The 41,462-nt window shown below is 60.3% G+C and carries 41 protein-coding genes; 18 read left to right on the forward strand and 23 right to left on the reverse strand.

Annotated elements, in window-relative coordinates; genetic code table 11:
* Positions 1 to 145: 145 nt before the first annotated feature.
* From AO240_RS06875 to puuE, 6 genes are all read right to left on the reverse strand, one after another.
* A complete protein-coding gene (locus tag AO240_RS06875) occupies positions 146 to 931 on the reverse strand; it encodes an outer membrane protein OmpK (protein ID WP_058414226.1) in 786 nt (261 codons plus the stop codon).
* 394 nt (positions 932 to 1,325) lie between these two features.
* Positions 1,326 to 2,618, reverse strand: coding sequence for a urate hydroxylase PuuD (locus AO240_RS06880; protein ID WP_099235689.1), 1,293 nt, complete (start codon positions 2,616 to 2,618; stop codon positions 1,326 to 1,328).
* A gap of 51 nt (positions 2,619 to 2,669) precedes the next feature.
* Positions 2,670 to 3,173 carry an ureidoglycolate lyase gene (locus AO240_RS06885; RefSeq protein ID WP_099235690.1) on the reverse strand — a complete coding sequence of 168 codons (504 nt, stop codon included), beginning with the start codon at positions 3,171 to 3,173 and terminating at the stop codon, positions 2,670 to 2,672.
* Positions 3,174 to 3,305: 132 nt separating this feature from the next.
* Positions 3,306 to 4,301, reverse strand: a complete 996-nt coding sequence (gene alc / locus AO240_RS06890) for an allantoicase (RefSeq protein WP_099235691.1) — start codon at positions 4,299 to 4,301, stop codon at positions 3,306 to 3,308.
* A 40-nt stretch (positions 4,302 to 4,341) separates the two neighbouring features.
* A complete protein-coding gene (uraD, locus tag AO240_RS06895) occupies positions 4,342 to 4,857 on the reverse strand; it encodes a 2-oxo-4-hydroxy-4-carboxy-5-ureidoimidazoline decarboxylase (RefSeq protein ID WP_099235692.1) in 516 nt (171 codons plus the stop codon).
* Positions 4,854 to 5,780, reverse strand: coding sequence for an allantoinase PuuE (gene puuE, locus AO240_RS06900; RefSeq protein WP_099235693.1), 927 nt, complete (start codon positions 5,778 to 5,780; stop codon positions 4,854 to 4,856). The genes uraD and puuE overlap by 4 nt, the downstream gene beginning before the upstream one ends.
* 386 nt (positions 5,781 to 6,166) lie before the next feature.
* On the opposite strand from puuE, the gene uraH reads away from it, so the two are divergent.
* Positions 6,167 to 6,520: a hydroxyisourate hydrolase gene (gene uraH, locus AO240_RS06905; protein WP_099235694.1), complete on the forward strand. Its 354-nt coding sequence runs from the start codon at positions 6,167 to 6,169 to the stop codon at positions 6,518 to 6,520.
* A 72-nt stretch (positions 6,521 to 6,592) separates the two neighbouring features.
* On the opposite strand, the gene AO240_RS06910 is transcribed toward uraH, so the two are convergent.
* The 3 genes from AO240_RS06910 to AO240_RS06920 all read right to left on the reverse strand — a co-directional run bounded on the left by AO240_RS06910 (position 6,593) and on the right by AO240_RS06920 (position 9,346).
* Complete coding sequence (locus AO240_RS06910) at positions 6,593 to 7,234, reverse strand: LysE family translocator (protein ID WP_099235695.1); 642 nt, start codon at positions 7,232 to 7,234, stop codon at positions 6,593 to 6,595.
* Between the two features lie 101 nt (positions 7,235 to 7,335).
* Positions 7,336 to 8,682, reverse strand: coding sequence for an NCS2 family permease (locus AO240_RS06915; RefSeq protein ID WP_099235696.1), 1,347 nt, complete (start codon positions 8,680 to 8,682; stop codon positions 7,336 to 7,338).
* Positions 8,683 to 8,911: 229 nt separating this feature from the next.
* Positions 8,912 to 9,346 (reverse strand): MarR family winged helix-turn-helix transcriptional regulator, encoded by a 435-nt coding sequence (locus AO240_RS06920; RefSeq protein ID WP_099235697.1) that lies wholly within the window; start codon positions 9,344 to 9,346, stop codon positions 8,912 to 8,914.
* Positions 9,347 to 9,427: 81 nt separating this feature from the next.
* Between AO240_RS06920 and AO240_RS06925 the strand changes: the two genes are divergently transcribed.
* On the forward strand, positions 9,428 to 10,594 hold the full coding sequence (locus tag AO240_RS06925; RefSeq protein ID WP_099235698.1) for a PLP-dependent aminotransferase family protein: 1,167 nt from the start codon (positions 9,428 to 9,430) through the stop codon (positions 10,592 to 10,594).
* Between the two features lie 10 nt (positions 10,595 to 10,604).
* Complete coding sequence (locus AO240_RS06930; RefSeq protein WP_099235699.1) at positions 10,605 to 11,207, forward strand: glutathione S-transferase family protein; 603 nt, start codon at positions 10,605 to 10,607, stop codon at positions 11,205 to 11,207.
* Positions 11,208 to 11,268: 61 nt separating this feature from the next.
* Here the strand turns inward: AO240_RS06930 and AO240_RS06935 are convergent, their stop codons facing one another.
* The 5 genes from AO240_RS06935 to AO240_RS06955 form a co-directional block, all read right to left on the reverse strand.
* Positions 11,269 to 11,640 carry a glutathione S-transferase N-terminal domain-containing protein gene (locus tag AO240_RS06935; protein ID WP_099235700.1) on the reverse strand — a complete coding sequence of 124 codons (372 nt, stop codon included), beginning with the start codon at positions 11,638 to 11,640 and terminating at the stop codon, positions 11,269 to 11,271.
* A 102-nt stretch (positions 11,641 to 11,742) separates the two neighbouring features.
* The gene (gene folE, locus AO240_RS06940; protein WP_016773769.1) at positions 11,743 to 12,288 is read right to left on the reverse strand and encodes a GTP cyclohydrolase I FolE; all 546 of its coding nucleotides are present in this window, start codon (positions 12,286 to 12,288) and stop codon (positions 11,743 to 11,745) included.
* A gap of 78 nt (positions 12,289 to 12,366) precedes the next feature.
* Entirely contained in the window at positions 12,367 to 12,924 is a 558-nt protein-coding gene (locus AO240_RS06945; RefSeq protein WP_099235701.1) for a Smr/MutS family protein, read from the reverse strand.
* A gap of 74 nt (positions 12,925 to 12,998) precedes the next feature.
* Positions 12,999 to 13,322 (reverse strand): hypothetical protein, encoded by a 324-nt coding sequence (locus AO240_RS06950; RefSeq protein WP_058414211.1) that lies wholly within the window; start codon positions 13,320 to 13,322, stop codon positions 12,999 to 13,001.
* Positions 13,323 to 13,468: 146 nt separating this feature from the next.
* Positions 13,469 to 14,059, reverse strand: coding sequence for a cysteine hydrolase family protein (locus tag AO240_RS06955; protein WP_099235702.1), 591 nt, complete (start codon positions 14,057 to 14,059; stop codon positions 13,469 to 13,471).
* 238 nt (positions 14,060 to 14,297) lie between these two features.
* Here AO240_RS06955 and prmB point away from each other — a divergent pair, with 238 nt between their 5' ends.
* Complete coding sequence (prmB, locus tag AO240_RS06960) at positions 14,298 to 15,206, forward strand: 50S ribosomal protein L3 N(5)-glutamine methyltransferase (RefSeq protein ID WP_099235704.1); 909 nt, start codon at positions 14,298 to 14,300, stop codon at positions 15,204 to 15,206.
* Positions 15,207 to 15,346: 140 nt separating this feature from the next.
* Here the strand turns inward: prmB and AO240_RS06965 are convergent, their stop codons facing one another.
* A complete protein-coding gene (locus tag AO240_RS06965; RefSeq protein ID WP_099235706.1) occupies positions 15,347 to 16,153 on the reverse strand; it encodes a hypothetical protein in 807 nt (268 codons plus the stop codon).
* A 99-nt stretch (positions 16,154 to 16,252) separates the two neighbouring features.
* Positions 16,253 to 17,215: an alpha/beta hydrolase gene (locus AO240_RS06970; RefSeq protein ID WP_099235708.1), complete on the reverse strand. Its 963-nt coding sequence runs from the start codon at positions 17,213 to 17,215 to the stop codon at positions 16,253 to 16,255.
* A 143-nt stretch (positions 17,216 to 17,358) separates the two neighbouring features.
* Here AO240_RS06970 and aroC point away from each other — a divergent pair, with 143 nt between their 5' ends.
* From aroC to AO240_RS06990, 4 genes are all read left to right on the forward strand, one after another.
* Complete coding sequence (gene aroC, locus AO240_RS06975) at positions 17,359 to 18,450, forward strand: chorismate synthase (RefSeq protein ID WP_099235710.1); 1,092 nt, start codon at positions 17,359 to 17,361, stop codon at positions 18,448 to 18,450.
* Positions 18,451 to 18,559: 109 nt separating this feature from the next.
* Complete coding sequence (locus AO240_RS06980) at positions 18,560 to 19,723, forward strand: MFS transporter (RefSeq protein WP_099235916.1); 1,164 nt, start codon at positions 18,560 to 18,562, stop codon at positions 19,721 to 19,723.
* Positions 19,720 to 20,250, forward strand: a complete 531-nt coding sequence (locus AO240_RS06985; RefSeq protein ID WP_099235712.1) for an acireductone dioxygenase — start codon at positions 19,720 to 19,722, stop codon at positions 20,248 to 20,250. Before AO240_RS06980 ends, AO240_RS06985 begins: the two co-directional genes overlap by 4 nt.
* A gap of 209 nt (positions 20,251 to 20,459) precedes the next feature.
* Positions 20,460 to 20,729, forward strand: coding sequence for a response regulator transcription factor (locus AO240_RS06990; protein WP_099235714.1), 270 nt, complete (start codon positions 20,460 to 20,462; stop codon positions 20,727 to 20,729).
* A 75-nt stretch (positions 20,730 to 20,804) separates the two neighbouring features.
* Here AO240_RS06990 and AO240_RS06995 read toward each other — a convergent pair whose 3' ends face one another.
* Positions 20,805 to 21,083 (reverse strand): DUF3509 domain-containing protein, encoded by a 279-nt coding sequence (locus tag AO240_RS06995; protein ID WP_048721059.1) that lies wholly within the window; start codon positions 21,081 to 21,083, stop codon positions 20,805 to 20,807.
* 396 nt (positions 21,084 to 21,479) lie between these two features.
* On the opposite strand from AO240_RS06995, the gene AO240_RS07000 reads away from it, so the two are divergent.
* The 5 genes from AO240_RS07000 (at position 21,480) to AO240_RS07020 (ending at position 27,240) form a co-directional block, all read left to right on the forward strand.
* Positions 21,480 to 23,306 carry a long-chain-acyl-CoA synthetase gene (locus AO240_RS07000; protein WP_099235715.1) on the forward strand — a complete coding sequence of 609 codons (1,827 nt, stop codon included), beginning with the start codon at positions 21,480 to 21,482 and terminating at the stop codon, positions 23,304 to 23,306.
* 109 nt (positions 23,307 to 23,415) lie between these two features.
* Positions 23,416 to 23,931, forward strand: a complete 516-nt coding sequence (locus AO240_RS07005) for an ankyrin repeat domain-containing protein (protein WP_099235717.1) — start codon at positions 23,416 to 23,418, stop codon at positions 23,929 to 23,931.
* Between the two features lie 41 nt (positions 23,932 to 23,972).
* Positions 23,973 to 24,503, forward strand: a complete 531-nt coding sequence (locus tag AO240_RS07010; RefSeq protein ID WP_099235719.1) for a hypothetical protein — start codon at positions 23,973 to 23,975, stop codon at positions 24,501 to 24,503.
* Between the two features lie 68 nt (positions 24,504 to 24,571).
* Positions 24,572 to 24,763, forward strand: coding sequence for a PLDc N-terminal domain-containing protein (locus AO240_RS07015; protein ID WP_003172956.1), 192 nt, complete (start codon positions 24,572 to 24,574; stop codon positions 24,761 to 24,763).
* A 389-nt stretch (positions 24,764 to 25,152) separates the two neighbouring features.
* On the forward strand, positions 25,153 to 27,240 hold the full coding sequence (locus tag AO240_RS07020) for an LTA synthase family protein (RefSeq protein ID WP_099235721.1): 2,088 nt from the start codon (positions 25,153 to 25,155) through the stop codon (positions 27,238 to 27,240).
* A 51-nt stretch (positions 27,241 to 27,291) separates the two neighbouring features.
* Here AO240_RS07020 and AO240_RS07025 read toward each other — a convergent pair whose 3' ends face one another.
* Positions 27,292 to 27,444 (reverse strand): DUF3309 family protein, encoded by a 153-nt coding sequence (locus tag AO240_RS07025; RefSeq protein WP_015885095.1) that lies wholly within the window; start codon positions 27,442 to 27,444, stop codon positions 27,292 to 27,294.
* Positions 27,445 to 27,775: 331 nt separating this feature from the next.
* Between AO240_RS07025 and AO240_RS07030 the strand changes: the two genes are divergently transcribed.
* Both AO240_RS07030 and csrA read left to right on the forward strand, forming a co-directional pair.
* Positions 27,776 to 28,591: an SDR family oxidoreductase gene (locus AO240_RS07030; RefSeq protein ID WP_099235723.1), complete on the forward strand. Its 816-nt coding sequence runs from the start codon at positions 27,776 to 27,778 to the stop codon at positions 28,589 to 28,591.
* Positions 28,592 to 29,370: 779 nt separating this feature from the next.
* Positions 29,371 to 29,568 carry a carbon storage regulator CsrA gene (csrA, locus tag AO240_RS07035; protein WP_099235725.1) on the forward strand — a complete coding sequence of 66 codons (198 nt, stop codon included), beginning with the start codon at positions 29,371 to 29,373 and terminating at the stop codon, positions 29,566 to 29,568.
* Positions 29,569 to 29,575: 7 nt separating this feature from the next.
* Here the strand turns inward: csrA and AO240_RS07040 are convergent, their stop codons facing one another.
* From AO240_RS07040 to mnmC, 5 genes are all read right to left on the reverse strand, one after another.
* On the reverse strand, positions 29,576 to 29,803 hold the full coding sequence (locus AO240_RS07040) for a YheU family protein (protein WP_058415664.1): 228 nt from the start codon (positions 29,801 to 29,803) through the stop codon (positions 29,576 to 29,578).
* Positions 29,804 to 29,862: 59 nt separating this feature from the next.
* Complete coding sequence (locus AO240_RS07045) at positions 29,863 to 31,047, reverse strand: osmoprotectant NAGGN system M42 family peptidase (RefSeq protein ID WP_058415663.1); 1,185 nt, start codon at positions 31,045 to 31,047, stop codon at positions 29,863 to 29,865.
* 78 nt (positions 31,048 to 31,125) lie between these two features.
* On the reverse strand, positions 31,126 to 32,895 hold the full coding sequence (ngg, locus tag AO240_RS07050; RefSeq protein WP_099235726.1) for an N-acetylglutaminylglutamine synthetase: 1,770 nt from the start codon (positions 32,893 to 32,895) through the stop codon (positions 31,126 to 31,128).
* Positions 32,896 to 32,898: 3 nt separating this feature from the next.
* Positions 32,899 to 34,671 carry an N-acetylglutaminylglutamine amidotransferase gene (locus AO240_RS07055; RefSeq protein ID WP_099235728.1) on the reverse strand — a complete coding sequence of 591 codons (1,773 nt, stop codon included), beginning with the start codon at positions 34,669 to 34,671 and terminating at the stop codon, positions 32,899 to 32,901.
* A 163-nt stretch (positions 34,672 to 34,834) separates the two neighbouring features.
* Positions 34,835 to 36,823, reverse strand: coding sequence for a bifunctional tRNA (5-methylaminomethyl-2-thiouridine)(34)-methyltransferase MnmD/FAD-dependent 5-carboxymethylaminomethyl-2-thiouridine(34) oxidoreductase MnmC (gene mnmC, locus AO240_RS07060; protein ID WP_099235730.1), 1,989 nt, complete (start codon positions 36,821 to 36,823; stop codon positions 34,835 to 34,837).
* A 154-nt stretch (positions 36,824 to 36,977) separates the two neighbouring features.
* Between mnmC and pap the strand changes: the two genes are divergently transcribed.
* From pap to AO240_RS07075, 3 genes are all read left to right on the forward strand, one after another.
* Positions 36,978 to 38,492, forward strand: a complete 1,515-nt coding sequence (gene pap, locus AO240_RS07065) for a polyphosphate:AMP phosphotransferase (protein WP_099235732.1) — start codon at positions 36,978 to 36,980, stop codon at positions 38,490 to 38,492.
* 237 nt (positions 38,493 to 38,729) lie between these two features.
* Positions 38,730 to 39,914 carry a thiolase family protein gene (locus AO240_RS07070; protein ID WP_099235734.1) on the forward strand — a complete coding sequence of 395 codons (1,185 nt, stop codon included), beginning with the start codon at positions 38,730 to 38,732 and terminating at the stop codon, positions 39,912 to 39,914.
* Positions 39,915 to 40,026: 112 nt separating this feature from the next.
* The gene (locus AO240_RS07075) at positions 40,027 to 40,977 is read left to right on the forward strand and encodes a DMT family transporter (RefSeq protein WP_099235736.1); all 951 of its coding nucleotides are present in this window, start codon (positions 40,027 to 40,029) and stop codon (positions 40,975 to 40,977) included.
* Positions 40,978 to 41,462 lie beyond the last annotated feature (485 nt).

Below are 41,462 nucleotides of genomic sequence, written 5' to 3' on the forward strand. Positions count from 1 at the left end.
AGTGGTGGGGCGAGGACCTTTTGGTTACTTTTGGGTCCTTTCAAAAGTGACCCGCTGTAAGAGCGGAACCGATACCAGCCATAACCTCAATAACGGATAAGCACTCAAAACCCAAGCACAACCCTAAGGCCACAGTGGTCAACCGTTAAAAGTGGTATTTGACCAGAAAGCTTGCGGTGTTCTGGTTGGTCTCAAAAGCACCGGTGTCCTGAATGCCGTACTTGTTCTTCCAGTAGTCATACTCAAAGCCCACATACAACTGCTTCTCGCCCCAGTGCAGCGCTTTACCCAAGTCGTATTTGACCTGTGGGTTGATGTGCAGGTTGGCGTGATAAGTACCGCGTGAAGTCTTGTCGTTATCGGTTACCCAGTCGATATACCCGTCAATCAGTACGTTAGAGTTGCCGACGGGAAGGGTGTACGCCCAGACCGGGGTGATCTGCCAAATGTTGTCGCCAGGGCGATTGCCCTCGGTCTGACGCTGGTAGAAGTTCAACTGGAAGTAGTCAAAACCCGGAATGTTCAAGTCAAAGCCCGGGCCGAACAAGTACGACTCGTTGTCGCCTTCGCCGAACTCGTAAGTGAACGCCAGCAGCACGTCTTTGATCGGACCGAATGACAGGTCTTTGTCGAAAATCTTGCCGAACGACAAGCGTGGGCTGAACTCGCCGTAGTAAGTACTTGGGCCTACGTTGCCGTCTTCCTTGCCGTTGTAAAAGATGCGGTCGACAAACAAAAAGTTGTCGCCGTACTTCCAGGCGTCAGCATGTTCAAACGTCACCGTCTGCTGGATCTGTGGGTTGATGGTGAAGTTTTTGCCCCACAGGTACGTCAGGCTGTTGTTCTGCCATTGCAACAGGTCACCCGCCGCGGCTTGGCCACCGGCCAGCAGCGAGCCTGTCAACATCAGGCCTTTCAACATAGGTTTCATTCGGTTGCTCCCGAGTCAAAGTTTAGGATTATTTTTCTACGCAGGCGCTCTGGTATGGCGCCTTTGGGTTCGCTGCAAAAATCGTCTGATTGGTCAGCTTTGATGCTTTTAGCAAGCGCTGCGCCAAGGTGTTCAAAAAGCCGAAAAAACCTCTTCGCCTGCACTTGATGCAGTTGAGTCCAGAGGGTGTTTTGTACACGTTGGCCGCAGGTATTGGGCCAGGATTAATTGGCCCTGCAGTCAGCTTTTACAGTCGCTGTTTGTTTTAGAGTCGATTCGAGCGGGCGCGGAGAATACTGGCTCCCAGGCCTTGGCTCAAGTGCGTTGTTAGTGCGCGTGTGGGGCAAAAATGGGGCGCGTCGAATTGATCGTTCCCGCGTGGGAACGATCAAACTCAGTTAGTGTGGGCGCCTTGGTTGATCCAGGTGCCGATCAACTCCCGTTCCTGCTGGGTCATCTGAGTGATATTGCCCAGCGGCATGATCTGGCTGGCCACGGCCTGCGCTTGAATGCGCGCTGCCTGCTGCTGAATTTGCGTCGGGGTGTCGAACATCACGCCTGCCGGTGCGGTGCTGAACAGCGGGCTGGTGGGCTTGGCCGAGTGGCACACGGCGCAGCGTTCCTGGATCACGCCATGCACCTTGTCGAAATCAATCGTCGCCTGTGCAGGCGCAGGTGCGGCGGCCGGTGCTGCGGGCGCAGCCGGTGCGGCCGGTTTCAAACCGCCACCCAACGCGGTTTCCGGCAGTGGCTGGTACTCGATGGCGGCAGGCGCCTTGGCGACTTCTGCAACCGGCTTGGGCCCGGTGACATACGCCAGGCAAATCATTGCCAAGGCGCCCACCGGCAGCGTCCACGCATACTTCTGGCTGTTATGCCGAGTGTTGAAGTAGTGGCGCACCAACACGGCGGCCACGGCGATGCCTGCCAGGATCAGCCAGTTGTATTGGCTGCCGTAAGTGCTTGGGAAGTGGTTGCTGATCATGATGAACAGCACCGGCAAGGTGAAGTAGTTGTTGTGCCGCGAACGCAGCAAACCCTTGGCCGGCAATGACGGGTCCGGCGTGCGCTGCTCCGCGATTGCGGCCACCAGCGCACGCTGGGCGGGCATGATGATGCGGAACACGTTACCGACCATGATTGTGCCGATGACGGCGCCCACGTGCAGGTAAGCGCCGCGGCCACTGAAGACTTTGCTGAAGCCGTACGCGGCTGCAATCAACAGCACAAACAGGATCAGGCCAAGCAGGGCAGGGCGCTTGCCCAGCGCCGAGTCGCAGAGGAACGAGTAGATGAACCAACCGGCGAACAGTGAGCCAATGCCCAGCAACACGCCTTCGGTGCCGCTGAGGCTGCTGCCGGGGGCGAGCAGGTACAGCGTCGGGTTGAGGTAGAACACCACGCACAGCAGCGCGACGCCCGACATCCAGGTGAAATAGGCTTCCCATTTGAACCAGTTCAGGTTGTCCGGCATGGTCGGCGGGGCCAGTTTGTATTTTTCCAGGTGGTAGATACCGCCACCGTGGATCGCCCACAAATCACCGGCCAAGCCGTCTTTGGGGTTGACGCGATTGAGGTTGTTTTCCAGCCAGACAAAATAGAAGGAAGCGCCGATCCACGCGACGCCAGTGATCATGTGAACCCAGCGTACGCTAAGGTTCAGCCATTCCAACAGATGTGCTTCCACAGTCTTTACCTCTCGCCGGTCACCCTTGTTGTCGGGTGATCCGGCCTTCTCTTATTGGTGGGGGGCGAGGATCAATCGCTCATCCTCTTGGAAAAAATGCTCATCGCAGTTATTGCCGGTGCCACTGCGATCAACCACCAGGAAGTCATCCCGCTTTTCGATCGTCAGCACCGGGTGGTGCCAAACGCCGCGATGGTAATTAATGCCCTGCCTGCCGTTGGTGACGAAGGCGCGGACCAAGCCCGATACAGGTGCATCGCCAAGTGGCGCGACCACGATCAGAAAAGGGTTGCCGAGCAGCGGAATAAACGCCTGGCTGCCCAGCGGGTGTCTCTCCAGCATGCCCACGGTCAATGGCATCTGCAGCGCGTCGGCGCGAAAGATGCTGATGATGGCGTGGTCTTCAGGCTGGGCGGTTTCGACCGTTGCCAGCTTGTGAAAGCGCATGGTCGACCCGTTGTTGATCATGAAGTGATCGCTGCCATCGGTTTCGATAACGTCTCCGAACGGCGCGAAGGCTTCTTTGCTCAGCGGTTCGATCATCAGTATGCGCATGGCTGTCTTCTTGTCTTGTCTGAGTGCTGTGTTGTTTGATCTGGCGTTATCGCGAGCAAGCCCGCTCCCACATTTTGAATTGTGAATACCTTCAAATGTGGGAGCGGGCTTGCTCGCGAATGGCTTCACCGCTTACTTGGCTACCTTGCCGAGCACCCGCAGGCGACTCACGCCGCCATCCGGGAACACGTTGAGGCGGATGTGAGTGATCGGGCCGAGTGCCTTGATTTGCTCGGCAAACGAGTGCTCAGCGTGCATTTCGAGCTTTTGCGCCGGCAGCAATTCGCGCCAGAACAGCGATTGGGTTTCGATCTGGCTGTCGGTGCCGCCCTTCACGAAGGCGCCCTGGATCGAACACGTGTCCGGGTAGTTGCCCTTGAAGTGCAGGGTGTCGACGATGATTTTCTCGATCTCGCCGGGGTGGCCCAGCGCGACGATCACCCAGTCATTGCCTGGCGTGCGACGACGCGCAGTTTCCCAGCCATCGCCCATGTTCACGCCACGGCCGGGGTTGAGGATGTTGCTCATGCGCCCGAAGTGTTCATCGGAACACGCCAGTGCGCGGCCGCCGTTCAGCGCCGACGCCAGGTCGACCTGTTCGTTGTCACCCACCTGCGACCAGTCGCGGAACGGAATGCCGTAAACGCGAAGACGGGCCACGCCGCCATCCGGGTAAATGTTGAAACGCAAGTGGCTGAACGCTTGGCCGTTGTTGATCTCGTGGTAGTGGTGGCTGTTGCCTTGCAGCTCGACGGCCGACAGCACTTCCACCCACGGGGTGTTTTCATCAGGCTCGCCCGAGGCCAGGAAGCAGGCTTCCAGCGAAGCCGACGGCGGGTAGTTGCCGGTGAAGAATGAAGTGTCGATGTCCACGCCCTTGATCGAGCCGGGTACGCCCAGGCGGATCACCGCGCTGTCGTAGCCTTCAAAACGCTTGCGGCGCGACTCCCAGCCGTCCATCCACTTGCCGTTATCGTCGAAAACGCCCTCTTTCCACACGGCCGGGGTCGGCTGGAACAGGCGGTTGGCGTCAGCGAACCAGTCATCGGTCACCGAAAGAATCTTGGTGCCCAAACGGGCGTCGGCCAGGTTGACGAACTTCTCGAAAGGTGCGGCGTAAGCTTTCATTCTTCTTGTCTGCCTTGAGTAAGTGGCTGGGGACGGTGGTTTAGAGGGCCAGTAAGCGCAGCAGCGCGATCTTGTTGATCTCGGCCAGTGCGCAGTTGAACTCGACGTCTGCCGGGTTATGGATGCGCGTTTCGAACGCGGCGAGGATCTGATGCCGGTTGCTGCCTTTTACCGCCATGATGAAGGGAAACTTGAACGTGGCCTTGTAGGCATCATTCAGCTCGGTGAAGCGCGAGAACTCCTCGCTCGAGCATTGGTGAATCCCCGCGCCAGTTTGCTCATCAGTGCTGGCTTGGGTCAGTTGGCCCTGGACGGCCGCTTTGCCGGCCAGGTCCGGGTGAGCGTTGATCAGCGCCAACTGCCGGGTGCGATCGGCGCGGAGCAGGATGTCGCTCATGCGCTGGTGCAGGGTTTCGATCTGATCGATCGAAGGGTCCTGGCCCAAGTCGAAAGCCTGTTCGGCCACCCATGGCGAATGTTCGTAAATGTCGGCAAACGCTGCGACAAATTCGTCGCGGCTCAAGGTCGAAGGTTTCAGTGTTTGAAAGGCGCTCATTGGGCCGCTCCCGTGTACGGGTGGGTGTGGTCCCAGTGGCGGGCAATGTCGACACGGCGAGTGAACCACACCTGTTCGTGGCCCTTTGCGTATTCGATAAAGCGCTTCAAGGCGGCGAGGCGTGCAGGGCGGCCGATCAGGCGGCAATGCAGGCCGATAGACAGCATCTTCGGCGCCTCGGCGCCTTCGGCGTAGAGCACATCAAACGCGTCTTTGAGGTAGTCGAAAAAATCGTCGCCCTTGTTGAAACCCTGCACCTGGGTGAAGCGCATGTCGTTGGTGTCCAGCGTGTAAGGGATTACCAGGTGCGGCTTGCCGGTCGGGTTATTCGGTTCCCAGTAGGGCAGGTCGTCGTCGTAGGTATCGCAGTCGTACAGAAAGCCACCTTCTTCCATCACCAGCCGCCGCGTGTTGGGGCCGGTGCGCCCGGTGTACCAGCCCAGTGGGCGCTGGCCGGTCAGCTCGGTGAGGATGCGGATGGCTTCGAGCATGTGCTCGCGCTCCTGGGCTTCGTCCATGTACTGGTAGTCGATCCAGCGGTAGCCATGGCTGCAGATCTCGTGGCCGGCGGCGACCATCGCGCGGATGACATCCGGGTGGCGCTGGGCGGCCATGGCCACGGCGAAAATCGTCAGCGGAATATCGAATGCCTTGAACAACTTGAGGATGCGCCACACACCGGCACGGCTGCCGTATTCGTACAGCGACTCCATGCTCATGTTGCGTTCGCCTTGCAGCGGCTGGGCCGAGACCATCTCCGAGAGGAACGCTTCGGACTCTTTATCGCCGTGCAAAATGTTGCGCTCGCCGCCTTCTTCGTAGTTGAGTACGAACGACAACGCGATGCGTGCCTTGCCCGGCCAGTGGGGGTGAGGAGGGTTACTGCCGTAACCGATCAGGTCGCGTGGGTAGTCAGCGCTCACTGCAGTCTTCCTTCTTGTTCGTGATCATTGGGGTGGCGGCCGAGCAGTGAAATGACAGGGTGGAGTCACTGCGATGAGTGATTGTATACAACTTATAGTCAACTTTGTAAGCCTGGTTTTCTGCATTTTTTCCGCCGTGATCGACGTACAGGACTAAGCAAGAAACTTGCCTAACTGGTCAGCTAAAGGACAAAAGGTTGTTTGAAAGCAAGGATTACCCGTGAACTGCCCGTCAGGCTTACGCGGCCAAGAGGATCAGCGGCGTTGCAATTTTTATTGTGTACAATTTTTTTTAAAAGTGTCTTAATCGGCCATCGCCGGCTTTTTCGATGCCCTGAAACGGGGCGAATTCACCTTCAACTGACTTACGGAGGCGCATAGACGCCATGGGACGTTTGACCACACACGTTTTGGACGCCGCGCACGGGTGCCCCGGCAGCGCGATCAAGGTTGAGCTGTACCGCGTCGAAGGCACGCAACTGGTGCAGGTGGCGAGCGTCGTGACCAACAATGACGGGCGCTGCGACGCGCCCTTGTTGCAAGGCGACGACTACCGCAGTGGCGTGTACCAACTGCAATTCAGCGCTGGCGATTACTACCGCGCGCGTGGCGTGCAATTGCCGGACCCTGCGTTTCTCGACGTGGTGGTGCTGCGCTTCGGCATCAGCGCCGAACAGGACCACTACCATGTGCCGTTGCTGCTTTCGCCTTACAGCTACTCGACCTATCGCGGTAGCTGATCTCGGCACCTGGTTAGCTTGGCCCGCTCATACAGCGGGCTTTTTTATGCGCGGCGCAAGGTTCTGGCGTGGTTAAAGCGCACCCGCTCGAACCTTGATCAGCGAGGCAATGCCGGCGCAACTGAAGAGTGCCGCACTCACGCGGTTGAACCAGCTTTGGCCTGAGCCGCTGCGCAGATAGCGCGCGGCGCCATGCGCGCCCAAACCGTAGGCCAGCTTGCACAACAGGTCGAGCACGGCCCACGTGGCGATCATGCTCAGCAGTTGCGGCACAAAGGCGTGCTGGCTGTTCAGAAACTGCGGCAGGAAAGCCGCGAAAAACAGAATGTCTTTGGGGTTGCTCGCGCCCAGCACAAAGGCTCGGCCGAACAGCGCAGCAAAGCGCGGCGCCGGCAGCGCGTTCGGCACGGCGGCCGCCTGCGATGGCAGGCGCGATTGCTGCCAGCTCTGCCAGGCAAGGTAGAACAGGTACAGCGCGCCGACGATCTTCAAGGCGCTGAACAGTTGTTCCGACGCCAGCAACAGCGCACCCAAGCCCAAGGCCGAGGCGCTGAGCAAGCAGATCGAGGCAAATACCCCGCCCAGAAACGCCGGGTATGAACGGCGCAGGCCGTAATTCAGGCTATTGCTGATCATCAACAGCGACAGCGGGCCAGGAATCAGGATCACAATCAGTGCAGCGCCGCTGAACAGCAGCCAGGTTTCCAGGGTCATTTACAGTCCTCCAATCGTCCAAAAGCCGGCGCCTTGCCTGTGGCGAGCGGGCTTGCTCGCGCCGGGCTGCGCAGCGGCCCCAAAAATTCAACTACCGCGCCTTACAGGAAGGCAAACTTCGCAATAAATATCACGCACAGCACCCACAAACTCACAGAAATTTCGCGGTACTTGCCGGTGCCGGCCTTGAGCGCCACATACGTGATAAAGCCCAAGGCGATACCGTCGGCGACCGAGAACGTCAGCGGCATCATGATCGCCGTCACGATCGCCGGAATGCTGTCGGTGGCCTCATCCCAATTGATGTGCGCCATGCTCGCCATCATCAGCATCGCCACGTAAATCAGCGCACCGGCGGTGGCGTAAGCAGGGATCATGCCGGCCAGCGGCGCAAAAAACATCGCCGCCACAAACAACACGCCCACGGTCACGGCAGTCAGCCCGGTGCGCCCACCCGCGGCCACACCGGCGGCACTTTCTACGTAGCTGGTCACCGGTGGCACACCGACCATGGCGCCGAACACACTGGACGCGCTGTCGGCCTTCAAGGCACGCGACAGGTTATGGATCTTGCCATCGGCATTCACCAGCCCGGCGCGCTGGGCGACGCCCATCAGTGTACCGGCGGTGTCGAACATGTGCACAAACAGGAAGGCAAAAACCACGCTGATCATGCTTACATTGAATACACCCTTGATGTCCATCGCCATCCAGGTCGGTGCCAGGCTCGGCGGCGTGGAGAGAATGCCGTTGTAGTGCACCAGGCCCAAGCCCCAACCGGCCAGGGTCACGGCGATAATGCTGATGAGGATCGCGCCGAATACCCGGTGATAGCTGAGAATCGCGATCAGCAAAAAGCACACTGCCGCCAACAGCGGCGCGGGTTCGTGCAAGGAGCCGAGCTTGATCAGCGTGGCGGGGCTGTCGACGATGATACCGGCGGTTTTCAGGCCAATCACCCCGAGAAACAAGCCGACACCCGCGCCCATCGCATGGCGCAGGCTCACCGGGATGCTGTTGAGCAGCCATTCGCGCACCCTCGAAAGCGTGAGGCCCATGAACAACACGCCCGAGATAAACACCGCACCCAGCGCGGTTTCCCAGTGGTAGCCCAGGGTGCCGACCACGGTGTAGGTGAAAAACGCGTTCAAGCCCATGCCCGGCGCCAGGCCCACCGGCCAGTTGGCGTACAGGCCCATCAACAGGCAGCCGAGCGCGGCGGCGATGCAGGTGGCAACGAACGCTGCGCCGTGATCAATGCCTGCGTCCGCCATGATGTTCGGGTTGACGAAGATGATGTAGGCCATGGTGATGAAGGTGGTCAGGCCAGCGATCAGTTCGGTCTTCACGGTGGTGCCATGCAAACGCAGTTTGAACAGACGCTCCAGCCAACCGCTGTGCGGTGTGGAGAGGTCCAGCGTAGGGGCTTCGGTTTTGCGGCTATCCACAGCGAGTACTCCTCAAGCGTTTTATTGTTATTGACAGCGCCGGTCACCTGCGTGGGCGACAGCGCTTTGAGGTACTGACGGGGTTTGTTGACCAATAGGTCAGAAACTCGCGCAAAGTGGATTATGCTTTTGTATACAAATAAAGCAAATAGTGTTTTCGATTGTGTGCGCGGAAGGTGCTTTATTGTGGCAAGCCCGCCTGCCACAGTAAGCCCGCTTGCCTCAGGGCTTACGGCAAGCCAGCGAGTGCCTTGTTCACCGCCAGCCACCCCGCGACCGCGTCCGCCCCGGCTTCGCTGAACGCGCGCTGCAACAACTTCACCTGTTCGCGGCGCAACGCTTGCTCGAAACGCAGGCCTTCTTCGCTCAATTCGAGCAGGCGTTTACGTTTGTCGGTCTCGGACGCCACGCTGTTCACCCAGTGCATTGCCTGCAATTGGCGCAATGGCATGTTCAGCGCCTGCTTGCTCACGCCGAGTAATTCCAGCAGTTGCTTCACGCTCAACGCGGGGTAGCGCGCGATAAAAAATACGATGCGCTGGTGCACGCGGCTCAGGCCTCGGCGCTCAAGCATTTCATCGGCCTTGGCGGTGAACGCCTGGTAACCGAAAAAGAAGGCTTCCATGGCTTGCTGCTGACTGCTTTGGTTTTTAAGGTCAAGCATATTGACGTATCTACTCAAGTCGTCGTAATTTCGGTCAACCAGTTTGACGTATTTCCTGCACGCTTTGCCACCGGTGACCTTATGGCCTTCTCTGAACGTGTTACGCGCCTCAAAAGCTCCTTGATCCGTGAAATCCTCGCCGCGGCGCAGCGCCCGGAAGTGATGTCGTTCGCCGGCGGCCTGCCCGCCGAAGCCATGCTGCCCGCGCTGAGCTGGGACGACATGCCGCTGAACATGGGCCAATACGGCATGAGCGAAGGCGAGCCGCAGTTGCGTGAACTGCTCGCCGCGCAGGCGCGCGCCATTGGCGTGCCGTGCCAGGCCAGCCAGGTGCTGGTGGTCAGCGGTTCCCAGCAAACCCTCGACCTGGCGGCCAAACTGTATATCGACAAAGGCACGCAGATCCTGCTCGAAGGCCCGACCTACCTGGCCGCGTTGCAGATATTCCAACTGTTCGGCGCCGACTGCCTGACCGTGCAACTGGAAGCCGACGGCCCCAACCTTGCGGCCTTGCGCGCCAGCCTCGAACGCCATCAACCGGCATTCATCTACCTGATCCCGACCTTCCAGAACCCATCGGCCGTGCGCTACAGCGAGGCCAAGCGCGCAGCCGTCGCCGCCTTGCTGGATGAGTTCGGCGTAACCTTGATCGAGGATGAACCTTACCGCGAGCTGACCTTCGACGGCGCCAGCGCGCAGCCCATCGCCGGGCGTCTGCAAAAGGCCAGTTGGATCTACACCGGCACCGTCTCCAAAACCTTGCTGCCCGGGCTGCGCGTCGGTTACCTGATCGCCAGCCCGGACCTGTTCCCGCACCTGCTCAAGCTCAAGCAGTCTGCCGACCTGCACACGAACCGCGTCGGCCAATGGCAAGCGATGCAGTGGGTCGGCAGCGAAAAATACCAGCAACACCTGGCGCAACTGCGCAGCTTTTACCGCGAACGTCGCGATGCATTCCAGGCTGCCCTGCAGCGCCATTTCGGTGACTTGGCCGACTGGCAAACGCCGCAGGGCGGATTATTCTTCTGGCTGACCTTGAAACAACCGCTCGACACCCGCACCTTGTTGGCGCAAGCATTCGATCAGAACGTCGCGTTCATGCCCGGTGAACCGTTCTTTTCCGAGCCCGACCAGCACCTTGGCTCGTTCCGGCTGAATTTCAGCCACATCGACCCGTCCCGGTTGGACGAAGGTCTCAAGCGCCTGGCCGCAGTGGTCCGTCAAGCACAGCACGCGCAAGCGGCATAAGGGGAGCCCCATGTACAAGGTTTACGGCGATTACAAGTCGGGCAACTGCTACAAGGTCAAGTTGATGCTCAACCTGTTGGGCATCGCGTATCAATGGATCGATGTCGACATCCTCAAGGGTGGCACCGAGACCCCCGAATTTTTGGCCAAGAACCCCAACGGCAAAATCCCCGTGTTGGAGTTGGAAGACGGTACCTGCCTGTGGGAGTCGAATGCGATCCTCAACTTCCTCGCCGATGGCAGCGAGTTCTTGCCGACCGAGCCGCGCTTGCGCACTCAGGTATTGCAGTGGCAGTTTTTCGAGCAATACAGCCATGAGCCCTACATTGCAGTGGCGCGGTTTATCCAGTTCTACCTGAACATGCCGCAAGACCGCCTTGAGGAATACACCACCACCCACAAGCGCGGGCACAAGGCCTTGAAGGTCATGGAGCGCCAATTGCAAGCCACGCCTTACCTGGTGGGCGAGCAATATTCGATTGCCGATATCGCGCTGTATGCCTACACCCACGTGGCCCACGAGGGTGGTTTTGACCTGACGCCTTACCCGGCCGTGCAGGCGTGGTTGACGCGCGTGGCCAGCCACCCCAAGCATGTGGCGATGCTGGACTGATTACCCGGTCAGTGGCGGGAAGGGAGCGCGCTCCCTCCCGCGTTGGCCCTGCAGGGTTCGGTCAAATCGCCGCGAAGCGCTTGTCCAGGTAATCAATGATCACTTTGGAATCGTACATCCAGGTGGTCTGGCCGTTCTCTTCGATACGCAGGCACGGCACTTTGATCTTGCCACCTTGCTCCAGCAGGGTCTGGCGGTCGTGCGCGTTGTTCTTCGCATCCTTCAACGCCACCGGCACATTCAGACGGTGCAGTGTGCGGCGGGTCTTCACGCAGAACGGGCAGGCGTGAAACTGATACAGGGTCAGGTGCTCGGCGGCGGCGTTGACCTGCGCCTGTTGTTCAGCGCTGCGCTGCTTTTTGCGTGGGCGGGTAAGGGCGTCGCCCGCGATGATGACGTGGCCGAGGCCTACTCGAAGTGCTTTGACGAACATGGCTGAAACCTCTTGCCCGATACAGAATGGGGCGCAGCTTACCTGATTTCGGAAGGCGAAAAAAAACCGGCGATGAACGCCGGTCTTTTTGTACCCAGCCGGTTACTTGATCAGGCTGAGGAATTCGCTGCGGGTGGCCGCGTTTTCGCGGAACTCACCGAGCATCACCGAGGTGATCATCGACGAATTCTGTTTTTCCACACCGCGCATCATCATGCACATGTGCTTGGCTTCAATCACCACGGCCACGCCCAGCGCGCCGGTGACTTGCATCACTGCGTCGGCAATCTGGCGGCTGAGGTTTTCCTGGATCTGCAGACGGCGCGCATACATGTCGACAATGCGCGCGACCTTCGATAGGCCCAGCACTTTGCCGCTCGGGATATACGCGACGTGAGCCTTGCCGATAAACGGCAGCAGGTGGTGTTCGCACAACGAGTACAACTCGATGTCCTTGACCAGCACCATTTCGCTGTTGTCAGAGCTGAACAAGGCACCGTTGGTGACCTCTTCAAGCGTCTGTGCATAGCCGCGGCAAAGGTATTGCATGGCCTTGGCGGCACGTTTTGGCGTGTCGAGCAGGCCCTCGCGGGAAACGTCCTCGCCGAGTTGGCCGAGGATCGCGGTGTAATTCTGTTCCAGGGACATGAAACTACCTGTGGGATTTTCGCAAAGCGCAAGGTTACGGTGGCGGGCACATCGCTGCAAGCCTGACGATGGCAGTTGTTACTCGTCGCGGCCTTCCAGCATGGTGCGCTTGAGCATCACATACACCGCACCCGCGCCACCGTGGCGCGGCTGGCACGAGGTGAAGCCGAGTACTTGGGAATGCTGGCGCAGCCAGGTGTTGACGTGGCTCTTGATCATCGGCCGCTTGCCGTCCAGCCGCACGGCTTTACCGTGGGTGACGCGTACGCAGCGGATTTCGAATTTAGTCGCTTCGGCAAGAAACGCCCAGAGGGTTTCGCGGGCTTTTTCGACGTTCATGCCGTGCAGGTCGAGGCTGCCTTCGAAGGGGATCTGCCCGACCTTGAGCTTGCGCATCTGGCTTTCCTGCACGCCGTCACGCGCCCACATCAACTCGTCTTCGGGGCCGACGTCGATCACGAACTGGTCCGACAAACCATCCACGGTGGTGGCGTCGGTGCGCAACGTCGCGGCTTGGCGCAGCTTGGCGATCTGCGCCCGGTCAGCTTTGGGTTTGCCGGTGTCGGCACGGTCGTGCTTGATCGGCTTGACGCCGCGCAGCTCGTTTTTGAACAGGGAAAAATCGTCGTCTTGCATGTCAGCCTCCGCGAAGGGCGGGCAGTTTACCTAATCGCGGCGGCCAGGGCGCAGGAAACGCTATCCAAGCGCCATCAGTCGTGCTTTTTCATCAAGTGCGAAGCGATGTTCAGCGACAACGGTTGGCGCATCCGCCGACGGCTGCGACGCCACAACCACACGCCCAGCCACACCACCAGCAGGCCCATGACCAACAGCAGAGCCGAGCCGCCGGGGCTTGCATTCAACTCGCCAAGTGCCGGTGAATGACCCACCAAACCGGCGCCACCAGCACCCGCCAGCAGCAAACCTACCATTGCCAGCAGCGCGGCAAAGCCGGCCACCAGGCGCAGACGCCAGTTGCTCGGGCCCTTGGGGCGCAAGCGACGAGCATCAAATCCACCATCGGATATCTTCATTCCGACCTTTCCTCCAGGGTATCGGCCCTTCGACCGGAAGATACACAGGTTGTTCCAGTGCCCGAGGTAAATGCGCCAAATGAGCGGGCCTTGCGGATGAGCGGGACAATAAACACGCCGCGCCGCTCATCGGTAGTGCGATCAGGTCAGATAAGGTCTTTGGTCGACGCGAGGGTCGCGAAGTTGTCGGCCATTATGGCCATTTCGGTCTGTTGCACGTGCTCGGCACTCAGCACGCCGTCTTTGCAGGGCAAGTCGCGAGTGGCACAGGCGTCTTCGACCAAGGTGCAGCGAAAGCCCAGGTTCTTGGCCGCGCGCACCGTGGTGCTGACGCTGGAGTGGCTCATGAATCCACAGACGATCAGGTCGAGCGAGCCGAGGTCTTGCAGGTGTTTTTCCAGGCCGGTGCCGTGAAAGGCACTGGGCAGCAGCTTGCCGATGATGGTTTCGTCGCCGAGCGGCTCAAGGCCTGCAATGAATTCGCCGCGCTCGCCCTGCGGGTCGAACAGACCACCGACGGTGCCCAAATGGCGCACATGCACAATCGGGCGCCCGGCGCTGCGCGCTGCGGCCACCAGTTGCTTGATGTTGCCAACCGCCGCGTCCATGCCGCAAAGGGCGAGTGGGCCGTTGAGGTATTCCTTCTGGGCGTCGATGATCAGGAGGGTCGCGTGGTTCAGGTTGGCTGCTGCGTAACCGCGACCGCTGAGTTGAAACATCGTCTTTGGAACAGACATTCTGGGGCTCCTGTGAGTGGGGCTTTTGTGACATTGTCCACTGGCTGAGCGGTTCTGTGAATCGCTACCATCGTAAGGTACGCCGTTGTTGGCGTGTAGCCCTGTCAAGTAGGCCGCATGTTTACCCCGGCGATAGCAAATTGGATGAAATCCGACGGTCGGTGAAGGGCTTTCGTACGTCGTCGGTGCAGACGAAGGCTGTTAGAATCGCCAGTCGTTTTTTCCAGGAGCTTGCCCCGTGATCACATCCCGCCTGCGCACGTTGCGCGACCACATCCGTTGGGCTGTCAGCCGTTTCCATGGGGAAGACCTGTTTTTCGGGCATGGCACCGACAATGCCTGGGACGAAGCCCGGCAATTGGTGCTCGGTGCCTTGCACCTGCCGTGGGAAATCGCCGACAGCTATCTGGATTGCAACCTGGAAGAAGAAGAGATCTCCCACGTGCAGCGCCTGTTGCATCGCCGTATCCACGACCGTGTGCCCACCGCTTACCTGTTGAAGGAAGCCTGGTTCTGCGGCATGTCGTTTATTGTCGATGAACGCGTGTTGATCCCGCGCTCACCGATTGGCGAACTGATCGAACAGCGTTTTCAACCGTGGCTGGCCCAGCCGCCAGCGCGCATCCTCGACCTGTGCACGGGGTCTGGTTGCATCGGCATTGCGTGTGCTTATGAGTTCCAGAATGCTGAGGTAGTGCTGGGCGACTTGTCCTACGAGGCGCTGGAAGTGGCTAATCAGAACATCGAGCGCCATGGTGTCGACGAGCGCGTCTACACGGTGCAGGGCGATGGTTTTGATGGCCTGCCGGGGCAGCGCTTTGACTTGATCGTGTCGAACCCGCCGTATGTGGATGCCGAAGACTTCGCCGATATGCCGGATGAGTATCAGCACGAGCCGGAGTTGGGCCTGGCCTGCGGCGATGACGGTTTGAACCTGGTGCGGCGCATGCTGGCCGAGGCCGCGGCGCATTTGACCGAGAAAGGCTTGTTGATTGTTGAGGTGGGCAACAGCCAGGTGCATGTTGAGGCGTTGTACCCGGAGGTGGATTTTGCCTGGCTGGAGTTGCAGCGTGGCGGGCACGGGGTGTTTATGCTGACGGCCGAGCAATGCCGCGAGCATCAAGCGGTGTTTGCCGCTCGGGTCTAACCGGCGCTTGCGGGATCAAATGTGGGAGCGGGCTTGCTCGCGATAGCGGTGTGTCAGGTAGATATTTTTCAACTGACACACTGCAATCGCGAGCAAGCCCGCTCCCACAAAAGCCCGTTTGATCCAAGGTCAATCGCCGCTTACCGATGCGTCGCAATCCAGATCAACAAGCCCGCCTGAAACACGGTAAACGCGACCAAACAGGTAATGGTAAAGCGCAGGCCGGTGTCCTCGCGCTTGAATTTGGTGACTTTTTCCTCTTCCTTGCGCAGCTTCACTTCGTGCTCCGCCAGGTTCTGCTCGGCCTGTTGCAGCATCTGCGCAGCTTCCAGAATCTCGACGAACTGCACCTTCTCGGTGTTCCAACTGTCGAGCACATCGCCGACTCTGCCTGGCTGCACTTTACCCTTAAGGTGCTGCACATCGGCGTAGGCCACATCAAAGCCGTGGACACGCAGGAAGTGGTCGCGACGCAGGCGGGTCGCTTCGTTCAGCGCGTCCTTGTTGGATAAGTCCACGCCGTCAACGCGGTAGTCCGACCACTTCTTTTTTGCCCACGCGGCGGCTTGGGCCACCAGGAAGCGGCCGATTCCACGGTTGGCCGGTTCGATTTCCAGGCTGGTACCCGGACCGAAGTGCACGCGGTGTTTATCGTGATCGACCCAGATGTCCAGTTGGTTCTGCTCGCGGCGCACGCGCTGGCCCGGCAACTGGATGATCATGCGCAAAAGGCTGTGGTGTTTATCGTGCCGTTCGGCATAACCGAATTGCACAAACCGCAACGGTCGCACGCCGGTGGCGCGGTCCGTGGCCAGTGGTGCCAGGCGCAGCATCTTGAAGTGTTCAGCGTGCACGTCCGCCCATGGCAGGGCTGGGGCCTCAACGGCTTCGGCGTTTTCGGCCGGGGTGTCGGCACTCTGTTCGGGTGTTGCTTGTGTGGTTGTCATGCGCTGCGATCCTGTCCAAGCCCTGCGGGTCGGCAGTCTTTTTACTGTCGACCCTGGGCTTATCGGCCGCTTTTTCCAGGACTGGAGGCAGCTAGTCGTTTAACGCGGTTGAAGCCCTTGGATAAAACGCACGATGCGCTCGCCCAGCTCGGCGGCGAGCGGGAGTTTCGGGTCGTTGTAGGACTCCAGCTGCTCCTTCACGTCCTTGGGCACGATGCGCATGACATGGTTCATGCCTTCGATCACCGTCAGCTCTGCGTCGGGCTTCGCGTTTTTCAGCTGCCGGGCATCTGCGACGCCCACTTGAATATCATGCGTGCCCTGGATGATCAGGGCGGGCATGTTCAGTTTGGCGAAGGCCGCCGACGGATCGGCGCGAAACAGGCTGATCAGATAGGGCTGCACGCTCGGTCGGAAAATACCTTCCAGCGGGCGCGGCACATCGGCATCCACCTGGCCGGCCTTGAGGTGGTCGAGTATTTCATTGCTGCGCAGCAACAGGGCAGGGGGCAGATGGTCGGCCAGCTGCTGGCGGATCACCTGGTCTACCGGGCGCGCACTGCCGGACAGGGAAATAACACCTGCGGGATCAAGTTGCGGCGCGGCAAGGGCGGCGACCAGCGCGCCTTCGCTGTGGCCCAGCACGATCAGCGGGCCCAGGCGTTTGTCGGTTTTGAGCTGCTTGCCCCAGGCCACCGCGTCGGCCACGTAGGCGTCCAGGGTCAGGTTGCGTTCGTCGGGGGTGGCGGCGAGGCTGGCGGCCACGCCGCGCTTGTCATAACGCACGCTGGCGATGTTATGCCGCGCCAGTAGCCAGGCCAGGCGCTTGAGGCTGTCGTTGCGCGCGCCGTCGGCACTGTTGCCGTTACGGTCGGTAGGGCCGGAGCCGGCAATGATCAACACCACGGGCACTGGCGCGTCGGATTTGGGCAATAACAGCGAGCCAAACAGCTCGCCGCTGCCGGTGTCGAGGCTGATCGGCCGTTGCAGCACGACGGGGGAGGCGGCGAAGCCAAGGCTGGAAAACAGAGTGAGGGTCAACAGTATAACTCGCAGCATCATCGCGCCATCATTGGGGAGGTGCCGGTTGGACCAACGTCTACCGGTAAGGTTTCGAGGATGAACTAGTCGGTTAGCCTGCGTATACTGCCCGCCTTAAGTTATTACGGTTGACTTGATTCAACTGATTTCACGGAGCGCCCTGCATGTCCGGCAATACCTTCGGCAAGCTGTTCACAGTCACCACCGCCGGCGAAAGCCATGGCGCGGCGTTGGTCGCCATTGTCGACGGCTGCCCGCCAGGCCTTGAGCTGTCCCTGGAAGACCTGCAGCGTGACCTTGACCGCCGCAAGCCCGGCACCAGCCGCCACACCACGCAGCGCCAGGAGCCCGACGAAGTCGAGATAGTCTCCGGGGTGTTCGAGGGCCGCACCACCGGTTGCGCCATCGGCCTGCTGATTCGCAATACCGACCAGAAGTCCAAGGACTACTCGGCGATCAAGGATCTGTTCCGCCCGGCCCACGCCGATTACACCTACCATCACAAATACGGCGAGCGCGATTACCGTGGCGGGGGCCGTAGCTCGGCGCGCGAAACCGCAATGCGCGTGGCCGCCGGTGCTATTGCCAAGAAATACCTGGCGACCCAGGGCATCGTTGTTCGTGGCTATATGAGCCAACTCGGCCCGATCGAAATCCCGTTCAAAACGTGGGACAGCGTCGACGACAATGCGTTTTTTAGCCCTGACCCCGACAAAGTGCCGGAGCTGGAAGCCTACATGGACCAGTTGCGCCGCGATCAGGACTCCGTAGGCGCCAAGATCACGGTGGTCGCCGAGGGCGTCAAACCGGGCCTGGGCGAGCCGATCTTCGACCGCCTCGACGCCGAACTCGCGCATGCCCTGATGAGCATCAACGCGGTGAAAGGCGTGGAAATCGGCGCCGGTTTCGCCTGTGTTTCGCAGCGCGGCACCGAACACCGCGATGAGCTGACGCCGCAGGGTTTTCTCAGCAACAACGCGGGCGGCATCCTTGGCGGCATTTCTTCCGGCCAGCCGATTGTTGCGCACCTGGCGCTGAAAGCTACGTCGAGCATCACCACCCCGGGCCGTTCGATCGACGTACACGGCAACCCGGCCGAGGTGATCACCAAGGGCCGTCACGACCCGTGCGTGGGCATCCGCGCCACACCGATTGCCGAGGCGATGATGGCCATCGTGCTGATGGACCACCTGCTGCGCAACCGTGGGCAAAATGCCGATGTGCGCGTAACCACCCCGGTGCTGGGCCAACTGTGACCGCATGCGGCAAGCAAGCTCCCAGTGACGAGCGCGCTTGCTGTGGCGAGCGGGCTTGTTGTGGCGAGCGGGCTTGCTCGCGTTGGGCCGCGCAGCGGCCCCCTGCAACATGAACCCAGCGCTCCCATACTGGCGCCTCTCCAGCTTCTACCTGTTCTACTTCGCCCTGCTGGGGGCGACCGCGCCATTCCTGGCGCTGTACTTCAACCACCTCGGCTTCTCCAGCGCACGCATCGGCGAGCTGTTGGCCATTCCCATGTTGATGCGTTGCGTGGCACCGAACCTGTGGGGCTGGCTCGGCGACTACACCGGCCGGCGCCTGGCCATCGTACGGTTTGGCGCAGTCTGCACCCTGGCCAGCTTTTCGCTGATATTCGTCAGCAAAACCTACGCCTGGCTGGCCTTGGTGATGGCGCTGCATGCGTTCTTCTGGCACGCCGTATTGCCGCAGTTTGAAGTGATCACGCTGGCCCATCTGCAAAAAAACACCGCACGTTACAGCCAGCTCCGGCTATGGGGTTCCATCGGCTTTATCCTCACCGTAGTGATCATGGGGCGTGTGTTCGACGGGTTGAGCCTGGACATTTACCCGGTGGTGGTGGTGGTGATCATGGCCGGTATTATTGGTGCGAGCCTGTGGGTGCCGAATGCGCAGCCCGCCACCCACGGCAATCGCCTGGCGGGCGAGGGTTTCCTCAAGCAACTGCGCAGCCCCGGGGTTCTGGCGTTTTATGCCTGCGTGGCGCTGATGCAACTGAGTCATGGCCCGTATTACACGTTCCTCACGCTGCACCTCGAACATTTGGGCTACAGCCGTGGCGTCATCGGCATGCTCTGGGCGTTGGGCGTGGTGGCGGAAGTGCTGATGTTCCTGGCGATGAGCCGCATCCTTGCGCGCTTTTCAGTGCGCCAGGTGTTGCTGACAAGCTTCTTGTTGGCGGCGGTACGCTGGCTGCTGCTGGGTTCATTTGCCGAGGTTTTCTGGGTGCTGCTGCTGTCGCAACTCATGCACGCTGCCACTTTTGGCAGCTTTCACGCAGCGGCGGTTGCCTTTGTGCAGCGCAGTTTCGGCGCGCGTCAGCAAGGCCAGGGCCAGGCGTTATATGCCGCCCTGTCCGGTACGGGTGGCGCGTTGGGCGCCTTGTATTCGGGTTATAGCTGGAACCTGCTGGGCCCGACGCTGACCTTCAGCATTGCGAGCATTGCGGCGCTGGCAGCCGCCGTTATTATTGGCCTTCGATTGCGAGCGCCGAACCAAGGAACCGTGCAATGAGTTATGTCGCTGTTTACCACGTCGCCACACCCGCTACCCCAAACAAGGTCTTGACCCACTTCGGCGACATCGCCGCCACCCTGGCCGAACTCGGCGTGCGGTTTGAGCGCTGGCAGCCCAGCCCGATCGAGCAGGGCGCCAGCGACGCTGAAATGATCGCGGCCTACCAACCGCAAATCGACGCCCTCGGCTACGCTGGCGCGCAGGTACTCAGGCTGACGGGCGACCCTTCGCAAAACGCTGAATTGCGCGCCAGGTTGCTCAAGGCGTGCCGCTACAGCGAAGACAACGTGCAGTTTTTCATCGCCGGCCAAGGCCTGTTCTCGTTGCACGTGGGTGAGTACGTGTACGCCGTACGGTGTGAGAAAAATGACCTGTTGGTGATTCCTGCGGGCATGCCGCATTGGTTCGATATGGGTGAGAACCCGCATATGGTGGTAATGCGTCTGTTCAACACCGCCGAGGGCTGTGAGCCAGCGTTCACCGGCGACGACAGCGCTGCCGGGTTTCCAGGGCTGGACGATTAAGCATTCATATCTGACTGTTTAACCGCAGCACGTTGGAAATTGCTGTGGGAATAAACCCAATTCTCTGTAAGGCGCAGCTGTTTATTCTGCGCCTTATGCTTTCATCTCCGGGGTTATGTAACTCTCTCGAATCCCGATGTTTATATCGCCTGTCAATGGGAAGAATCCGAAGGGTGGTAGGGATATGTTAATAAAAAGGAGAGAGATTAATGAGTGGCCCAGAGGACTTGTGCTGTACGCAGGCTGCGGTGCCCATGGCGGCTAGAAGGCGCCTGAGTTTACGCGGCAAACGCCTTACACCAACGGAACTGGAAGTGCTGCGCTGGGCCTCAGAGGGCAAGACAGTCTGGGAAATCAGCCAGATTCGCGCCATTTCCGAGGCCACGGTGAAATTCCATCTGCGTAATATCTACGGCAAGTTGGACGTTACCAACCGTGTACAGGCGATGAATGAAGCGGCCCGCCAAGGCATTTGCTGAACGCATAAAAAAGGGCCGCGACGCTTAACGGCGTCGCGGCCCTTTTTATGTCTGGCAGCTTTTTACATCCAGCACTCAGGCCGAATGGTAAGTCGGCAGGGCAAAGCGGTTCTGGCTTTGCAGCATCGAAATCTGCGGCAGGTCACTGGCTTGTTCGGCCAGGTCGCGACGAATCGCGCTGATTACCCACGTCAGTTGATCGGCAGTGTGCAGCTGTTGATACGAAATCGAGCGCTTGACCTGCTTGCCTTCGCTATTGCGCAGGGTCAGCAGGATACCGCCGTCGGGGCGTGGCTGAGTGGTGACATCGTATTGGGAAAATACAGAAGCGAATTTATCTTGGATCAGGCTCATGTCTATCAGCTCCGTTGGCTCAAGTTGGCAAGCATGGAGTGATAGGTGCAGTGATTGTGCCAGTATTGGGTGTTCTAAAAAATCGTTATAAATCAATAACTTAAAAATATTCAGGAATTTCACTTTCGTGCAATTTGCATGAAAGGCCATCGTGCGTCCTGCATTTTGCGCTATCTAACCTGGCCATTTCAGGGTTCGCTTACTGATAAAGACTGCTCACACGCCGCAAAATTCCCTGGGCACAGCGTGCGGGTCCGGGATACAAAACTTTTCAAATCCTGCGTGTACAGCCGAAGAACGGCAGGCGTATTTTCCAGCAAGGCATTCGCGCCGCCTTGGCGTCAGGGCTGCGGTTGTTCTGGATCAGATAAAGAATAAGAAAAAGGACGTTCCGCCATGAGTCATCAGCAAGACGACATGATCACCTGGGGCAAGATGCTGCGTAAGGTGCCGGCGATTGTTCGGGCGCTGCCGCGGGTGGTGCGCGGCATGCGCGCGGCCAATGTCACCGATCCACGGCAGCCCTGCGGCCTCGGTTGGCAGTTTGAACAAGCGGCGTTGCGCAACCCCGAGGGGGCGGCGATCTTGTACGGCGACAGCGTGCTCAGCTACCGCCAAGCCAACCAGCGCGCCAACCGCATCGCCGATTACCTGCACGGCCAAGGCATCGGCAAGGGGGATGTGGTCGCGCTGTTTATCGAAAACCGACCCGAGCTGCTGCTGAGCGTGCTGGCCGTGGCCAAGTTGGGCGGTATCTGCGCCATGCTCAACACCTCGCAAACCCAGGCGGCGCTGGTGCACAGCGTGAACCTGGTGAACCCGGTGGCGATGGTGGTGGGTGCAGAATTGGTAGACGCTCACGCGGCAATGCGCGACCAAGTGGCGATCACGGCGGACAGAACGTGGTGTGTCGCCGATCAACAGACCGGCACGCTGCCCGAGGGTTATATCGACCTGATGGCCGCGAGTGCCGACAGCTCGGTGGAAAACCCCGCCAGCACTGGGCAAGTCTTTTTCAACGACGCGTGCTTCTATATCTACACGTCCGGCACCACGGGCTTGCCCAAGGCCGGCATCATGAAGCATGGCCGCTGGAACAAAACTGCGGTCAGCTTCGCCAGCATTGCCTTGAACATGGGCCAGCAAGACGTGCTGTATTGCACCTTGCCGCTGTACCACGCCACCGGGTTGTGTGTGTGCTGGGGCTCGGCGATTGTCGGGGCGTCAGGCTTCGCTATTCGGCGAAAATTCAGCGCCAGCCAGTTCTGGGAGGATGCGCGAAAATTCAACGCGACCACCTTGGGCTACGTCGGTGAATTGTGCCGCTACCTGCTCGATCAGCCAGCCGGCGCGCTGGATCGTGATAACCGTGTGACCAAGATGGTCGGCAATGGCCTGCGCCCCGGTGTGTGGGCGCAGTTCAAACAGCGCTACGGGGTTGAGCATGTGTGCGAACTGTATGCCGCCAGCGACGGCAATATCGGCTTTACCAACGTGCTGAACTTCGACAACACCATCGGCTTTTGCCTGCAGCAGTGGGCGCTGGTGGACTACTCCCACGAAGGCGGCGAGCCCACACGTGGCAGCGATGGTTTTATGCGCAAGGTGCAAACGGGCGGGCAGGGGCTGCTGTTGGCCAGAATTGACGAAAAATCGCCGTTTGACGGCTACACCGAGCCGGAAAAGAACCGCAAGGTAGTGCTCACGGACGTGTTCGAGAAGGGTGATCGTTATTTCAATACTGGCGACCTGTTGCGCAGTATCGGCTTTGGCCACGCGCAATTTGTTGATCGCCTCGGCGATACCTACCGCTGGAAGGGCGAAAACGTCTCCACCACTGAAGTCGAGAACGTCTTGCTGCAGCACCCGCAGATCGCCGAAGTGGTGGCTTACGGCGTCGAGATCGACAACACCAATGGCCGCGCGGGCATGGTCGCCATCACCCCGAGTGAATCCCTGGCGTGCCTGGATATGCGTGAACTGCTGCAGTTCGCTCACGGCCGGTTACCGCACTACGCCGTGCCGTTGTTCCTGCGGATCAAGGTGAAAATGGACACCACCGGCACGTTCAAATACCAGAAGGTACGGCTCAAGGAGGAAGCGTTCGACCCGCACAAGGCCGGCACCGACCCGGTCTATGCGTGGCTGCCGGGCTCTGACTGCTACGTACCGGTGACCGGCGAACTGTTGGCGCAGATCCAGGGCGGGCAGTTTCGCTATTGATTGTGGCTATGCTCACTTTTGGCAAAAAAGTCATGACAGCAGGGAACTCCGTCGCGACACTGGGCGCCTTATCCAGTACTTAAAGCAGCACCCGCCAAGGAGCCTCCACATGCCAGACCAGCCTAAACAAATGACCGCAGACGAAGCCGCAGAATTTGCCGAGCAGGTCTTCGATGTGGCGCGCAAAGGCGACGCCGCCATGCTCGCCGCGTTGCTGGCCAAAGGCTTGCCGCCTAACCTGCGTAATCACAACGGCGACACGTTGTTGATGCTGTCGGCCTACCACGGCCACGTCGACGCGGTGAAAGTGCTGCTGGAATCCAAGGCCGATCCGCTGATCGCCAATGACAAGAACCAATTGCCGATGGCCGGTGCGGCGTTCAAAGGCAACCTGCCGGTGGTCAAGGCGCTGATCGAAGGCGGCGCGCCAGTAGACGCAGCCTCCTCGGACGGCCGTACAGCCTTGATGATGGCGGCGATGTTCAACCGTGTCGAAATGCTTGAGTACTTGCTCGGTCAGGGCGCCAACCCCAAGGCCACCGACGCGCAGGGTGCTACCGCACTGGCGGCGGCGCAGACCATGGGGGCCATGGATACGGCGGCGCACTTGCAGAAACTGGTGTAGGCTACGCGCCCTTTAAAACCAGCCCACCACAGGATCTGCCCATGAAAGCCGCACTCGTCGAACTCATCAGCAAAATCAGCGCCGGCGTGATGAGCGCAGACGAGGTGGCGCGCATCGCCGAAGAAGCGGCCCAGGCCTACGCGGACCCTGCGACGTTTCTGGCAGCGAACCCGGACATCAACTACGACGAGTCCTTCCCGATCACGCTGGGTGAGTGGGTGGTGGTGGGCAGCTTGCCGGATACCGTGTTGTTTCAGGCCGACACCTATGGCGATTTGTTTGCGCAGATCGTCGCGTCGTTCGGCGCGGGCGTGGCGTTCAACCTCAAGCCCAAGCAGTTGGCCAAAACCGAAGACCTCACCGCGCTCAACCGTATCCAGATCCAGATGAGTGCCCTCAGCCCGGAAGACGGCGGGTACGTACTGCTGAATTTCAGCCAGTTGCTCGATGACGAAATACAGGCCGTGTTGGTCTACGGTAATGACCTGCCGCGAGTGCTGGAATTGTGTGCCGAGGTGGGCATCAAGGCTGGACCTTCCCTTGAAGCGCTGCGCATCGCCCTACACGTCTGAAATAAAACGGAACCCCAGCCAGGGCTGGCTATCCTACAAGTTGCATGACCTCACTTAGGAGCGACACCATGGGTTCAACGTTTAATGGTCTGATTGGCCTGATCATCCTCGCGCTGGATATCTGGGCGATCATCAATGTGTTCAAAAGCGGCGCAAGCACCGGTGCCAAGGTGCTGTGGATTCTGCTGATCCTGTTGCTGCCGGTGCTGGGCCTGATCATCTGGGCGATCGCCGGGCCGCGCGGTAACGTGCGGATCTGATCGCTCGCTCCATGGGTGAGGGGGCTTGCTCCCGATAGCGGTGTAACAGTCACTTGTTTAATGACTAAGACACCGCCATCGGGAGCAAGCCCCCTCCCACATTTGCTTTGTGTGCGCTCAGGAGATTTGTGTTTCGAAATATTCGCTGCACACAATTTTCACATCTTATCCAAGACAATTCCCCGGCTTTATGGCTCCCCCTCACGCCTTGTTTCCCACGCCACTAAAGGTGGGTCAGCGGCGCACGTTGAGTAATTAATAGCGTTGATGCCGTTGATCGGGCACCATTTGCGCCACCGCGTTAACCGCCTACCCCAGCCAGCCTGGGCGAGGGTCGGACGCAACTGCATTATTTCGCAACTTAAACTTCCAATGGGTCCTGAAACGACATGGCAAACCCGGACGCCCTGAGTCAGCAGCGAGCTTCTAATCGCCTGCTGCAACCGACCGTCAAATCCCATCTGGCGTACACGCTGCTCTGCGCACTGGTCATGATGGTGATGTTCTCCCTGCTGCGCCTGGCGCTGCTGGCCTACAACCGCGAGATGATCCTCGACACGCCGGCCTCGACCTTCCTGGAAGCCTTCGGCAACGGCCTGCGCCTGGACATTCGCCTGGTGACGTACCTGCTGGTCCCGCTGCTGCTGGCGTTGTTCAGCGTTCGGGCCATGGCGGCGCGCGGGTTCTTCCGCTTTTGGCTGACCGTCGCGTCGAGCATTGCGCTGTTCCTGGGCCTGATGGAGATGGACTTCTATCGTGAGTTCCACCAGCGCCTCAACGGCCTGGTCTTCCAGTATGTGAAAGAAGACCCGAAAACCGTGATGAGCATGCTCTGGTACGGTTTCCCGGTGGTGCGCTACCTGCTGGCCTGGGCCGTGGGCACGCTGATTCTGAGCATCGCCTTCAAGGGCGCCGACCGTGCGACGCGCCCGCGCGGGCCTTTCAGCGGCGGCACCATCGGCACGCGCCAAGTGGCGCCGTGGTACACCCGCATCGCGGTGTTCGTGGTTTGCCTGTTGGTCGCCGTGGTCGCCATTCGTGGCACCTTGCGCCAAGGCCCGCCGCTGCGTTGGGGTGATGTTTACACCACCGACTCGAACTTCGCCAACCAGTTGGGCCTGAACGGCACCCTGTCGCTGATCGCTGCGGCCAAGTCGCGCTTCTCCGAAGACCGCTCGAACATCTGGAAAGCCACCCTGGAGCAACCGCTGGCCACCCAGACCGTGCGTGACATGCTGTTGCTGCCGCAAGAAAAGCTGGTGGATGCCGACACCGCCGCCGTACGCCGTGACTACACGCCGCCGGCCGAGAAAACCCTGCCGATCAAGAACGTCGTCGTGATCCTGATGGAAAGCTTCGCCGGGCACTCGGTAGGCGCTTTGGGCCGCCCCGGCAACATCACGCCGGCCTTCGACAAGTTGTCCAAGGAAGGTTTGCTGTTCGACCGCTTCTTCTCCAACGGCACCCACACCCACCAGGGTATGTTTGCCACCATGGCCTGCTTCCCGAACCTGCCGGGCTTCGAATACCTGATGCAAACACCGGAAGGCAGCCACAAGCTGTCGGGCCTGCCGCAGTTGCTCAGCGCACGCAAGTTTGACGACGTGTATGTCTACAACGGCGACTTCGCCTGGGACAACCAGTCGGGCTTCTTCAGCAACCAGGGCATGACCAACTTCATCGGGCGTAATGACTTCGTTAACCCGGTGTTCTCCGACCCGACGTGGGGCGTGTCCGACCAGGACATGTTCAACCGTGGCCTCGAAGAACTGAAGGCCCGCGAAGGCGGCAAGCCGTTCTACGCACTCCTGCAAACCCTCTCCAACCACACGCCGTACGCGTTGCCGACGCCATTGCCGGTTGAGAAAGTCACCGACCGTGGCAGCCTCAACGAGCATTTGACGGCCATGCGTTACTCCGACTGGGCGCTGGGCCAGTTCTTTGAAAAAGCCCGTAAAGAGCCGTACTTCAAAGAGACCCTGTTCGTGGTTGTGGGTGACCACGGCTTCGGTAACGAGCAGCAGATCACCGAGATGGACCTGGGCCGCTTCAACGTGCCGATGCTGATGATTGCACCGGGCATGCAGGAGAAGTTCGGCCAGCGTGACCACACCGTGGGTACGCAGATCGACATCGTGCCTACCATTATGGGCCGCTTGGGCGGCGATACCTTGCACCAGTGCTGGGGCCGTGACCTGCTCAACCTGCCGGAAGGCGACAAGGGCTTTGGCGTGATCAAGCCGTCGGGCAGCGACCAGACCGTAGCGCTGGTCACAGATGACCGCGTGCTGGTATTGCCGAAGGAAATGCCGCCGAAACTGTGGTCCTACGAATTGGGCGCTAACCCGACCGGTAAGTTAATTCCCGAGTCGCCGGACGAAGCGGCGTTGAAGCAGAAACTCGATTCGTTCCTGCAGACGGCCACCAAGAGCCTGTTGGATAACACTGCCGGTGTAGTGGACGGCAAGCCGGACTAACTAACCGACGAAAAAAAAGAGGCCGTTAAGGCCTCTTTTTTTGTCCGGGTTTTATATCCGGCCGAGCAACAACAGTACCAGCAGCACCACCAGCACAACGCCGAGGATACCCGACGGGCCATAACCCCAGTTACGCGAGTGCGGGAACACCGGCAGGCCACCGACCAGCAGCAGGATGAGGATGATGATTAGAATGAGGCTCATGTTTTATTTCCTTATAGGCCTTCTTCAAGGACCGGTTATTTAACGTGGGGACCGCACACTGTAAATGCGAGCGCGTTAACAACTCCGACTGTACGACCTGGTAAAAGATTCCGTGATTTTTTAAAGCATTTCGCGAGCAGGTTTATTTCTTTTAACCGGTGGGCACTTACCACACGTTAGTTGAGAAATATTGAACTTACGCGTTAAGCCGTCCTCGCACCCGGCCTTGGGTTTGCTCAAGGCATTCATCAATTGGATGGTACGTGGGTGCGCTAAAAACCTTCGCTACACTGCGGATCACTTCTACTGTGAACCACAAGGCTACTGTCCTATGCAAAATCGCATGATGATCACCGGCGCCGGGTCCGGCCTGGGTCGCGAAATCGCGCTGCGCTGGGCCCGCGAGGGTTGGCAGTTGGCCTTGTCGGACGTGAGCGAGGCGGGCTTGCAGGAAACCCTCAAGCGCGTACGCGAGGCGGGTGGCGACGGCTTTACCCAGCGTTGCGATGTGCGCGACTACAGCCAGCTCACCGCCTTTGCCCAAGCGTGTGAGGTGAAGCTGGGGGGCATTGATGTGATCGTCAACAATGCGGGGGTTGCGTCGGGTGGCTTTTTCGCCGAATTGTCCCTGGAAGATTGGGACTGGCAGATCGCGATCAACTTGATGGGCGTGGTGAAAGGCTGCAAGGCGTTTCTGCCGCTGTTGGAGAAGAGCAAGGGCCGGATTATCAACATCGCCTCTATGGCTGCGCTGATGCAGGGCCCGGCGATGAGCAATTACAACGTGGCCAAGGCGGGCGTGGTGGCGTTGTCCGAGAGTTTGCTGGTGGAACTCAAGCAGCAGGAAGTGGGCGTGCATGTGGTGTGCCCGTCGTTTTTTCAGACTAATTTGCTTGATTCGTTTCGCGGGCCTACGCCGGCGATGAAGGCGCAGGTGGGTAAGTTGCTTGAAAGTTCGCCGATCACGGCGGCGGACATCGCTGACTATATTTACCAGCGGGTGGCAGCGGGCGAGTTTATGATTTTGCCGCATGAGCAGGGGCGAATGGCGTGGGCATTGAAGCAGAAGAACCCGCAGTTGTTGTATGACGAAATGACGGTGATGGCTGACAAGATGCGAGCCAAGGCGCAGACGGTTAAGGCTTAGTGGGTGTATATCCGGTATTGGGTTTATGGCTTATATCGGTTTCGCTCTTACAGCGAATCACTTTTGAAAGGACCCAAAAGTAACCAAAAGGTCCTCGCCCCACCACTCGGCACCTCGCTTAGGCTCGGTGTGCCCGCACACAGGCTTGAATCCGTGGGCCGCCGCGATGGGCCATCCTTGGCCCAGCGCGGCTACCCCGGCGTCCTGCCGGGTTACCCACGGATTCAAGCCTGCGTGCGGCCATCGTGGTTTAACGGGGCGCTTCTCAGATCAAGATCAAGAGCAAGAGCACGGCGGCCTGAAAGCCGACCTGAGTGGTTGAAGCAGATCAAAAGAGGGTTTTGCATACACAGCAGATCTGCTTTTTTTGCTTTTTGTGGGAGGGGGCTTGCTCCCGATGGCAGTTTTACAGTTGATACATGAGGTGACTGACCCACCGCCATGGGGAGCAAGCCCCCTCCCACAGTTTGACCGAGTTCTGCTTGGGGGATTGGGTCGGTTTTCAGGCCGCCTACTTTTGATTTTGATACCCGCCGTAAGGGCGCAACCCATAGTAACCGGTTGAATAAGCATGAATTCCAATAGCAAAAACAATAGGTTATTTGTAGTTGGACAGGCGCGCATTCGGCTTGCGAGGTTGGGTTGGCTGAATGTACACACGCGTCTGTCAGGCAAATTACTGTCGGTTGTAGCCCTTGCCTGTTTTCAGCGCAGGCCGTTGTTGTGGTCAATCCAAAAGGGCATGGTCAGGCCTCTGTCACTCTCCAAGGACAACCGCCATGCTGGTCCTAAGCCGCTCCCCGGGCGAAAGTATTTCCATCGGTGATGACATCGCCGTGCACATCCTCGAACTGAACGGTAAACAGGTGAAATTCGGCATCGACGCACCCAAGGGCGTCAAAGTCCACCGCGCCGAGGTGTATCAAAAAATCCTCGCGCGCCAATCCATAGCAGGCCAAACCGAAAACCGTTCCTAGAACTGCCTCAGTCGAACAAATGCTTGGGCACGTCGTGCTTGAGCATCAATTGGCATTGCTCGCTGTCAGGGTCGAACACGATCAGCGCCTGGCCCTTGGTCAGCGCATGGCGCACGCGCAATACGCGGGTTTCGAGTGGCGTTTCATCGCCGTTGTCGGTGCCGTCGCGGGTGACGAAATCTTCGATAAGCCGGGTCAGCGTGTCGACTTCAAGTGCGTCGTAGGGAATCAGCATACAAGCCTCAGAGGTAAGAACCCGGCGATCCTACTGCGCCGGGCTCGTAGTTGCCAGCGTCAGGACTTTTGACCGACCAGGCTGTCCACCGATGGCACGCGCGTGTCGCTCTCCATCTGTGTTTCGTGCTCGATTTGATGACTGAACCGGTCCAGTGAACCCTGCGCCGGTTGCGCGTCGCTGGCGAATACCGGCGGGCTGAGGATGTACGCACCCAGCAGGCGGCTCAGCGCGGCCAGGCTGTCGATGTGCGTTCGCTCGTAGCCATGGGTCGCGTCGCAGCCGAACGCGAGCAATGCGGTACGAATATCGTGGCCGGCGGTCACCGCCGAATGCGCATCGCTGAAGTAATACCGGAACAGGTCACGACGCACCGGCAGGTCATTGTCCGACGCCAGGCGCAACAGGTGGCGCGACAGGTGATAGTCATACGGCCCGCCGGAATCCTGCATGGCCACGCTCACCGCGTGTTCGCTGGAGTGCTGGCCGGGCGCGACCGGGGCAATATCGATGCCGACGAATTCGCTGACATCCCAGGGCAGGGCGGCCGCTGCGCCACTGCCGGTTTCTTCGGTAATGGTGAACAGCGGGTGGCAGTCGATCAGCAGCGGTTCACCGCTGTCGATAATCGCCTTGAGCGCCGCCAACAGCGCGGCGACACCGGCTTTATCGTCGAGGTGACGGGCACTGATGTGCCCGCTTTCGGTGAACTCGGGCAGCGGGTCAAAGGCTACATAGTCGCCAATGCTGATGCCCAGGGAATCGCAGTCGGCGCGGGTGGCGCAGTACGCGTCCAGGCGCAATTCGACGTGGTCCCAGCTCACCGGCATCTCATCCACGGCGGTGTTGAACGCGTGCCCGGAGGCCATCAATGGCAATACACTGCCGCGGATCACGCCGTTGTCGGTGAACAGGCTGACGCGGCTGCCTTCGGCAAAACGGCTGGACCAGCAACCCACCGGCGCGAGGCTCAGGCGGCCGTTGTCTTTGACCGCACGCACGGCGGCGCCGATGGTGTCCAGGTGCGCGGACACGGCGCGGTCGGGGCTGTTTTTCTGGCCCTTGAGGGTGGCGCGAATGGTCCCGCGCCGCGTCATTTCAAAGGGTATGCCGAGTTCTTCGAGGCGCTCGGCAACGTAACGCACGATGGTGTCGGTAAAGCCTGTAGGGCTGGGAATGGCGAGCATTTCCAGCAGCACTTTTTGCAGGTAGTTGAGATCCGGTTCGGGGATGGTTCGGCTCATAAAGGTTTCCTTTAGGTGCAAGCTTTTAGCGGTAAGCTTCAAGCGGCAAGCTTCAAGCTAAATGCGGTCTCAGAGGTTTCACTCTTGTGGCTTGCAACTTGCGACTTGTGGCTTCCCGCTGTGGGGAAATAACAAATCCACAAATTTCTCGGCCGTCGGTTGCGGCTCATGATTGGCCAGGCCGGCGCGTTCGTTGGCTTCGATAAACACGTACTCGGGTTGGTCGGCGGCGGGCACCATCAAGTCGAGGCCCACCATCGGAATGTCGAGTGCGCGGGCGGCACGCACGGCGGCGTCCACCAGCGTCGGGTGCAGAATCGCGGTGACGTCTTCCAGGCAGCCGCCGGTGTGCAGGTTGGCGGTGCGACGCACCGCCAGGGTTAGCCCGCGCGGTAGGATGCTGTCGTAGTCGTAACCCGCGGCTTTCAGCGTGCGCTCGGTTTCGCCGTCGAGGGGTATTTTACTTTCGCCGTCGGTCGCTGCCTGGCGACGACGGCTCTGCGCTTCGATCAGCGCGCGGATGGAATGCTGACCGTCACCGGTCACTTCGGCGGGGCGTCGAATCGCGGCGGCGACCACTTCAAAACCGATCACCAGAATGCGCAGGTCGAGGCCTTGGTGAAAGCTTTCGAGTAACACGCGGCTGTCGAATTGGCGCGCCGCTTCAATCGCTTGCTGCACCTCTTCGATGGTCTGCAAGCCCACTGCCACGCCATGGCCTTGCTCACCGTCGAGCGGCTTGACGACGATGCACTGGTGCGCGTCGAGAAACTCAAGATTGTCATCGGCACTGCCCGCCAATTGCTGCTCGGGCAGCTTCAAGCCGGCGGCTTTCAGCGCCTTGTGGGTCAGGCTTTTGTCTTGGCACAGGGTCATGCTGATGGCGCTGGTCAGGTCACTCAGCGACTCACGGCAGCGTACGCGACGGCCGCCGTGGCTGAGGGTGAACAGGCCCGCGTCGGCGTCGTCGACCTGCACATCAATGCCGCGCCGATGGGCTTCCTCGACAATGATTCGCGCATACGGGTTAAAGCCCGCCTGCGGCCCCGGGCCGAGAAACAGCGGCTGGTTGATGCCGTTCTTGCGCTTGATCGCAAAGGTGGTCAGCGCACGAAAACCCAGCTTGGCATAGAGGCTCTTGGCCTGACGGTTATCGTGCAGCACCGACAGGTCGAGGTAACTCAAGCCACGGCTCATGAAGTGTTCGACCAAGTGGCGCACCAGCACTTCGCCCACTCCGGGGCGCGAGCATTGTGGGTCGACTGCCAGGCACCACAGGCTGCAGCCGTTTTCCGGGTCGTGAAAGGCCTTTTGATGGTTGAGGCCCATCACACTGCCGATCACCGCGCCACTGTCTTCATCCTCGGCCAGCCAATACACCGGCCCACCTTGATGGCGTGGCGTCAGGCGGTCAGGGTCGACGGGCAACATGCCGCGCCCTTGGTACAACTGATTCACCGCCAGCCAATCGGCCTCGGTTTGCACGCGACGTATGCGAAAACCGCGAAACACGCGGGTGGCCGGGCGGTAATCGGTGAACCATAAACGCAGGGTGTCGGACGGGTCGAGAAACAGTTGCTGCGGGTCGATGCCGAGGATCTGTTGCGGCGCGGCCACGTACAACGCGATGTCGCGTTCGCCCGGTTGCTCATTCAGCAACTCCACGGCCAGGCTCGACGGGTCTGGAAAGGTGTGGCCGATCAATAGCCGGCCCCAACCGCAATGCACCGCGATCGGTTCGGCACCCAACGGGCTGCCGTCTTCCGCCAATCGGGCTTGCAGGCGCTCGTACGACGGCGCCTGGCCCTTCAGCAAGCGTTGGCTGTAAGCCGCTGCATGGGGTTTCATCAATCAGATTCCTTGTTCGCTGAGCCACAGGTTCAGCGCTGCCAGTTGCCACAGCTTGGAGCCGCGCAACGGGGTCAGTTGGCCTTGCGGGTCGGTCAGCAAGCGGTCGAGCATGGCCGGGTTGAACAGGCCGCGATCCTGGCTCGGGTCCAGCAGCAGGTCACGCACCCAGTTCAAGGTGTCGCCCTGCAAGTGCTTGAGGCCCGGCACCGGGAAGTAACCTTTTTTGCGGTCGATGACTTCGCTCGGGATGACCCGGCGCGCCGCCTCTTTCAAGACTTGCTTGCCGCCGTCGGGCAGTTTGAATTTGCCCGGCACGCGTGCCGACAGTTCCACCAGGCGGTAATCCAGAAACGGCGTGCGCGCTTCCAGGCCCCAGGCCATGGTCATGTTGTCGACGCGCTTGACCGGGTCGTCGACCAGCATCACTGTGCTGTCCAGGCGCAGCGCCTTGTCCACGGCGGCCTCCGCGCCCGGCATGGCGAAATGCTCGCGCACGAAGTCACCGGCGGCGTCATTCGCGGTCAGCCATTTGGGTGCGACAGTGGCGGCGTAGTCGTCGTAGCTGCGGTCAAAAAACGCATCGCGGTAAGCGGCATACGGGTCGCTGGCGCCGTCGACTTGCGGGTACCAGTGGTAACCGGCAAACAGCTCATCGGCGCCCTGGCCGCTCTGCACCACTTTGCAATGCTTGGCCACTTCGCGTGACAGCAGGTAGAACGCGATGCAGTCATGGCTGACCATCGGCTCGCTCATGGCGCGGAACGCCGCCGGCAGTTGCTCGATGATTTCGCGCTCGGCAATGCGCAGTTGGTGGTGGCGCGTGCCGTAGTGCTTGGCGATCAGGTCCGAGTACTGGAACTCGTCGCCGCGCTCACCACCGGCGTCTTCAAAACCGATCGAGAAGGTCGACAGGTCTTGCACGCCCACTTCGCGCAGCAGGCCCACGAGCATGCTTGAATCGACACCGCCGGAGAGCAACACGCCGACATCCACGGCGGCGCGTTGGCGGATGGCCACGGCTTCGCGGGTGCTGTCGAGCACGCGGTCGGTCCAGTCTTCCAGGGTAAGATTGCGCTCATCCTCACGCGGGCCGTAGGGCAGCGTCCACCAGGTTTTCTGCTCGGTCTTGCCGCTCGCATCAATGCGCAGCCAGCTCGCCGGCGGCAGTTTTTCGATGCCCGCCAGCAAGGTGCGCGGTGCAGGCACCACGGCGTGGAAGTTCAGGTAGTGGTTAAGCGCCACCGGATCAAGGATCGGGTTGATGTCGCCGCCTTTAAGCAGCGCCGGCAACGCCGAGGCAAAGCGCAGGCGCTGGCCGGTACGCGACAGGTACAGAGGCTTTACGCCGAGGCGGTCACGCGCGATGAACAAGCGCTGCGCGTCGCGCTCCCAAATCGCAAAGGCAAACATGCCGTTAAGTTTTGGCAGCAGTGCTTCGCCCCAGGCGTGGTAACCCTTGAGCAGCACTTCGGTGTCGCCACCGGAATAGAAGGCGTAGCCCAAGGCTTCCAGCTCTTCACGCAATTCCGGGAAGTTGTAGATGGCACCGTTAAAGGCCAGGGAAAGCCCCAGTTGGGCGTCGACCATCGGTTGGGCTGAGCCGTCCGACAGGTCCATGATTTTCAGGCGCCGATGGCCCAGCGCAACCGGCCCTTGGGCATGGAAGCCCCAGGCGTCGGGGCCACGCGGGGCCAGGTGATGGGTGATGCGCTCAACTGCAGCCAAGTCGGCAGGTTGGGCATCGAAACGTAATTCTCCAGCTAATCCGCACATAAATTCCTTACCGGTTTTTCCGTTGGGGAGGGTCAATACTCAATACGCCCAAAGGGCGCGTACCCAGAAACTGACCCAGTGCTATGCGCGGAGTTTTAGACCGATAAGTTATAAGGCCAATCGCCTTGATGGCGTCAACGGAGCATTTTGCAGCGATAACGGCTCATGCTTTCAAGGCCTTGCCGCGCACCAATGCACGCAAAGCAAACCGGTTCGGGTGGCAGGCCTCGGCCACGCTGGAGGGCACCGGCAGTGGCTCATCCGTCAACCAGGCGGCCAACAATTCGCCGCACAGTGGCGCGGTGATCAACCCGCGTGAACCGTGGCCGCTGTTGATGTACACGCCGGGCAGCCATGGGCAGGGCGTCTCCGGCACTTGGCGGGCGTCTTTGCTCAGCACGGCATAAGCTTGTTGGAACGCCGCGTGTTCAGCCAGCGGCCCGACGATCGGCAGATAGTCCGGGCTGGTGCAGCGGAACGCGGCGCGGCCTTCAAGCTGTTCGGCGGGCAACGCGTCGGCGCCCAGCCGCGCCAGCAGGTCTGCAGAAATCTCGCGCAGCAACTGCAGGTTGCCGGCATGTTCGGCGACCGTCGGCGTGAGGTCCTGGTTGTTGAAATCAAAACTGGCGCCCAAGGTGTGTTCGCCAAGCCTTGCCGGTGCAACGTAGCCTTCGGCGCAGACCACGGTGGCCAAGGCCGCGCTGGCCGGGGTTTGCGTCAGCCGGGTGATTTGCCCGCGTATGCGCTTGAGCGGCAAGTCGGCGCTGAACGCGAACTGCTTGATCTCGGCAGCACCGGCCAGCACCACCACGCTGGCGCTGGCCAGCACGCGCTCGCCGGCGCGGGCTTGCCACTGCTCGTCGACGCGCTGCAGCTCCAGTGCTTGGTGATGCGGCAGCACTGTAATCAGCGGGTGCGCTGCTTGCCATTCGCACAGCGCCGGGGGATGCACCCAGCCGCCCTGCGGGAAAAACAGGCCGCCGTGAGGCAGGTCGATTCCGGCTTTTTGACGGGCCTGGTCGCGGTCCAGCAGGTGCAACAAGTCTGGCGCAAAGGCCTCGGCCAGTTGCGCCTGGCGCTGCGCTTCCTTGGCATCAAACGCCAGTTGCAGCACGCCGCAGCCATCCCAATCGACGCCGCGGTGCAAGTGCTCAAGCAGGCGCCGGGTGTGGCCAAAACCGCTGAGTATCAACTGCGACAACGCTGTGCCATGTGCCGAGAGCTTGAGGTAAAGCACGCCCTGTGGGTTGCCCGACGCTTCCTGTGCCAAGCCGCCATGGCGCTCCAACAGGCTGACACGCCAACCCCGCGCGGCCAGGCTGGCGGCAGTCGCGCACCCGGCCAGGCCGCCGCCGATGACCATCGCGTGGCGCTCGCCCTCAATGGGCGCAGGCCGCGCGAACCACGGCTTGGCGGCAACGGCTGCGGGCGCCTGCGCGGGCCAGCCGAGGAACTCCCCACGGAGGATCTCCCACTTGTGGCCGATGCCTGGCGTGCGCTTCATTTTGAAGCCTGCCGCGTTGATCAAACGGCGCACCCAGCCGGTGCTGGTGAAGGTGCTGATCGTCGACCCCGGTGCCGCCAGCCGCGCCAGTTCGGCAAACAGCTCGGCGCTCCACATGTCAGGGTTTTTCGCCGGCGCAAAGCCGTCCAGAAACCATGCATCGATCTGCGCATCCAGTTGCGGCAATTGCTCCAGGGCATCGCCAATCAACAGGGTCAGGGTCACGCGGCCGTTATCCAGCACCAGGCGCTGGAAGCCTTGGTGAATGGCGATGTACTGCGCCAGTAATTGCTCGCTGAAGGGTTGCAGTTCCGGCCACAGGGCGAGGGCGCGTTGCAGGTCGGCGTGGCTCAGCGGGTACTTTTCGACGCTGACAAAGTGCAGCCGCGCGCCGGCCACCGCGTGTTGCTCGAAAAGTTGCCAGGCACACAGAAAATTCAAGCCGGTGCCGAAGCCGGTCTCGCCAATCACCAACCGCCCGCCCACCGGCAACGCGGCGAAGCGCGCCTGCAAACGGTTCTGTTCGAGGAACACATAACGGGTTTCTTCAAGGCCTGACTTGTCGGAAAAATACACATCGTCGAACACCCTAGAGTGCGGGCGACCTTGTTCATCCCAGTCGAGTTGGGCGTGCGATACGGGGTTCATGGGCGACTCATAAATAGAAGCAGGCAAAGGCAAGGCGGCCATTCTAGCCGATCAGCCGGCGTTGAATTGACCTATGGCAAGTCGCCGGGGAATTTCCTCCCGCGCGCCGTTGCCCAATCCGCTAGTCTTGATCCATCTTGAAACGGAGCTGCCCATGTTCGAATCCGCCGAAATCGGTCACGCCATCGACAAAGACACCTATGAAGCGCAAGTGCCGGCGCTGCGCGAAGCCTTGCTGGAAGTGCAGTACGAGCTGCAACAGCAGAAGCGCTTCCCGGTGATCATCCTGATCAACGGCATCGAAGGCGCCGGCAAGGGCGAGACCGTCAAGCTGCTCAATGAATGGATGGACCCGCGCCTGATCGAGGTGCGCACCTTTGACCAGCAAACCGATGAAGAACTGGCGCGGCCACCGGCCTGGCGCTACTGGCGGCAACTGCCTGCCAAGGGCCGCATGGGCATTTTTTTTGGCAACTGGTACAGCCAGATGCTGCAAAGCCGGGTGCATGGCCAGATCAAGGACGCGCGGCTCGACCAGGCGATTGCCGGCGCCGAGCGCCTGGAAAAGATGCTCTGCGATGAAGGCGCGCTGATCTTCAAGTTCTGGTTCCACCTGTCCAAAAAACAGATGAAGGCGCGGCTCAAGGCCTTGGCCGATGACCCGCTGCACAGCTGGCGCATCAGCCCGTTGGACTGGCAGCAGTCCGCGACCTACGACAAGTTTGTGCATTTTGGTGAGCGTATCCTGCGCCGCACCAGCCGCGATTACGCGCCGTGGCATGTGATTGAAGGCGTCGACGCGCATTACCGCAGCCTCACCGTCGGCAAGATTTTGCTCGAGAGCCTGCAAAATGCCTTGAAGCTGGCCAAGGGCAAGGCCAGCGGCATGAACCCCGCGCCGTTGCTGGCGTCGGTGGATCAGAAGAGCCTGCTGGACAGCCTCGACATGACCTTGAGACTGGACAAGGACGATTACGAAGAACAGCTGATCACCGAACAGGCGCGTTTCTCCGGGCTGATGCGCGACAAGCGCATGCGCAAGCACGCGCTGGTCACGGTATTTGAAGGCAATGACGCGGCGGGCAAGGGCGGTGCGATCCGCCGTGTGGCGGCGGCGCTGGACCCGCGCCAGTACCACATCGTGCCGATTGCCGCGCCGAGTGAAGACGAGCGCGCGCAGCCTTACCTGTGGCGGTTCTGGCAGAAGATCCCGGCACGCGGCATGTTCACCGTGTTCGACCGCTCGTGGTACGGCCGCGTCCTGGTGGAGCGCATCGAAGGCTTCTGCTCCCCGGCGGACTGGATGCGTGCTTATGGCGAGATCAATGACTTTGAAGAGCAACTGCGCGATGCCGGTGTGATCGTGGTCAAGTTTTGGTTGGCGATTGACAAGCAAACCCAGTTGGAGCGTTTCCAGGCCCGCGAAGATATTCCGTTCAAGCGCTTCAAAATCACCGAAGACGACTGGCGCAACCGCGACAAATGGGACGATTATCGCGCCGCCGTCGGCGACATGGTCGACCGCACCAGCACCGAGATCGCACCCTGGACGCTGGTGGAAGCCAACGACAAGCGCTGGGCGCGGGTGAAGGTATTGCGCACCATCAACCGCGCGCTGGAAGAGGCGTTCGAAAAAACTGACAAGCACGATAAAAAGAAAAAGAAATAACCCGCGCGCGGCCCGGTCGGGCTCGCTTGTGAGCTGCTGTGGTGAGCTGGCTTTTTTGTGGGGATTTGTCTGAGTGTGGTGGGCTGGCTTTTTGTGGCGAGCGGGCTGGCCGCCATCAGCGGGCTTTCTACAAGGTGAGCTCATGCTTTTGCATACGCCAGATGAATGATCGTCGCGGTCGCCAATGCCTTGCCTCTATCCTCGGTTCAACCCCTAACAACAAGATCGAGGCAGCCCATGCGTGAAGTAGTGATCGTCGACAGCGTGCGAACCGGCTTGGCCAAATCCTTTCGCGGCAAGTTCAACCAGACCCGCCCCGATGACATGGCGGCGCATTGCGTCAATGCGCTGCTTGCGCGCAATGGCATTGACCCGGCGACGGTGGAAGACTGCATCGTCGGTGCCGGCTCCAACGAGGGCGCGCAGGGCTATAACATCGGGCGTAATGTGGCGGTGCTGTCGCAATTGGGCACCGGCACGGCGGGCATGACCCTCAATCGTTTCTGCTCCTCGGGCTTGCAGGCGATTGCGATTGCGGCCAACCAGATCGCTTCAGGCTGCAGCGAGATCATCGTCGCCGGCGGCGTGGAATCCATCAGCCTGACCCTGAAAAGCGTCAACACCGACCATCTGATCAATCCGCTGTTGAAGGAACAAGTGCCGGGCATCTACTTGCCCATGGGCCAGACTGCCGAAATCGTTGCGCGCCGCTATAACGTCAGCCGCGAAGACCAAGACCTGTACGCCCTGCAAAGCCAGCAACGCACCGCGCAGGCTCAGGCCGACGGCTTGTTTGACGATGAAATCGTGCCGATGGCGGTCAAGTACCGCGTAGAAGACAAGCACACCGGCGAGATGCAGGTGCTTGAGGGTGTGGTCGACCGCGACGACTGCAACCGCCCCGACACCACGCTCGCCAGCCTGCAGGGCTTGAAACCGGTGTTTGCCGACGATGGCTCGGTGACGGCGGGCAACTCGTCGCAGTTGTCCGACGGCGCCTCAATGACCCTGGTGATGAGCCTGGAAAAAGCCATGCAACTGGGGCTTAAGCCCAAGGCGTTTTTCCGTGGTTTTACCGTGGCCGGTTGCGAGCCGGATGAGATGGGCATCGGCCCGGTGTTCTCGGTGCCCAAGTTGCTCAAGGCCAAGGGCTTGCAGGTGGCGGACATCGACCTGTGGGAACTCAACGAGGCGTTCGCCTCGCAATGCCTGTACGCACGTAACCGCTTGGGCATTGATAACGCCAAGTACAACGTCAACGGCGGTTCGATCTCCATCGGCCACCCGTTTGGCATGACCGGTTCGCGGCAAGTCGGGCATTTGGTGCGCGAGCTGCAGCGGCGCGATCTGCGTTACGGCATCGTCACCATGTGCGTGGGCGGCGGCATGGGCGCCACCGGGCTATTCGAAGCCGTTGGCTAATTAAAAATGCGCAAAGCGGTGTGCGCTCTTACCCATTTGAGCTGCGGCGTATCCTGATTTGATGACTTGCCCCTAGAATGCCGGTTCCACTTCCTCTGGCCTTGGGGCACTCATGCATATCTCTTCCGGTCGCTGGGTCTATGGCTTTGGCTTGACCCTGCTGACCGCGCTGCTCTGGGGCATTCTGCCGATCAAACTCAAACAGGTGCTGCAAGTGATGGACCCGGTGACCGTCACCTGGTTTCGCCTGACCGTCGCCGGTGGTTGCCTGTTCCTTTACCTGGCGGCCACCAAGCGCCTGCCGCGTCGTGCCGTGCTCGGTGCCAAAGGCGGCTGGCTGGTGGCAATGGCCGTGTGTGGGCTGGTGGGCAACTACGTGTTGTACCTGGTCGGCCTGAAAATGCTCAGCCCTGGCACGGCGCAGTTGGTGGTGCAGATGGGGCCGATCTTTTTGATGGTCGCCAGTGTGTTTGTGTTCAAGGAGCGTTTCAGCCTGGGGCAGGGCATCGGCCTGGTGGTGCTGATTTTTGGCTTTGGGCTGTTCTTCAACCAGCGCCTGTCGGAGTTGCTGACGTCGCTGGGTACTTACACGGCCGGGGTGTTGACGGTGCTGCTTGCCACCACCATCTGGGTGTTCTATGCCTTGGGTCAGAAGCAATTGCTGACGGTGTGGAATTCGTTGCAAGTGATGATGGTGATCTATCTGTCATGCGCGCTGTTGCTGACGCCGTGGGCGCATCCGCTGGAGGCGTTGCAATTGAGCCCGCTGCAAGGTTGGTTGTTGTTGGCGTGCTGCATGAACACGCTGGTGGCGTATGGCGCGTTTGCCGAGGCATTGGCGCACTGGGAGGCGTCGAGGGTCAGTGCGACCTTGTCGCTGACGCCGCTGGTGACGTTTGTCGCGGTGGCCTTGGCGGCGTGGTTATGGCCGGAGTTTGTGCAGGCTGAGGCGATTAACGCACTGGGTTATGTCGGGGCGTTGGTGGTGGTGCTGGGCTCGGCGACGGTGGCGTTGGCGCCGTCGTTGCTGGCCGGGCTGCGGGCTCGGCGGCGGGGGCCTTAGTAAAGCGGGGTTTGCGTACACAGGCAATGTGCTTTTTGTGGGGGGGGGCATTGCATCTTTGATGTTGCGCTGTGGCGCGGCAAGCGGGTTTGGGGTGTTCTTTGGATTTTCGTACATATCCGGTATTTGGATGATGGCTTGTATCGGTTTCGCTCTTACAGCGAGTCACTTTTGATAGAGCGCAAAAGTAACCAAAACGCTCTCGCCCCACCACTCGGTGCCTCGCTGTGGCTCGGCATGCCCGCCCACAGGCTTGAATCCGTGGGCCGCCGCGATGGGCCATCCTTGGCCCAGCGCGGCTAACCCGGCGTCCTGCCGGGTTACCCACGGATTCAAGCCTGCGTGCGGCCATCGTGGTTTAACGGGGCGCTTCTCAGATCAAAAGCAGATCAAAAGCAAAAGCACGGCGGCCTGAAAGCCGACCTGAGTGGTTGAAGCAGATCAGAAGCAGGTCAAAGGCGGGTCTTGAGTACACAGCAGATCTG

The sequence above is a fragment of the Pseudomonas sp. ICMP 460 genome (assembly GCF_002723595.1).
GTDB classification, from domain to species: Bacteria; Pseudomonadota; Gammaproteobacteria; order Pseudomonadales; family Pseudomonadaceae; genus Aquipseudomonas; species Aquipseudomonas kitaguniensis.

Excerpts from the sequence above, each read along its gene's own strand:
- uraH (WP_099235694.1), top strand. The coding sequence starts at position 6,167 with ATGGGACGTTTGACCACACACGTTTTGGACGCCGCGCACGGGTGCCCC.
- AO240_RS06995 (WP_048721059.1), bottom strand. The coding sequence starts at position 21,083 with ATGAGCCTGATCCAAGATAAATTCGCTTCTGTATTTTCCCAATACGAT.
- AO240_RS06885 (WP_099235690.1), bottom strand. The coding sequence starts at position 3,173 with ATGCGCATACTGATGATCGAACCGCTGAGCAAAGAAGCCTTCGCGCCG.
- folE (WP_016773769.1), bottom strand. The coding sequence starts at position 12,288 with ATGTCCCTGGAACAGAATTACACCGCGATCCTCGGCCAACTCGGCGAG.
- AO240_RS06920 (WP_099235697.1), bottom strand. The coding sequence starts at position 9,346 with ATGCTTGACCTTAAAAACCAAAGCAGTCAGCAGCAAGCCATGGAAGCC.
- ngg (WP_099235726.1), bottom strand. The coding sequence starts at position 32,895 with ATGAAACCCCATGCAGCGGCTTACAGCCAACGCTTGCTGAAGGGCCAG.
- AO240_RS06935 (WP_099235700.1), bottom strand. The coding sequence starts at position 11,640 with ATGTTCGTCAAAGCACTTCGAGTAGGCCTCGGCCACGTCATCATCGCG.
- uraD (WP_099235692.1), bottom strand. The coding sequence starts at position 4,857 with ATGAGCGCCTTTCAAACACTGAAACCTTCGACCTTGAGCCGCGACGAA.
- AO240_RS06985 (WP_099235712.1), top strand. The coding sequence starts at position 19,720 with ATGAGTTATGTCGCTGTTTACCACGTCGCCACACCCGCTACCCCAAAC.
- alc (WP_099235691.1), bottom strand. The coding sequence starts at position 4,301 with ATGAAAGCTTACGCCGCACCTTTCGAGAAGTTCGTCAACCTGGCCGAC.
- AO240_RS06950 (WP_058414211.1), bottom strand. The coding sequence starts at position 13,322 with ATGAAGATATCCGATGGTGGATTTGATGCTCGTCGCTTGCGCCCCAAG.
- AO240_RS07070 (WP_099235734.1), top strand. The coding sequence starts at position 38,730 with ATGCGTGAAGTAGTGATCGTCGACAGCGTGCGAACCGGCTTGGCCAAA.
- AO240_RS06980 (WP_099235916.1), top strand. The coding sequence starts at position 18,560 with ATGAACCCAGCGCTCCCATACTGGCGCCTCTCCAGCTTCTACCTGTTC.
- AO240_RS07030 (WP_099235723.1), top strand. The coding sequence starts at position 27,776 with ATGCAAAATCGCATGATGATCACCGGCGCCGGGTCCGGCCTGGGTCGC.
- AO240_RS06930 (WP_099235699.1), top strand. The coding sequence starts at position 10,605 with ATGTACAAGGTTTACGGCGATTACAAGTCGGGCAACTGCTACAAGGTC.
- AO240_RS07040 (WP_058415664.1), bottom strand. The coding sequence starts at position 29,803 with ATGCTGATTCCCTACGACGCACTTGAAGTCGACACGCTGACCCGGCTT.
- AO240_RS06910 (WP_099235695.1), bottom strand. The coding sequence starts at position 7,234 with ATGACCCTGGAAACCTGGCTGCTGTTCAGCGGCGCTGCACTGATTGTG.
- aroC (WP_099235710.1), top strand. The coding sequence starts at position 17,359 with ATGTCCGGCAATACCTTCGGCAAGCTGTTCACAGTCACCACCGCCGGC.
- csrA (WP_099235725.1), top strand. The coding sequence starts at position 29,371 with ATGCTGGTCCTAAGCCGCTCCCCGGGCGAAAGTATTTCCATCGGTGAT.
- pap (WP_099235732.1), top strand. The coding sequence starts at position 36,978 with ATGTTCGAATCCGCCGAAATCGGTCACGCCATCGACAAAGACACCTAT.
- AO240_RS06945 (WP_099235701.1), bottom strand. The coding sequence starts at position 12,924 with ATGCAAGACGACGATTTTTCCCTGTTCAAAAACGAGCTGCGCGGCGTC.
- AO240_RS06990 (WP_099235714.1), top strand. The coding sequence starts at position 20,460 with ATGAGTGGCCCAGAGGACTTGTGCTGTACGCAGGCTGCGGTGCCCATG.
- AO240_RS06875 (WP_058414226.1), bottom strand. The coding sequence starts at position 931 with ATGAAACCTATGTTGAAAGGCCTGATGTTGACAGGCTCGCTGCTGGCC.
- AO240_RS07010 (WP_099235719.1), top strand. The coding sequence starts at position 23,973 with ATGAAAGCCGCACTCGTCGAACTCATCAGCAAAATCAGCGCCGGCGTG.
- AO240_RS06970 (WP_099235708.1), bottom strand. The coding sequence starts at position 17,215 with ATGATGCTGCGAGTTATACTGTTGACCCTCACTCTGTTTTCCAGCCTT.
- AO240_RS07025 (WP_015885095.1), bottom strand. The coding sequence starts at position 27,444 with ATGAGCCTCATTCTAATCATCATCCTCATCCTGCTGCTGGTCGGTGGC.
- AO240_RS06955 (WP_099235702.1), bottom strand. The coding sequence starts at position 14,059 with ATGTCTGTTCCAAAGACGATGTTTCAACTCAGCGGTCGCGGTTACGCA.
- AO240_RS07015 (WP_003172956.1), top strand. The coding sequence starts at position 24,572 with ATGGGTTCAACGTTTAATGGTCTGATTGGCCTGATCATCCTCGCGCTG.
- mnmC (WP_099235730.1), bottom strand. The coding sequence starts at position 36,823 with ATGAACCCCGTATCGCACGCCCAACTCGACTGGGATGAACAAGGTCGC.
- AO240_RS07045 (WP_058415663.1), bottom strand. The coding sequence starts at position 31,047 with ATGAGCCGAACCATCCCCGAACCGGATCTCAACTACCTGCAAAAAGTG.
- AO240_RS07020 (WP_099235721.1), top strand. The coding sequence starts at position 25,153 with ATGGCAAACCCGGACGCCCTGAGTCAGCAGCGAGCTTCTAATCGCCTG.
- AO240_RS07000 (WP_099235715.1), top strand. The coding sequence starts at position 21,480 with ATGAGTCATCAGCAAGACGACATGATCACCTGGGGCAAGATGCTGCGT.
- AO240_RS06965 (WP_099235706.1), bottom strand. The coding sequence starts at position 16,153 with ATGACAACCACACAAGCAACACCCGAACAGAGTGCCGACACCCCGGCC.
- AO240_RS07055 (WP_099235728.1), bottom strand. The coding sequence starts at position 34,671 with ATGTGCGGATTAGCTGGAGAATTACGTTTCGATGCCCAACCTGCCGAC.
- AO240_RS06925 (WP_099235698.1), top strand. The coding sequence starts at position 9,428 with ATGGCCTTCTCTGAACGTGTTACGCGCCTCAAAAGCTCCTTGATCCGT.
- AO240_RS07005 (WP_099235717.1), top strand. The coding sequence starts at position 23,416 with ATGCCAGACCAGCCTAAACAAATGACCGCAGACGAAGCCGCAGAATTT.
- AO240_RS07075 (WP_099235736.1), top strand. The coding sequence starts at position 40,027 with ATGCATATCTCTTCCGGTCGCTGGGTCTATGGCTTTGGCTTGACCCTG.